The following is a 56661-nucleotide window of genomic DNA, read 5'->3' on the forward strand; positions in this document are numbered from 1 at the left end:
TGCCGGATCGATTGCCCGGCTTCGCGAAGCCGGGCAATCGAGCATCGCTCCTCAAGCGAAAGCTGGGTGTATCTCGACATGGCAACACCTGTCTGAGGTGTTGCACTTCGTTTGTGAACTCAGGGGGGTGACGCTTTCTTCTTGGCGCTACGCAAACTGAGGGCAGAAGCGGGACCCCGGGTCAAAGCCCGGGGTGACGATGCATGAGGCGGAGCGCAACGCGCCCCACCCCATCCAGTTCAAAGTCCGTCGATGGCCTTGCTGACCAGCACGTTCACCGCCACGCGGCGGTTCTGCGCCTTGCCCTCCTCGGTCGAATTGTCCGCTGCCGGATCGGACTCCGCCATGCCGGTCGGCGTCAGCATGCGGTAGGGCGCCCAGCGGCACTGCTGCTGCAGGTAGTTGATCACGCTGGCGGCGCGCTTCTCGCTCAGCGTCTGGTTGTATTCCTCGTCACCAACCGAATCGGTGTAACCGACCACCAGCATCAGCGCGTTCTCGGTGCTGTTCGCCATCGAGGCCGCCTGGCACAGTTCGCTCTTCGCCTGCGGGGTCAGCGCGTACTTGCCGGTGTCGAAGTAGACGTTGGTCGTCGCCTTGATGTTGTACTTGTCGATGTCGCCCATGCGGCCGCGCAGTGCGGCGGTGGCGGCGGTCTGCTCGGCAAAGCCCTGCGCGGTTCCGTTGCGGATCATCTTGGCGGTCTTGAAGTCGCCGTTGCGGAAAGTGATCTGGCTGGCCAGCAGCGCCTCGCCCGCCTGCATCGTCTTGACCGTCACCGGCAAGCCATTGAGCAGGTTCTGCGTGGTCAGCTTCTTCGAGCCGAACAGGCCGGTGCTGGCCTTCACGGCCGTCGCATCATTGAAGAACACCACCGTGCTGGTGCCGTCATCGGCGGTGATCTTCATCTTGTCGCCCTTGCGCGCGGTGATGATGCCCTTGACCTCGGGCCCCTTGGTCATGGCCGAGGTGTCGGGCACCACTTCGCCTTCGACGATGATGTTGGGGTCCTGCATGCCGTTGGCCTGTTGGGGCTGCGCCACGGCGATTGCCGAAACCGATGCGGCAGCAGCGGCGAGCAGCATCATGCTTGCGCGCCGGGGGGTAGTGGTGGCCATTCAAATTGCTCCTTGCGACCTTCAAAGATGTGTCGGTGTTGCGACGGAACTTTCCCGCAGATGAACGATCCCGCCCGGGAACCCGCTTTCGGGCACTGGCAGCGCCACACCTGCGACGAACCGAGTGGCCCGTGCATCACTGAAGGACGGAATGAGGCCGCTTTTCCTTCCCCCCTCCCGCAGGCGGGAGGGGTCGGGGGTGGGCAATCAGCGCCGCCGCCACTGGCCTCACCCGGCTGGAAACACCACCGGCAAATCACCCTCACGCCACGGCGCAAACTTGCCCATCACGCTCGCGAACAGCTCAGATTCAAGATGCCCCGCTAACCAGCGCCGAAGGTGCGGCAAAGGCTGGCCCGCAAACCAATCCGGGTCGACTGCCGCAAACTGCCGGACGAACGGCATCACCGCCATGTCGGCCAGCCCGCGCCCCTTCCCGCAAAGCTGGCCGTATTGGGCCAGCCGCGCATCGAGATCGGCAAGGATGGCCAGCCCACTCTCACGATGAGTGACAGCATCGCTGCCATGCCGCTCAGGATACTTGTAGCGATCGAGGTCGTGCTTGAACGGACCGTCGTTCCGTTCAATCAGCGCCGGATCATCGCGCTGTAGCCAGCCTTCGGGGTCGTTCCGGCCAAGCGCCCAGTGCATCACCTCGAGGCTCTGCTCGATCACCCCGCCATCGGGCAGGACCAGTACCGGCACCGTCCCCTTGAGCGAGGCTGCGAGCATCGCCGGCGGCTTGGCCGAAAGCTTGATCTCGCGCAGTTCCACGGCCACGCCGCTCACCGCAATCGCCAGCCGCGCCCGCATTGCATAGGGGCAGCGACGAAAGCTGTAGAGCACCGGCAATGCCATAAGCTCAGCCGCGCAGGCCGATCAGCGAGATCTGCCGCCCATACCCCGGCTCCCTGCGGTGCGTGGCGCGGCGGAACGAATAGAACCGCTCCTCTTGCGCATAGGTATCCTCGCCCAGCATCCCCACCTTGCCCAGCCCCGCATCGCGCAGCCGCGAGGCGACATAGCCTTCAAGATCGAACCAGGCATGGCCTTCGCGCCCGGCCCGGAAGAAGCGTTCATTCTCGCCCGCCTGCTCGAGGAACCGTGTCTCGAAGCCTGAATCCACCTCGTAGCTCTTCTGCGCGATGCACGGCCCGACCACGGCAGCGATCCTGTCGCGGCTCGCCCCCAGCGCTTCCATCGCGGCAATCGTGGCATCGGTCACGCCGGTAAACGCGCCCTTCCACCCGGCATGGGCCGCGCCGACGACGCCCGCCTGCGCATCGCAGAACAGCACCGGCGCGCAGTCCGCAGTGAGCACGCCGAGCACCAGACCGGGCCGGTCCGTCACCAGCGCATCGGCCTTCGGACGATCCGCATCGGCCCAAGGTTCGCGCACCGTCACCACATCGGGCGAATGGATCTGGAAGCAGGTCTGCAAGGTCCCGCCCGGCAGCACCGCCTCGACCGCACGGCGGCGGTTCTCGGAAGTCAGCGCCGGATCGTCCTCGGCATAGCTGACGTTCAGCCCTGCCAGATCGCCCGTGCTCACCCCCCCCTTCCGGCCCAGGAAGCCATGCGCCGCGCCGGCCAGCAGCGGATGAGTCAGCGCCTCTGTGCTCACGCCTCGAGGCTCTTGCTCACCTGCTCGCGCACGTCGCGTGACAGCGTCGGCTCGGCAGCGATCCGCTCCAGTTCCGCCCGCATCAGCGCAGCGCGGCCTTCCTCCACCTTCTTCCAGCGGCCCAGATAGGGCACGAAGCGCGCCGCCACGTTGCCGTTGATCGGGTCCAGCTTCAGGATCAGGTCCGCGATCAAGCGGTAGCCTTCGCCGCCCTCACGATGGAACGCCTGCGCGTTCGCCGCAAACGCCATCCACAGCGCCCGGACGCGGTTGGGGTTGGTCATGGTGAAGTCGGGGTGCTGCGCCAGTGCCTTTACATGCTCGGTCGCCTTGGGATTGAGCGAGCCGGCCTGCAGCGAGAACCACTTGTCGATCACCAGCATGTTACCGGCAAAGCGCGTGTGGAAATCGGCCAGCGCCGCTTCGCGCTCGGGGCAATCGAGGCTGCACAGCACCATCAGCGCACCCTGGCGGTCGGTCATGTTGGTCGCCGCATCGTACTGCGCCTTGGCGCGCCGCGCGGCCTCGGCGGGATCGGCAGCGCCGAGATAGACGAGCGCCTGCGTCTTGCACTTGCGCGCCCCCCGCGCCTCGGCCTCGAGGCTATAGGGCACTGCGGACACGCGATCGTGCAGCGCCAGCCACTTCTCCTTCAGCGTCTCGCCCAGCCAGCGCTTGAGGCCCTCGCGCTCGGCGAAGATGCGGGTGGGGTCGGCGCGGGTCAGCTGTTCGGCAAGGTAGGCCTCGCCCGGCAGGATCAGCAATTCGCCGCGCATCAGGTCATCGAGAGCGGCATCGTCGAGGATCGAGCCCATCGCCGCGCCGATCGCCGCCTGCGACGCCTCGCGATTCTCAAGCGTCCCCGCCACCGCGCCGACCAGATGCCGCACGATCAGCTGCTGCATCGCCTCATAGCGGGCGAAGGGATCGTCATCGTGGCGGGCGAGGAAGACGAGGTCCTCCGTCGTCACCGGAGCGACGATCTCGACCGGCGCGGAGAAGCCGCGGTTGATGGAAAGGACGGGGAGCGAGGTGAAGCCGCCGAAGGTGAACGACTGCTCCGGCTCGGTCAGAACGATCAGTTCCTCGCCGTGATGCTTGCCCGTCTCGCGGTCGAACAGCGCAACGCGCAGCGGGATCACGAACGGCTTCTTCTCGGGCTGCCCCGGTGTGGGGAGAGTTGCCTGTTTGAGCGTGAGAGTTACCCCTTCGCCCGCGAGAGTTGCCGCTTCGCCTGCGAGAGTTGGATTTGCATTTTCGAGCGTCATGGCCACGCTCACGCGCGGGGTTCCGGCCTGTTCGTACCAGTTGCGGAACTGCTTCAGGTCCAGCCCGGCGCCATCTTCTATAGCCTTTACAAAGTCTTCGCAGGTCGCCGCTTCGCCATCGTGGCGGTCGAAGTAGAGCGTGGTGCCTTTGAGGAACCGCTCCATGCCCGCCAGCACGGTCATCATGCGGATCACCTCGGCGCCCTTGTTGTAGACGGTCGCGGTGTAGAAGTTGCTGATTTCCTGATAGGAATCCGGCCGGATCGGGTGCGCCAGCGGCCCCGAATCCTCAGGAAACTGCGCCGCCCGCAAGATCCGCACATCCTCGATCCGCTTGACCGGAGCAGAGCCGCGATCGGCGCTAAACTGTTGATCTCTAAGGACTGTGAAGCCTTCCTTGAGGGACAACTGGAACCAGTCGCGACAGGTCACGCGGTTGCCCGACCAGTTGTGGAAGTACTCGTGCGCCACCACGCCCTCGATCGCGTCATAATCGCCATCGGTCGCGGTCTCCGGATCGGCGAGAATATAGCGCGTATTGAAGACGTTAAGGCCCTTGTTCTCCATCGCGCCGGCGTTGAAATCGGAAACGGCGACGATATTGAAATCGTCAAGGTCATACTCGCGCCCATAGACGTCCTCGTCCCACTTCATCGAGGCGATGAGCGAGCGCATGGCGTGGTCTGTCCGAGCTTCGTCACCAGGGCGGACGTAGATCGCGAGGTTGACCTTGCGGCCCGATTTTGTCGTGAAATTATCGCGGTTTGCGACGAGTTCACCGGCCACCAGCGCGAACAGGTAAGAAGGCTTGGGCCAGGGATCGTGCCACTCGGCCCAGTGGGTGCCATCGCCATTTTCGCCGGAGGCGACAGGGTTGCCGTTGGACAGGAGCACCGGAAACAGCGCCTTGTCCCCGCTCATCCGCACCGAGTAGACCGAGAGCACGTCGGGCCGGTCGGGGAAGAAGGTGATGCGGCGGAAGCCTTCGGCCTCGCACTGGGTGCAGAGCAACCCGTTTGAGGCGTAAAGCCCTGAAAGCTGGGTATTTGCCGAAGGATCGATCAGCGTTTCGATGCCGACATTGTGGGCGTCGCCGGGCAGTTCGATCACGAGATCGGGGCCGTCCATGCGCCAGTCGTTATGGGCATGGCCATCGACGGTCACGGCCTTGGGCTCGATCGCGTCACCGTTGAGGCGCAGCAGCGATGTGCCTGAACCGGCGGGATTTTTCGCCACCTTCAGCGTCGCCTGCACTTTGGTGGCGTTCAGCGAGAGCGCGAAATCCAGCGCGATTTCGGGAACGAACCATTCGGGCGGGCGATAGTCCGCGCGGTGGATCACGGTCGGGGCGACGACGGGCTGGCCGGAGAGATCGTTCATGGACGTGAACTTAGGAAGTGGTGCGCACTGCGGCAATCGCGGTTATCAGGCTTTTGATGGGAAACTTGCTGATCTTCGGAATGGGCTACACCGCGCAAGCGATCGCGGGGCGCCTGCGGGCGCAGGGCTGGACGGTGCGCGGGACGGGCAGCGCGGGCGATATTGCCTTTGATGACAAGGGCTTGGTCGAGGCCGCGCTGGCGCAGGCGACGCACTTGCTGTCCTCGGTTCCGCCGCTCCGCGAGGGCGGCGACCCGGTGCTTCAGACCTATGGCGAGGCGATTGCTCAAGCGCCGCTGGAGGCGATCGGCTACCTGTCCTCGACTGGAGTCTATGGCGATGCGGGCGGGGCGTGGGTGGATGAAAGCTCAGTCGTTGGCACCGGGCGGCGTTCGGCGCGGACGCAGGCGGACCTCGACTGGCAGGCGCTTTCCTCAAAGGTGCGGGTCTATCGCCTGCCCGGCATCTATGGGCCTGGGCGCAGCGCGCTTGAGCGCGTGGCCGAGGGCAAGGCGCATCGCATTGATATTCCGGGGCAAGTGTTCAGCCGGGTGCACGTTGAGGACATCGCCAGCGGCGTGATTGCCGGGTTCGCGGGGCCAACCGGAATCTACAATCTCGCCGACGATCTGCCCTGCAGCCAGAACGCGGTGATCGAGGAGGCGGCGCGGCTGCTGGGCGTTGCCCCTCCGCCGATGCAGTCACTGGAAGAGGCAAACCTCTCGCCGATGGCGCTGGCGTTCTATGCCGAAAACCGCCGCGTAGCCAACGGCAAGGCCAAGCGCCTGCTTGGCTGGAAACCGGCTTATCCTACTTATCGCGAAGGGCTGCGCGCCCTCAGCGCCAGCACGAGGCCGAGCATGGCCAGCGCCGATCCTGCCAGTGCCAGCACCGACCAGCGATAGCCTTCGAACACGGTCGAGAGCAGCATGGCAATGACAGGCACCAGCACGCCGTTATAGGCCCCGCGCCCCGCGCCGAGGCGCTGCAGCAGGCGGAAATAGAGCGGGAAGGTGAGGACTGACCCGATCAGACCGAGATAGAACACGCCGAAGATGTAGCCCGGCCGGAAATCGAACTGCGGCGGCCCTTCCACGATCCAGGCAAAGGCGGCATCGAGGATTGCGCCAAACAGCAGGGCCCAAGCGAGCATCGGGATCATCGGCACCCCTCGCGCCATCGGGCTTGCCTGCAGGACGTTCGCCGAAGAGGCGCTGAACAGCGCGGCGGTGGTCAGTGCTATGCCGACAAGAACCTGCCCCTCGGGCGGAGCCATGCGGTATTCGTGGAGCAGCAGCAACACGATCCCGGCCCCTGCCACCGCCGATCCGACCAGAAAGGCGCGGGTTACCGGTTGCTTGAGAAAGAACCACGCCATCAGCGAATTGGGGACGACAAGCAGGCCGAAGACCACCGCGACGATCCCTGAGGTCAGGTGATGCTCGGCGCGGTAGACGAACTGGAAGTTCATCACGAACTGGAGCAGGCCGAGCAGCGCGGCAACCTTGAGCGTGGTGTTCGAGACGCGCAGGGTTTCCCGCCGGAACATCGCCACCAGCGCCATACTGCATGCCGCTACGATGAAGCGCCATGTCACAGACCAGCTTGGCGGAACGCTGCCGATCTGGTCCTTGATGACGAGCCAGGTCGAACCCCAGATCAGTGCGACAAGGAAGAAAGGCCCGGCAACGTCCCATTGCCAGAAGCGGGCCTGCCCGGGCAGTTCCGTCTCGGTCATAGCGCAGAAATTGCCCGCGCGAGCGCGGTGGCGTGGTCCGGATCGGTGTTCCAGGCCGTAACCAGACGGGCCGCCCCCGGAGCGCCTTCCGGCGCGGTCCAGTCGTAGAAGTCGAAGCCTTGGGCGCGTAGCGTTGCCTGCTCGGCAGGCGAGAGGACGACGAAGATCTCGTTGGCTTCGACAAGGTGGAACACGCGCGATCCGCAGGCTTGGGCGATTTCCTGCGCGGCAGCATTGGCGGCACGGGCGTTGTCGAGCCAGAGGTCGCCCTCGATCATCGCGAGGACTTGCGCGGCAAGGTAGCGGCCCTTCGATTGCAGGTGCCCCGCGCGCTTGCGACGGTAGCGGACGACGTCGGCCAGCTCCATGTCGAAGAATACCAGCGCCTCGGCATTCATGCCGCCGTTCTTGACGCAGCCGAAGGTCAGGACGTCGACGCCGGCTTGTGCGGTCACTTCGGCAGGATGGCAGCCGAGATGCGCGACGGCATTGGCAAAACGTGCGCCGTCCATGTGCAGGCCAAGCCCGCGTCCCTGGGCGAGCGAGCCGATGCGGGCGACCTCTTCCGGCGTGTACACGCGGCCATATTCGGTGGCCTGTGTGAGCGAGATCGCATGAGGCTGGACCTGGTGAACGTCGTTGCGGATCGGGTCGATCACGCGCTCGATCGCCTGCGGCGTCAGCTTCGCGCCTTCGCCATCGGCGAGCATGAGCTTGGCGCCATGCATGTAGAAGCCAGGGGCGCCGCCCTCGTCCATCTCGATGTGTGCTTCACGGTGGCAGACCACGCCGCCGTGGGGCGGGACCATGGCGGCGAGCGCGAGGCAATTGGCAGCAGTTCCGGTGGCGATCCACAATGCGGTGCATTCGGTGCCGAACAGGTCGGAAAAGGCCTCGTCCATCCGGCGCGACAGGGCATCGCCGTCGTAACCCGAATCGGGCGCATCGGCTGCGCGCATCGCGTCCCAGACGCGGGGGTGGACAGCGGCGGTGTTGTCGGAGAGAAATTTCATCGGAAACCGCAATGTCGGCACCGGCGTTTCGGGTCAAGCAGTCACAAAAGGCCATGGAAACAACATGACGGAAATTGCCATCACCCACCTCGATCAGGGCGCACGCGGCGAATACCATGCCAAGGTGGAAGGCAGCGATGCGATTGGCCAGCTGACCTATGTCCGCAAGGGCGATGCGGTGGTGGCCGACCATACGCTGGTTCCCACCGAGATCGGCGGCAGGGGCGTGGCGGCCGAACTGGTCAAGGCGCTGATGGCCGATGCGCGCAAGTTCGGGTTCAAGGTCGTGCCGCAGTGCAGCTATGTCGAGGCCGCGTTCCGCCGCCACCCGGAATGGGCGGACTTGCGGGCCTGATCTTTCGGATGAAGGGAAATGGTGCTGCTGGGGAGGATTGAACTCCCGACCTCAGCCTTACCAAGGATGCGCTCTACCACTGAGCTACAGCAGCACACCATTTCCGCCTGGCCACTCCGGAACCGGCGAACCGGCGGGGTGGGCAGGGGCGCGCTAATGACGGGGGGGGCTGGCTTTGTCAAGCGACGTTCGGGACGAAAGTCTTGCAGGCCTTGCAGTTGTGATGCGATCCCGGCAATCGGAGGCCATGAGCGATGCTAAAACCCCGATGACGCGCGAAGAGCGACTGGCGGCGCGGCTGCGCGAGAACCTCAAGCGGCGCAAGGCGCAGGCGCGGGCGATGGAAGCCGTTGCGGGTGGGGCTGACGCGACTGCAGCCGAATCGCCCGATTCGCCGGAAACCGGGCTTTCCAATCCGGCCGCCTGACGCTAGGGGCCCGGAACTCCAAACCAGTTTCCTTTTACACGTCAGTCACAGGATGCCCCGATGCCCCGCCTGATCCTGATTCGCCACGGCCAGTCGCAGTGGAACCTCGAAAACCGCTTCACCGGCTGGTGGGATGTCGACGTTACGGAAAAGGGTGCGGCCGAGGCCTTTGCTGCCGGCAAGCTGCTCAAGGACAAAGGCGTGCTGCCGACGCTGGCCTTTACCTCGCTGCAGACCCGCGCGATCAAGACGCTGCATCTGGCGCTGGAAGCCGCTGGCCGTCTGTGGGTGCAGGAAGACAAGGACTGGCGCCTGAATGAGCGACACTATGGCGGCCTGACCGGGCTCGACAAGGCCGAGACCGCTGCCAAGCATGGTGATGATCAGGTCAAGGTGTGGCGCCGCAGCTTCGACGTGCCGCCGCCGCCGCTGGAGGCGGGCAGCGAGTTCGATCTGGCGTCCGACCCGCGTTACGCCGGAATTGCGGTGCCAGCGACCGAAAGCCTCAAGGACACGATCGCCCGCGTGCTGCCGTGCTGGGAAGAGAAGATCGCCCCTGCCCTGCGCGCCGGGGAAACGGTGATCGTTTCGGCCCACGGCAACAGCTTGCGCGCGCTGGTCAAGCACCTCTCGGGCATCTCGGACGAGGACATCACCGGCCTCGAGATTCCGACCGGTCAGCCGATCGTCTATGAGCTTGACGACAACCTCGCCGAGATCGAACGCTATTACCTCTCGGAGCGCTGAGCGCACGACAGCCTGAAGGGGGCGGGGAGATGACTGAGAAGCCTTTGGTCGCCATCGTGATGGGCAGCCAGTCCGATTGGGAGACGATGAAGAACGCGTCTGCCGTGCTGGAGAAGCTCGGCGTGGCACATGAATGCCGCATCGTCTCGGCCCACCGCACGCCTGATCGGCTGGTGAACTTTGCCAAGGGCGCGCACCTCGAAGGCTTCAAGGTGGTGATCGCGGGCGCCGGCGGGGCGGCGCACCTGCCGGGCATGGTCGCCTCGATGACGCACCTGCCGGTGCTGGGCGTGCCTGTGGAATCCAAGGCGCTGAAGGGCATGGATTCGCTGCTGTCTATCGTGCAGATGCCGGGCGGCATTCCGGTCGGCACGCTGGCGATTGGCGTTCCCGGTGCGACGAACGCGGGGATTCTCGCCGCGTCGATCTTGGCGACTTCGGACGAGGCACTGGCCGAGCGGCTGATCGCCTTCCGCACCGCGCAGACCGATTCGGTGGCGGAGAAACCGGTCTGATGATTCCTCCCGGCGAGACGATCGGCATCCTCGGTGGCGGCCAGCTTGGCCGGATGATCGCGCTGGCGGCGGCGAATCTCGGGTATCGTTGCCACGTCTATGCGCCGGAAGCGGATTCGATTGCCGCCGATGTCTGCGCCGCGTTCACGCAAGGCGAGTACGACGACGAGGCGGCGCTGGCGGCGTTTGCCGCGCAGTGCGCTGTCGTGACCTATGAGTTCGAGAATGTTGCCGCCGCGCCGCTGGCTGCGGTGACGACCCATGCGCCGCTGCACCCGCCCGCAAAGGCGCTGGAAGTGGCGCAGGACCGGGTGAACGAGAAGTCGTTCGTCGAGGCGCTAGGTGGGCGGCCCGCGCCATGGGCCACAGTCGATTCGATGGATGATCTGCGCGCGGCGGTGGCCAGCATCGGCGCGCCCGGCATCCTCAAGACACGGCGCGATGGCTATGACGGCAAGGGCCAGTGGCGGATCATGCAGGCGTCGGACGTCGACGCGGTGGAACTGCCCGGCAAGCCGCTGATCTACGAAGGTTTCGTCACGTTCGTGGCCGAGTTCTCGGTCATCCTTGTGCGCACCGAAGCGGGCGAAGTGCGGTTCTGGGACAGCGCCGAGAACGTGCACAAGGGCGGCATTCTGGATCGTTCGACCGTGCCGGCCTCGCCGGTGATTGTCGCACAGGTTGAAGAGGCACGGGCGCTGGCGGCCAAGGTTGCCGATGCGCTGGGCTATGTCGGCGTGCTGACGCTGGAATTCTTCGCGACGGCCGACGGCCCGGTGTTCAACGAGATGGCGCCGCGCGTGCACAATTCGGGGCACTGGACCATCGAGGGCGCGCTCACCAGCCAGTTCGAGAACCACGTGCGGGCGATCTGCGCCTTGCCGCTGGGCTCGACTGCACTCGCGGCCAAGGGCGTGGTCATGGACAACCTGATCGGCGACGATGCGCACGATTGGCCGGCGATCCTGTCCGACCCTGCCAACCACCTGCATCTCTATGGCAAGGCAGCGGTGCGGCCCGGGCGCAAGATGGGCCACGTGACGCGGCTGGTGCTGTGAGCGCAGTCCGTCCCGGACTTTTCCTGATCTATGCCCGCGCCGACAATGGCGTGATCGGCAAGGACAATGCCCTGCCGTGGCGGCTGCCTGCCGATCTCAAGCGGTTCAAGGCGCTGACCATGAACAAGCCGATGATCATGGGGCGAAAGACCTTCGAGAGCCTGCCGGGATTGTTGCCGGGGCGTCGCCATATCGTGCTGACGCGCGATTGCAGGTGGAGCACTGACGGGGCGGAAGTGGCGACCTCCGTCGAGCAGGCGCTGTCTCTCGCCGGCGAGGGCGAAGTGGCCGTCGTCGGCGGGGCGGAGATCTACCGCCTGTTCATGCCCCTTGCCGAACGCGTTGAATTGACCGAGATACACGGGGCGTTCGAGGGCGATACCGTGATGGCGCCGCTCGGACCGGAGTGGACAGAGGTATCTCGCGAAGTGCATCCGGCTGAGTCTGAAAGACCCGCTTTCGATTTCGTCACTTACGCTAGGGCCGACGCATGATCCGCCTCGACAGCCTGCAGCCGGTTCCGGAAGCGATGCGTGGCGGGATCGTCGCGCTCGGCAATTTCGACGGGTTTCACCTTGGCCATCAGGCCGTCGTCGGCGAGGCGATCCGCTGGGCCAAGGCGGAGGGACGTCCTGCCATCGTCGCCACGTTCGATCCCCATCCGGTGCGGCATTTCATGCCTGATGCCGAGCCCTTCCGCCTCACCACGCTGGACCAGCGGCAAGAACTGTTCGGCGCGGCGGGCGCGGATGCGATGCTGGTGATCCATTTCGGCGCGGACGTGGCCGGGATGACCGCGCTCGAATGGATCGAGGCGGGACTGGTCGGGCATCTCGGTGCGGTGGGCGTCGTTACGGGCGAGGACTTCACCTTCGGCAAGGGCCGCAGCGGCAATGCGCAAGTGCTGCGCGATGACGGTCCGCGCTTTGGCCTGACGGCGCGCGCGGTGGGGCCGGTCACGCTGGAGGGCGAGGTTGTCTCCTCAAGCCGGATCCGCGATGCGCTGAAGTCTGGCGATTGCGAGACGGCGACGAAGCTGCTCACCCGGCCTTTCGCAATCCGAGGGCTGGTGCAGCATGGCGACAAGCTGGGCCGGACGATCAACTTCCCGACGGCCAATCTCGACATCGGCATGTACCTGCGCCCGCGCTACGGCATCTATGCGGTGACCGGGCGCTTGCCTGACGGACGCTTGCTCAAAGGGGCGGCGAACCTTGGCATCCGACCGACGTTCGATCCGCCCAAGGAACTGCTCGAGCCGCACTTCTTCGATTTTTCCGGCAATCTCTATGGGCAGGAAATCGAAGTGGCGTTTCACCACTTCCTCCGGCCCGAAGCGAAGTTTGATGGCCTCAATGCGCTGGTGGCGCAGATGGAGCGGGATTGCGACGAGGCGCGACGGCTGCTGGCTTAGCGACCCGCTGCTGGTTACCCCGTCATCCTGAACTTGTTTCAGGATCCATGTTGCCGATCAAACTGCCGTTCGTGTGGAGAGATGGACCCTGAAACGAGTTCAGGGTGACGATGTGCTTGCTTGAAGGCTTGTTGCCGCTTGCCAGTGCCCCACTTCCCCAACGCGTGCAATTGCTCTAGTGCCCGCCGGTCATGACCGAGCAACGCGACTTCCGCCCGACTGTCTTCCTGCCGAAGACCGATTTCCCGATGAAGGCTGGCCTCCCCCAGAAGGAGCCAGTGATCCTGCAGCGCTGGCAGGATGAGGGGATTTACCGGAAGCTGCGTGAGAGCCGCAAAGGTCGCGAGAAGTTCATCCTGCATGACGGCCCGCCCTATGCCAACGGCGACATGCACATCGGCCATGCGCTGAACCATATCCTCAAGGACATGGTCTGCCGCACCCAGACACTGCTGGGCAAGGACGCGCCCTATGTGCCTGGCTGGGACTGCCACGGCCTCCCCATCGAATGGAAGGTCGAGGAAGAGTACCGCAAGAAGAAGAAGAACAAGGACGAGGTTCCCCCGAAGGAATTCCGCGCCGAATGCCGCGCCTATGCCCAGAAGTGGGTCGACGTGCAGCGCGAGCAATTGAAGCGCCTCGGCATCAACGGCGATTGGGACAACCCCTACCTGACGATGGATTCGCAGGCCGAGGGCACCATCGTGCGCGAACTGCTGAAGTTCGCTGAATCCGGCCAGCTCTATCGCGGCGCCAAGCCGGTGATGTGGTCTCCGGTCGAGAAAACCGCGCTGGCCGAGGCCGAGGTCGAATACGAGGACATCGTCTCGACGCAGGTCGACGTGGCGTTCGAGATCGTCGAGTCGCCGATCCCGGAACTGGTCGGTGCCTATGCGGTCATCTGGACGACGACGCCGTGGACGATCCCGGTGAACCAGGCTTTGGCTTATGGGCCGGATATCGAGTATGTAGCATACCGTGATCTAGCAACCGACAAGGTCCTGCTGGTCGCCCATGTGCTTGAGCTTCAGGACGAAATCTTCAAGCGCCTTATGGCTGATCGCGCATCGACGGGTTTGAATATCGTTTGGGTAGGCAAAGGCTCCGACCTCGCCGGAACCATCTGCCGCCACCCGATGCACGCGCTCGGCGGTTTCTTTGCCAAGCCGCGTCCGATGCTGCCGGGCGATTTCGTCACCACCGACAGCGGCACGGGCCTGGTCCATATGGCGCCCGATCATGGCGAGGACGACTTTGCGCTGTGCAAGGCGCACGGGATCGAACCGGTCTTTGCGGTGCAGGGCGATGGCAAGTATCGTGAGGACTGGGGCTGGCTCGGCGGACAGGGTTCTGTCATCAATCCCAAGTTCAACGCGCCCGACGGTCCGATCTGCGAGGCCTTGCGCGAAGCGGGCGGGCTGCTGGCGGCGAGCGCGGACTACAAGCATTCCTACCCGCATTCGTGGCGTTCGAAGGCCAAGGTGATCTATCGCTGCACGCCGCAGTGGTTCGTGCCGATGGATCGGGCGATTGACCCCTCCACCACCAGCCCTGCGGCTGGCGGTCCCCCTCCCCGTTCCGGGGAGGTTCTGGAAGGCACCGCGAAAACACCTCCCCGGAACGGGGAGGGGGACCAGCCGCAGGCTGGTGGAGGGGTAACTCTACGCACCCTCGCCCTCAAAGCCATAGCCGACACCCGCTTCGTCCCCGAAAAGGGCCGTAATCGCATCGGCGCAATGGTTGAAGGTCGCCCGGACTGGGTGCTGTCCCGCCAGCGGGCGTGGGGCGTGCCGATCACGCTTTTCGTGGATCGCAAGACTGGCCAGTACCTGAACGATCCAGAGGTCAACGCCCGCATCGTCGCTGCCGTCATGGCAGGCGGTGTGGATGCGTGGGACGAGGAGCATGCGCAGGAGTACCTCGGCGAGAACTACAAGCTCGACGATTACGAGCGTGTAACCGATATTCTCGACGTGTGGTTCGATTCCGGCTCCACCCATGCCTTCGTGCTGGAATCGGGGCGCTGGCCCGATCTGCAGTGGCCCGCAAACCTCTATCTCGAAGGGTCGGACCAGCATCGCGGCTGGTTCCAGTCCTCGCTGCTGGAAAGCTGCGCCACGCGCGGGCGCGCGCCTTATGATGTGGTGCTGACGCACGGGTTCACGATGGACCAGAAGGGCATGAAGATGTCCAAGTCGCTCGGCAACACGATCAGCCCAATTGATCTGATGCGCGATTATGGTGCGGATATCCTGCGGCTCTGGGCGCTCTCGGTCGATTTCACCGAGGACCACCGCATCGGCAAGGAAATCCTCCAGGGCGTTGCCGACCAGTATCGCAAGCTGCGCAACACCTATCGCTACCTGCTGGGTGCGCTGGACGGCTTCACCGAGGACGAGCGGCTGCCGGTGGCGGAAATGCCCGAGCTGGAGCAGTACATGCTCGGCCTGCTCGGCAAGCTGGATGCCACGCTGCGGCAGGCGGTCGATGACTTCGACTACAATACCTATGTCCGCGCGCTGACCGACTTCTGCAACGAGGACCTCTCGGCGTTCTTCTTCGATATCCGCAAGGACTGCCTCTATTGCGACGCGCCTTCCGACCCGAAGCGCCGCGCCTATCGCACCGTGCTCGACACGCTGTTCCACGCGCTGGTCCGCTATGGTGCGCCGGTGCTGGTGTTCACGGCGGAAGAGGTGTGGCAGTCGCGCTTTCCGGGCAGCGACAGCGTACATCTGCTGGAATGGCCGGACGTGCCTGCCGTGACGGTGGAAGAAGCGCGCTGGAGCGAACTGCGCGCGTTGCGCCAGACGGTCAATGAAGCCATCGAGCCGCTGCGCCGCGAGAAGGTGCTTGGTTCGGGGCTTGAAGCGGTTGTCACCGTGCCTGACAGCGCGCCGGATGCCGATCTGGCAGAGCTGTTCATCACTGCGACAGTCAATCGCGGGCAGGGCAGTGATGTGACCGTCACCCGTTCCACCGACCACAAGTGCGGCCGTTGCTGGCGCCTGCTTCCGGAAGTTTCGGAAGACGGCGACCTTTGCGACCGTTGCGACGAGGTTGTCGCACAGATCGACGCAGGCGCAGCCGCCTGATGCTGACGCGTCCGCGCATCGAAGGCCTTGGCCTTGCGCTGCTGGTTGCGGTGGTTGACCGCATCGTCAAGGCGGTGATGGTCGGGCCGCTGATGCTGCGTGATCGCGCGGTGATCAATCTGCTGCCCTTCTTTGATTTTCGCTATGCCGAGAATGAGGGCGTTTCGTTCGGGATGTTTACCGCGACATCGCTGGAAATGCGTTACGGCCTGATCATCGTGACCGCGCTGATCGCCGTGGGCGTGACGGTTTGGATGCTGCGCGAAACCCTGCGCGGCGATATCCTTGCGCTGGGCCTCGTGCTGGGCGGGGCGCTCGGCAATATCTATGACCGGCTGATGTTCGGCTATGTGATCGACTATGCCGATCTGCACATCGGCACGTGGCGGCCTTTCGCCATCTTCAATCTTGCCGACGTGGCGATCACGTTCGGTGTCCTGATACTGCTTGCCCGCTCGTTCAAATCGCGCGAAAAGCCAAACGATAGCGGCGACCATACCGCCACGGAGAATGCATGATGCGTAAAGCTGCCGCCCTTGCTCTTGTCGTCTCGGCGGCGACTCTTCTGTCGGCCTGCGGTGGCGGCGGTTCGCTGTTCAACCGTGACCGCCCTGACGAAATGGCCGTGACCCGCGCCGCGCCGCTGGTGGTGCCCCCTGATTTCGCGCTGACCCCGCCGAGCCCCGGAGCACCGCGTCCGCAGGATTCGGAAACCGGCAAGCAGACGCTCGAAACCCTGTTCGGCGGCCCTTCGGCGCGCTCCAGCGTCGAGACCGACACGCTCAACCGCTCGGGCACGGCAGCCGCCTCGATCCGCTCGACGGTAGGCGATCCCGCTACGCAGACCGTGGCCAAGGGCCAGGTCGTGCGCGATATCCTCGCCGCACCGGAAGGTGACGGGCAGGCTGCTTCGGCTTCGATCCCGGGCTGAGCTGCGGCTTGAGCTTGATGTGAAAGGCCCCGCTCCGGCGGGGCTGTTTGCGTCACAAGCTTCGTCATTGCGAGGAGCGTAGCGACGAAGCAATCCAGAATTGGCCTAGAACGCTCTGGATTGCTTCGCTTCGCTCGCAATGACGAAAAAGCGGGCGACTACACGCGCCAGTCGATTGCGCCGCGTCCATGCGCTTCGAGGAAGGCGTTGGTCTGGCTGAACGGCCTCGAGCCGAAGAAGCCGTTGTGGGCCGAAAGCGGGCTGGGGTGCGGGGCCTTGAGGACCAGATGCGGTCCGTTGGCCAGGGCTGCGACCCGCGCTGCCTTCTTCTGGGCATGGCTGCCCCACAGGATGAACACCGTGGGATCAGTTCGAGCGGCCACCGCCTCCACGGCCGCGTCGGTGAACAGTTCCCAGCCCTTGCCCTGATGCGATCCGGCATTGGCCGCCTCGACCGTCAGCGCATTGTTGAGCAGGAGCACGCCCTGCTCTGCCCAGCGCGTCAGGTTGCCGTGGGCGGCGCGGGGGATACCGAGATCGGTCTCCAGCTCCTTGTAGATGTTCACCAAACTCGGCGGGATCTTGACGCCGTGCTGGACCGAGAAGGCAAGGCCATGCGCCTGTCCCGGACCGTGGTATGGATCCTGTCCAAGGATGACGACACGCACTTCGTCGAGCGGCGTCATCTCCAGCGCGGCAAGGCGCGTACCGCGCGGCGGATAGACGACCTTCCCCGCGCTTTCCTCGGCTTTCAGGAAACCGCCCAACGCTCGCAATGGCGGTGATTGCAGCACCGGTTCGAGGGCCGGACGCCAGGATTCGGGAAGCGCTTGGGATGTCATGGGCCTGAGGCTTAAGGCCGCTCAAAAGCGCAAGCAAGCGGCGAACTCGGTCCTTTTGCGCGAAGTGTGCTTGTGCAGCATTGGTAATATCCCCTATGCTGCTGGTGCGAAATGGCTGCAGTTAGTTGCAGTGCAACATTACGGATGGTGGGCGAATGAAGATCGCAATGGTGGGCTCGGGCTACGTCGGGCTGGTTTCCGGTGCCTGCTTTGCCGATTTCGGCCACGAAGTCGTCTGCATCGACAAGGACGAGAGCAAGATCGAGCGGCTGCGCAACGGCGTGATGCCGATCTATGAGCCGGGCCTTGCCGAACTCGTCGCCGCCAATGTCAAGGCCGGGCGCCTGTCGTTCTCGACCGATCTCGCCAGCTCGATCGAGGGTGCCGGTGCCGTGTTCATCGCGGTGGGCACGCCATCGCGCCGTGGCGATGGCCATGCCGACCTGACCTATGTCTATGCCGTGGCGCAGGAACTCGCCGCCAACATCAAGACGCCGACCGTGGTCGTCACCAAGTCGACCGTGCCCGTCGGCACCGGTGACGAAGTTGAGCGCATCATCCGCGACAGCGGCACCTCGGTGCAATTCGCGGTCGTCTCCAACCCCGAATTCCTGCGTGAAGGCGCGGCCATCGGCGATTTCAAGCGCCCGGACCGCATCGTCATCGGCGCCGAGGAAGAATGGGCGCAAGGCGTGATGAAGGAAGTCTATCGCCCTCTGTTCCTCAACAAGGCGCCCATCCTGTTCACCTCGCGCCGCAGCAGCGAGCTGATCAAGTACGCCGCCAACGCCTTCCTTGCCACCAAGATCACCTTCATCAACGAGATGGCAGACCTTTGCGAGAAGGTTGGCGGGGACGTGCAGGACGTGGCGAGGGGCATCGGCCTCGATAACCGCATCGGCTCCAAGTTCCTGCACGCAGGACCGGGCTACGGCGGTTCGTGCTTCCCCAAGGATACGCTGGCGCTGCTCAAGACCGCGGAGGACTTCAACAGCCCGGTGCGTCTGGTCGAAGCGGTGGTCAAGGTCAACGACAGCCGCAAGCGCGCCATGGGCCGCAAGGTGATCGAAGCGCTGGGCGGCGATGCCCGCGGTAAGCGCGTGGCGCTGCTCGGCCTGACCTTCAAGCCCAACACCGACGATATGCGCGATGCACCTTCGATCGCAATCGTGCAGACACTGCTCGATGCAGGGGCGGAAGTCGTGGCCTATGATCCGGAAGGCATGGAAGCGGCGGCCGCAATCATGCCCGAGGTCAAGATGGTGGCATCGACCTACGCCGCTGTGGAAGGGGCCGATGCAGTCGCCCTCGTCACCGAATGGGACGCCTTCCGCGCGCTCGATTTCGCCAAGGTGAAGAGCCTGGTCAAGGCACCGGTGCTGGTCGACCTGCGCAACGTTTACGATCCGGCCGAGGCGCGGGCTGCAGGTTTTGCCTACAGCAGCGTCGGGCGGGTCTGAACGGACATCCGGAGGCCGGGCTCAGAGGAGCCCGGCTTCACCGCTGATCTGCGCGGTATCGTCGGCCACCGGGGGGCGCTGCGTCCCCCAGTGGATCGAACTCCAGACGCGTTCGTGGAAGTAGTAGAGGCCGATCTTGGTGATCACCTCGGTGCCGGCAATCGCCCCGGCCGCCTTGGCGCTGCCGGTGAACAGCCAGCTCAGTACGAACGTATCGATGCTGCCGAGCGCGCGCCAGCTGATCGCCTTGACGACCGAGCGGGCGTGCGCCTCGTGCCCATGAAACAGAATCATTAGGCGGTTCCCTCCCGGCCCGGTTTACGAGCCCCCTTAGATCGTGGGGGCCCACCCGAGAAGGGCATTTACGATCCGCTCTGCCGCGTCCTCTGGCGATTCCTGGGTGGTGTCCACGCGGAAGTCCGGGTTTTCCGGGGCTTCGTAGGGGCTGTCGATGCCGGTAAAGTTCTTGAGCTGGCCCGAACGCGCCTTCTTGTAGAGCCCCTTCACGTCGCGCGCCTCGGCCACTTCCAGCGGGGTGTCGACGAAGATCTCGACGAACTCGCCCTCTGCCATCAGCGAGCGCACCATCTCGCGCTCGGCACGGAACGGGCTGATGAAGGCGGTCAGCACGATCAGGCCGGCATCGGTCATCAGGCGCGCCACTTCGCCAACGCGACGGATGTTCTCGATGCGGTCGGCCTCGGTGAAGCCGAGGTCCTTGTTCAGGCCGTGGCGCACGTTGTCACCGTCCAGAAGGAAGGTGTGCTTGCCCACCGCGTGCAGGCGCTTCTCGACAAGATTGGCGATGGTTGACTTGCCCGAGCCGGAGAGCCCGGTGAACCACAGCACCTTGGGCTGCTGCTGCTTCAATGCAGCGTGCGCTTCGCGGCTGATGTCGAGTGCCTGCCAGTGCACGTTCTGGGCGCGGCGGAGCGAGAAGTTGAGCATGCCGGCGGCAACCGTGGCATTGCTCATCTTGTCGATCAGCACGAAACCGCCAAGGGTGCGGCCTTCGGTGTAGGGTTCGAACACCAGCGGCTTGTCGGTGGCGATTTCGGCCACGCCGATAGCGTTCAATTCCAGCGTCTTGGCAGCGAGGTGCTCCATCGTGTTGACGTTCACGACGTACTTGGGCTGCTGTACGGTGACCGAGACGGTCTGCGTGGCGAGCTTGAGCCAATAGGCACGCCCCGGCAGCATCGCCTCGTCGTTGAGCCAGACCAGCGTCGCTTCGAACTGGTCGGCGGCCTGCGGCGGATTGTCGGCAAGGCTGATCACGTCGCCGCGCGAGCAGTCGACCTCGTCGGCCAGGCACAGCGTGACCGACTGGCCAGCCACTGCCTGATCCAGATCGCCATCAAGCGTGACCACGCGGGCGACCTTGCTGGTCTTGCCCGAGGGCAGAACCCGGATTTCGTCGCCCGGCTTGACCGAACCGGTGGCGATGAGGCCCGAGAAACCGCGGAAGTCGAGATTGGGGCGGTTGACCCACTGCACCGGCATGCGGAACGGCTTGTCGGCATCGACCGAAGACAGGACTTCGACCGTCTCGAGATGCTCGACCAGCGTCGGGCCCTGATACCACGGCGTGTTGGCCGAACGCGTGGTGATGTTGTCGCCCTTGAAGCCGGAGATCGGCATGGCGGTGAAGCTCTCGATGCCGATGGACTTTGCGAACTCGCCGTAATCCTTGACGATCGCATCGAAGGTGGCCTGATCATAGTCGACGAGGTCCATCTTGTTCACCGCCAGCACGATGTTGCGGATGCCGATCAGGTGGCAAAGGTACGAATGGCGGCGCGTCTGCACCAGCACACCCTTGCGCGCATCGATCAGGATCACGGCAAGGTCGGCGGTCGAGGCGCCGGTCACCATGTTGCGGGTGTACTGTTCGTGGCCGGGGCAGTCGGCGACGATGAACTTGCGCTTCTCGGTGTTGAAGAAGCGATAGGCGACGTCGATGGTGATGCCCTGTTCGCGCTCCGCAGCGAGGCCGTCGACCAGCAGCGCGAAGTCGATCTCCTGCCCCTGCGTGCCGACCTTCTTCGAATCGTTTTCCAGAGCCGCGAGCTGGTCCTCGAAGATCATCTTCGAATCATAGAGCAGGCGGCCGATCAGCGTGGACTTGCCATCATCCACCGACCCGCAGGTGATGAAGCGCAGCATCGTCTTGTGCTGGTGCTGTTCGAGATAGGCGTCGATGTCCTCGGCGATGAGGGCTTCGGTCTTGTAGATGACGTCTTGCCCAAGTGTCGTTTCCGTCATCAGAAGTACCCCTGTTGCTTCTTCACTTCCATGCCGGCGCCGCCAGCATCCTTGTCGATCACGCGGCCCTGACGTTCGCTGGTGGTGGTCAGCAGCGTTTCCTGGATCACCTCGGGCAGCGTCTTGGCCGTGCTCTCAACTGCGCCCGTCAGCGGGAAGCAGCCCAGGGTGCGGAAGCGGACGGACTTCATGGTGATCTCGGGACGATAGCCCAGCACCTTCTCGAGGCGCGGGATGTCGTCGGCCATGAACAGCTGGCCTTCCCACTCGTAGGTCGGACGCTCGTCGGCGAAGTAGAGCGGGACGATCGGCACGTCGTTCAGGTGGATGTACTGCCAGATGTCGAGTTCGGTCCAGTTCGAGATCGGGAAGACGCGGATGCTCTCGCCCTTGTTCTTGCGAGCGTTGTAGAGGTTCCAAAGCTCCGGGCGCTGGTTCTTGGGATCCCAGCCGTGGCTGGCGGTGCGGAACGAGAAAATACGCTCCTTGGCGCGGCTCTTTTCCTCGTCACGCCGCGCGCCGCCGAAGGCCGCGTCGAAGCCATACTTGTCGAGCGCCTGCTTCAGCCCTTCGGTCTTCCACATGTCGGTATGGAGCGAGCCGTGGTCGAACGGGTTGATGCCCTTCTCGGCGGCTTCGGGGTTCTGGTAGACAAGCAGTTCCATGCCGCTTTCTGCCGCCATCTTGTTGCGCAGCGCGTACATGTCCTGGAACTTCCAGGTCGTATCGACGTGCAGCAGCGGGAACGGCGGCGGCGAGGGATAGAACGCCTTGCGCGCGAGATGCAGCATCACCGCGCTGTCCTTGCCCACGGAGTAGAGCATCACCGGGTTGGTCGCCTCGGCCACGACTTCACGCATGATATGAATTGCCTCGGATTCGAGGCGTTCCAGATGGGTCAGTGTCTTCGCGTCCAGTGCCACGGCTCTCGCTCCGTAATTGCGTTGCCGTCCCTTGCGCGATTCGCGGCTCCTCTTGCGCTCCCATATGGGAGCATTACGGGAAGGCAAAACTTTCGGCATGCAAACGCCAGCTTGCGAAAGCAGGTCATCAGCTCCTTCCGGACTGAATGCTTGCGGGCACAAGGCCAACCGCCTAAGCGGTGAGCATGGCCGTTTACCTGCATGAAGAAGACCTGCCCGAAGGCGTGCTCGCGCCCGGGCCCGTTGCCGTCGATACCGAAACCATGGGACTGATCACCCCGCGCGACAGACTGTGCGTGGTGCAGATTTCCGATGGCAGGGGCGATGAGCATCTCGTGCGCTTTTCGCCCGGGAGCAGCTTTGCTGCACCCAACCTGAAGGCGGTCCTCGCCGATCCGGCCCGGTTGAAGCTTTACCATTTCGCCCGCTTCGACCTCGCTGCGATCGAGCATTACCTTGGCGTGGTCGCCGCACCGGTGTTCTGCACCAAGATCGCCTCCAAGCTGGTGCGCACCTACACCGACCGGCATGGTCTCAAGGATCTGGTGCGCGAACTGCTCGGCAAGGAAATCTCGAAGCAGCAGCAATCGAGCGACTGGGGCGCGCCGACGCTGACCGATGCGCAGCAGGAGTACGCCGCGTCCGACGTGCGTCACCTCCACGCCATGCATGCGATTCTGGTCGAGCGTCTGGAACGCGAGGGCCGCACTGCGATTGCACAGGCATGTTTCGACTTCCTGCCGATGCGCGCCAGGCTCGACCTCGCCGGTTGGGCCGAGCGTGACATCTTCAGCCACGAGTAAGGCAAGGCAGGGCAAGGCTCCGCGATGACCGTTCAGGCCGACATGATCCGCAACCAGCGTCGTGGCTTTGCCGCGCCTGGTGGCTTTCATGATCGCCTCGTCCATTTCCTTGCCCGCGCGCTGCCTGCTCTGGTCGGGGCGCTGCTGGCGATCATGATCATCGCCCCGCTCTCGCCTCGTGGAGAGATCAGCTTCCTGCTGGATCGGCGCAAGGTGGCCATGGTCAACGACCGCATGCAGGTATCGAGCGCAATGTACCGCGGCCAGGACGATGATGGCCGCAACTTCTCGATTACGGCCGGCTCTGCCGTGCAGCGCACGAAAGCGCAGCAACTGATCCAGCTCGACCAGCTGACCGCGCGCATCATGCTGGATGAAGGCCCCGCCCTGCTCACCGCAGGCAAGGGCAATTACGATTTCGGCAAGGAAATCGTGGATATTGTCGGGCCGATCAACTTCCAGACCTCTGACGGCTATCGGATGACTGCGACCAATGTCGACATCGACCTTGGCGGCAAGCTGCTGAAAAGCCGCGGTCCGGTAGAGGGCCGCATTCCGGCGGGCACCTTCTCGGCCGACCATATCCGCGCCGATCTTGCCGAACGCACCGTAATGCTCGATGGAAACGCCCGCCTCCGCATGGTGCCGGGCAGGATGCAGATGCCATGATCAGGACCCGCATGACCCACATCGCCGAAATCGTCCGCTCTGCCCGTCCGCTGCGCTGGGGCGCCATCGGCTTTGCCTCTTCGGCCGCGCTGATTGCGGGCGCACAGCACCTTGCGGCGCAGGGCATCGCCGGGCACGACAGCAAGGCGCCGGTCAACTACGCGGCAGATCGTATCGAGGTGCAGGACAAGGCCAAGCGCGTCGTCCTCTCCGGCAATGTCGACATCACCCAGTCCGACCTGCGAATGCAGGCTGCGCGCACGACCGTGGCCTACAGCAATGCCGGCGAGATCCAGATCGAGCGCATCGATGCGACCGGCGGTGTTCAGGTCAACCGTGGCGGTGAAAGCGCGCGGGGCGATGTGGCCGTCTACGACTTCAACAGAAACGTCATCACCATGACCGGGAACGTGGCCTTGCGCCGCAACGGCGACACGCTGAACGGTGGACGGCTGGTGATCGATCTCGATTCCGGCCTTTCCAGCGTCGATGGGCGCTCGGGTGGCGGCGCGGCTGGCGGTAAGGGCGGGCGCGTTACCGGAACCTTCAACGTCCGCAATCGCAACTGAGAAAACGACTGCGGGCTGCCTCAGCGCTTTTGGCGCAGGCAATTCCGGAGCATTGCGGTCTCCTCCTGCCTGAGCTGTTTCTCCAGAGCCTTCGTCAACAGAGCTGAAGTCTGGCAATCGAAGACCGCGCCCTTGCGCATGGCGAGGCTGACGGTTTCGACCCCAGCCTCGGTGGGATTGCCAGCAACACTGCGCAGGTAAGGCTTGGTCCAGTTGCCACCGCCGACAAGCGTATTGGCGAGGGCTTCGCGCCCCTCGGGCGTCGCCAGCAGACGGCTCGCCATGTCGGCGAGGGGAGCCTGGTCTTCCTGCAGGGCCCATAGCGCTGCAAAGCGCCGCGAAGCCTCGCCCGGATCGCCAGCGGCAAGGGCAATGTCGAACATTGCCTGCTGGGCAATCGGATCGCGCCAGCCGCGCTGGGCTGCGCGCTGGATGAGTAAGGCGCTCGAATCGCGTGCGCCGCTCCGCTCCTGCGCGATTGCCAGAAGCGTAAGATGCTCGGCAGGCATCGGACTGCGATCGACCAGCGTTCGCGCCTCGGCAAGAGCCGTGCGCGGCTCGGCCGAGCGGACATTGGCCAGCGTCAGGCTTTCCTGCGCGAAGCTACGGAACGGCACCGGCACGAATGCCGCCAATGAAGGCTGGCGCCGCGAAGCACGGTCCAGCTGTGCACCTGCGGCGACGCAGGCGAGTACGGCCAGCAGGGCGATCCACAAGGCTCGCATCACGGGCGCGCTCCTTCCGGCGAGACCTTCGTATCGCCAGCCCGACCCGCTCCTGCCAGCAGGGCAATGGCGAACGCGGCCATGCACAGCATGGTCTGGTTTCTCAGCGGGTAGTCGAGCAAGGATTGCAGGGCGATGGCAAGCAGGATGCCGGTACCGGCGAGAGCCTCCCAGCGACGGTGCCGCCCGAGGCCGTTCCAGGCAGCCCAAAGTACCCAGCATGTCCAAAGTGCGATCAACGCGAACCCGGCAGCGCCTGCCTCGATGGCAATCTCGATGTAGTCGTTATGGGCACGTCCTGCACGGCGGGGCGAGATGTTCTCCAGGGACTCATCTATCTGGAACACCTCGTCGAAAGTTCCCATGCCTGCGCCGACTGGCCAGAAGCGCTCCGCTGAAAAGCGCGCGTCTTCCCAGATCGCGGGACGCTGCTCTTCCGATTTGTTGAACCGCGCGAGCACCATGTCGAAGCGGGACTCCGGGACGGTCCCGGCTGCAGCAGCAAGACCGAGGAGCGCCGTGGCGGCGACCAGCAGCGAACCTATCACCATCCGCCCGCCCTTGCCCGATCCAGGGGAACTTTTGCCAGCGAGAAGCGCCGCCCCGCCTCGCAACAGCCCCAAGCCCAGAGGCAGAAGCAACAGAACAAGCCCTGTCCGAGATTGGGTAAGGATAACGCCGACGGTCAGGAGCGTTGCAGCCGAAGCTGTCGCGATCCAGTCAATCGAGAACAATCGGCTCGAAGGACGAGTGCAAAGTAGCAACAGACAGCAGACCAGGAAGATGGCGGTGGAGTTGCGATTGGCGAAGAAGCCGACCATGGCTTCCGGATTGAGCGTTTCCGGATAGATGCGGGCAGCGCCTTGGCCGCCCAGCAACTGGATCGTGCCCAGAAGAACGCCGGCAAGCCCCATGCCGACGAAAGCGAGCACCGCTTTACGCAGCGTAGCCTCTGACAGATCGCGCAAGCACAGCGCAAGAAGGGTGAATGGTGCGATCAGCCCGAGGAAAGACACCAGCGTGCGCGCCGTGCTGACTGTAAGCGGATGCCATTCTCCACCACCGGCGGCTTTCAGCGAATCCTGAAGCAGGTCGCGCCCGGGCAGGCTGCTCCAGATCGATGCAGGAAGCGGGATCAGCTGCAACAACGGAAGCGCCAGCGTTGCAAGGACCAGCAGAGACAAGCCACGCGGGCCTCTGGCGACGAAATTTGCCACGGTCGGGCCATTCAGCGCGAGCATCAGGATCGCCGCGAGCTGGAGGACGAGGTTAGCCAGCCCATAGGCAACACCGCCGCCGCCAACAAGGCAAGCCAGGACGATCAGCGCGGTGACGAGCACACCCGGTTCGTTTCGCATCGGCACCTGATTGTTTGTAAACCGGGAGCAGTCAAGCAGATACGCAGCTTCTGCACCCGGCTTTCACCCCCTGCCAGAGCTTGTCTGCACAGCGGGCACGAAAAACCCGACCACTCAAGGAGTGGCCGGGCCCTTCTTGTCTCTAACTGCTGATCAGTTCGCGCCCGACGACTTGTTGTCGATTGCACGCGAAATGCCGTACGCAGCAGCACCGCCCGACAGCAGGATGATGATCCAGTAAGCCGGCTTGAGATCGTTGTCGGCCTTTACCGAGGTCGACGCGCGGCTGGCTGAGTAGCCGTTGGCAGCGTAGACCGAAGAGCCGCTTGCGCGGGTCCCGGCTTCAGCGACTACCGGTGCGGCAAGCATAGCCGCAGCGGCGAGTGCCGATGCAAAACGAGAAACCTTCATGCTCAATCTCCTAAGCAGTAGCACTATCGTATACCGCCCTCTCAACCTTTCGACTACCGCAATGCAAAATGATTCGCAACAAAAACTAGGGAATTCCACTATTAAAAGACCGTCAACGAGCGGACGGGCTAGACGCTTTCGAAACCTAGCAAGCGGAAAAACAACCGATTAGAGCCAAAAAAGACGCCGAAATGGGAGGATTTGCGCAAATTTGCCCCGGGCGTGTCACCCCACCTTTCCTGTTGCACCGCACTCGCGTCGGCTACGGCCCTGCCCTTCAATATGCTCTTTGGTGCGAACAGGGCGGCGTGCTGCCTGCTGCAGTTGCGAAGCTTCAGGTATTTGACCAATTCGTGAACCGGCTGCATTCACGACCACGGCCGGTGCGCAAGGCGCTGCAAGAAGAACGGAAAGTCTGGATGAGCGTGCAGGAAGTATCCCATGACCCGGCTGTGCTGATGAAGAGGGAAATGCGTGTCCGCCTCGGCATAGTGCCAGACAAGATTGCGGACGCGTTCTTTGACGACCAGGCCCTCGCCATTTCGAAGACGGAGTTCATCTTCGTGACGCTCGAGGATGTGCGGTTCCATTATCGGGTGGGTCAGGGACTGACGGTGCAATTGCCTGAGGGCACCGACTCCCTAACGGAGACGGATTTCGAACTGTTTCTGTGGGGCACAGTTTTCGGCGCCATCGCCTGGCTGAACGGGCTGGTGCCGCTGCATGCCAGTGCGGTGGAAGTGAACGGGCGCGCAGTGGCATTCACCGCCGACTCGGGTGGGGGCAAATCCACGCTCGCTGCAGGCCTGGCGCGCCTCGGTCTGCCGCACGTTTGCGACGACACGCTGGTGCTGGCGACGGCAGGATCGATCATGGCCATGCCCGACGGCAAGCCACTCAAGCTTTGGGACGATGCCCTCCTCCTGACGGGGATGGAGGCTGAGCGTCCGATCCAGTCCATGCCCGGCAAGCATTACGCCAATGCCGCGCTGAAGGCCGGCGGCACGCTGCCACTGACCGACCTCTACTTTCTCGAGCGGGGCGAATCGGTCGAAGTCGAGCAGATCACCGGCGCCCGGAAGCTGGCGATGCTGCCCGAAGCGCTCTACCGAAACTTCGTACATGCCGCACGCGGAGACCGCAGTGCACACGAACAGTTCCTTCTCGGCTTTTGCAGCCAGGTCCGGTTCTGGAAACTGCGCCGCCCCTTCGATTCCCGAACCTTTTCCGCCGATTTGCTGAAAGTTAAGGATATTATCGCGACGCCGTGAATTGCCTCTGGTGTCGCGCCAGGCCCGCCATCGCATTGCACTGCGCCTTTCGGGCTTGCTTCGCAGACGCAACAAATGTAAGCAACTATTAAGCGCTTCTGCTTATGGGTTAACTTTAGTTAGGGGTACAGACATGACTGAGCGTAGCGAAAAGGTGTGGTCGGCTCCGGTCCTCGAAGAACTCACGATCGATCTTGCTGCCATCGCCTCGAAGGGTGGTACGGGCGCTGACGGCGGTGCGAAGGCAGCCCAGACCCGCAGCTGATCCAGCCTGGTCTTCAGTGACGATGGCAAGACTGCTGCGCAAGGTTGAGTCTTCCAATTGCGCCACCGAAATGGATGGCGAGTTGGTGATGATCCACGTCGATACGGGAAAGTTCTTCTCCCTCAAGGGCGTAGGACTGGATATCTGGCAGCGGCTGGACGCCCAGTCCGATCTCGACGCCATCTGCGACGAGCTTTGCCGTGACTACGGCATTTCGGCAGATGAGTGCAGCAAGGCAGTCGACACGTTCGTATCCCAATTGACGGCAGCGGGTTTTGCGGAACTGGCATAGCAGGAGTTTTGGGTTTACCCCGGCTTCTGCCATGACTTTGCAAGATCGGATGTTGCTCAGGGTGAAGGTTTTACGCGCCATGACGTACGTCGTCGTGGCGCGTTTCCTTGTCCGCTTCATCCCATTTTCCTGGTGGCGCGACTCGGTGGGCCAAATGGTCGAGCCACGATGCGCCCTTGCGCCGCAAGCGACTTGCCTGAGTGTACGATCGAGGCAGCAGGCATTTAGCCTTGTCCGCCAGATCGATAGGGCATGCAAGTACTTGCCCGGCACCAGCCGGTGCCTGCCCCGCGCTGTTGTACTTTGCTGGCTGCTGCGCGGCCAGTCCCTCACCGTTCTTACTGTCATAGCCTTCAGCAAGGTCGACCGAACCGGCGAGGATGCCTATCACGCCTGGGTCGAATGCGGTGGAGAAGTCCTGATCGGGCACTGTGACCGCTCTACCTACCAGCCAATAATGGTCCTTTGCTCCGACGCGCTGGCGTTCGCGCAATCAAGTCCGGCCGCGACCGAGTAACCAGGCCTTGTACACCTCAGCGAACGACGACCTTCTTCTGCTGGCGGCGATCGACCTCTCGGGCGGACCGGAGTGGTTCGGAGCCGACTGGGAGCGCGCACTGCGGGCGCTGGCGCTGGGCAAGGCCGGCGACGTCCTGCATGGACGGGCAGATGGCGCCGCCTTTGCCACCCGCGCGGAAGTCCGGCCCGGAATGGCCAGACCTGTCCGGCAACGCGCCCACCCTTTCCGTCTCCAGCCTGACGGCTCCTACGTGCTGCTGGCAGGCCGTCTGCACCATGCCGACGAAGTTTGCGCGCGATTCGGCTTGTCGGCGCAACCCGACCAGGCCTCGCTCTATGCCGCGCTCCATGCAAAGCTGGGCGAAGAGTGCGATCGTCGGATCTCCGGCGACTATGCTGTCGTGCAGTGGTGGCCAAGTCAGCGGAAGGTGCGCCTTGCCCGTTCGCCGGTAGCGCACGCCCCGCTCCATGTGATGCGCGATGGCAACCGCCTCGTGGTCTGCTCGGTCCCGGGACCAATCTTTGCGCTGGGCCATCAGGCGCGTATCGACGACGCAAGAGTCGGCGGCTGGCTGCTCAGCGGCTGCGGTCCGCCTGACCGAAGCTTCTACGTCGGCATGACCTGCCTTGCCTGCGGCACGCAGGAGATCCACGACCCTGCCGGTCGTTCGGTCCGGCGGTTCTGGTCGCTGCGTGATGCTCCCGACGTGCGCTTCAAGCGGGACGAGGACTACGTCGAAGCGGTCGAAGAACAGCTCCGCCGCGCGACCGCAGCGATGCTGGCCGGCGCAAGGTCTCCGGGAATCATGCTGTCGGGCGGTTTCGACTCCCAGGCGGTGGCGAGTTTCGCGGCCGAGCACCTCGGTCCACAGGCGACATTGCGGAGCTATACGAGCGTGCCTGCGCGCGAAGCGTCGCCCGAGGACAGGGCCACCTCCTTTGGCGACGAGGGCGACCATGTGCGCGATCTGTGCGCGATGTATCCGCAGATCAAGCCGACCTTCTTCGACGCCGCGAACCTGCGGTTCGGGGATCGCCTCAACGCCATGATGCTGGTCTCGGGCTGGCCGGTCTACAATGAAACCAATGCCCACTGGTTTCACGCCGGGCTCGAACAAGCCGCAGCCGATGGCGTCGATGTCGTACTGACGGGTGATTCGGGCAACGCCGGCTTCAGCTATGACGGCTGGACCGGTTTTCCGACATGGCTGGCCGAGGGCAAGTGGCGCCGCCTTGTCCGTGAACTCAAGGCATTCCCCTTTGACGACCGCCCCCTATGGCGCAAGTTCGTCTCCCGCGCGGTGATGCCCCACCTGCCCTTGAGCGCGAAGCGCAGGATCGACGAAGGGCGCGGCTGGAGGGGTTCTCCATTTGCCTCGTGGAGCCCATTGCGGGCAGACTGGGCGCGGGAGTCCGGCTTGCTTGACGAAGTGGGCGACGACGGCTTCACGCTTTACGACTACGATGTGGCGACATCGCGCGAATGGCGGGATCGCATCGTAACCCGTTCGACCAACGGTGGTTCGGAAATCCTGCTGGGCTTCGAACTCCTATACGGCGTCCCGATCCGCGACGTTCATGCCTATGCTCCGTTGCTCGAACTCTGTGCCGGGATCCCGGATGAGCAGTATCTGCGCAACGGGCAGGACCGCTGGCTCGGCCGTCGCATCCTGTCCGGGCGGGTGCCGGAAAGGGTCTGGAAGGAACTGCGCATGGGGCGGCAGGCTGCCGACTGGCCGATGCGCCTGCAACGCGACCGCGAGGCGATGCTGGACGAACTCGAATCACTCAACCGTGACGAGCGGATCGCCGAAGTGATCGATCTGCCGCGTCTCATCAAAAGCCTGCGCGAGTGGGACGGGCAGGACAATCCGCAACGCGGTGACTCCACCCGATTGGTCTCGGCTTTGGGGCGGGGCCTTTCGACCGCGCGCTTCATCCGTTTTGCCGAAGGGCGCAATGTCGCCTGAACCCGCCGCGCCTGTGGCGGGACGGTTCGGCACCGTCAGGGCGGTGCTTGCCATGGCGGGAGCCCAACGGATCGCGCTGCTTGGCACGCTAATGCTCGCCTCAAGCCTGACCGAGGGCGTCGGCCTGCTGCTACTCGTTCCGATCACCGCGGTCATTGCGGGCGAACAGGCTCCCGCCGCGCTGTCGGGCTGGCTTGGGCCGCTGGCACAACTGCCGGTCGGCCTGCTGCTGGCTGCTGTCACCGCGCTCGTGGCCCTGCGCGCACTGATCGTCTATCTGGTGCTCGATCAGCAGGCACGGCTCGGCCATGCCCTGACCCGCTCGATCCGGATATCGACGCAGGAGACAACGCTCGCGGCCGACTGGCGCTGGCTGAGCGCGCAGACCACGGCAGCTCTCGCGACGAGGCTGGTCGGCGAAGCGGACCGGGTGGGCACGCTGGGCGAAAGCATGCTCTCCGTGGCGACCGGAGTGATCACGCTCGCGATGCTACTTGCCGCGGCCTTTGCCATATCATGGCAACTGACGAGCCTCGCGGTCTTGGCCGCCCTTGTTGTGGCACTCGCACTCATCGCGCTGCGTTCGCGCAGGAACCGCGATGGCGAACGCTTTGCCGAAGCCTACGAAGCCCTGCATGAACAGGTCACCAACGGCATGTTCCATTTCCGCGCGGCCCGCATCAGCGGAGCGGAACCGGAACTCGCCCGGCAGTTCAGCGATGCAGCGCGTGGCGTCGAGAAAGCCCAGCTGCGGTTCCACCGCTCGGTTTCGCAGGCGCACGTGCTGTTTCAGGTGATTGCGGCGATCATGCTCGGCATTCTGATCCATCTGGCGCTTAACGAGCTGAAGTTGCCGCTGGGCGTGCTGGTGCCGGTGCTGGCGATCCTCGTCCGTATCGTTCCCGTAGTGACCGGGCTGCAAGGCAGCCTGCGACGCTGGAGCTTCAACGCCCCGGCCCTGGCGGAACTGCGGCAGATCACCGCGGATGCGCTGGCCCATCGCGAACCGGCCGATGATGGCGCCGAGGCCCCACACCTCGTCCGGACTCTGGAACTGCAGGGCGTCGGGCTGACTTACCCAGGCCGGGACCGACCCGTGTTCCGCGACTTCGATCTCTCCATAGCTGCAGGCAGCATTGTCGCCATCTGCGGACCCTCAGGCGTCGGCAAGAGCAGTCTGGCAGACATGATCGGCGGGCTCATTTCCCCCGACTCGGGCCGAATCCTGCTGGATGACCAGCCGCTCGAGGGCTCTGCGCGTATCCGCTGGCGCCGGCGCGTCGCCTATGTCGAGCAGATTCCCTATCTCTTTGACGATACGATTGCCCGCAATCTCTCCTGGGGCCAGCCTTCGGTTGACGAACAGACGATGCGCCGGGCGCTGGCGAAAGCGTCCGCGCAGTTCGTGTTCGATCTCCCCCTCGGCCTTCAGACGCGGGTTGGCGAAGCGGGCCGCCAGTTCTCGGGCGGAGAAAGGCAGCGCCTTGCCTTGGCCCGCGCTCTACTGCGCGATCCCGAGCTGTTGATCCTTGACGAGGTCACGGCAGCCCTGGACGGCCTCAACGAAGGGGCAATCATGCAGACCATCGACGAACTTCGCGGGTCCTGCACGATCCTGATTCTGGGCCATCGCACTGCCCTGCTTGAACTTGCCGACCAAATCGTTGATCTGGGAGCACATGGACGCTCCTGAAGGCCAGGTCGAATTCGCGGCGCACGAGGAACTGGTCCTGCGCATCTGTGCGGCACCTGATGCAGATCATGCCGCGAGCATGGCCCTGCTTGAGGCCGAGGAGTGGGACGTCCTGGCGGCGATTGCCGAGGACAAGCGGCTTTCGGCGCTGGTCCTGCGGGCGGTAGACAAGGCGCAGGCCGCTGCGATGCTTCCTCCAGCCGCTTTCGCCCGCCTCAGTGGCGCCAGCCAGTGGCACGCGCTCTACGTCCTCAAGCAGATGGCGGCGGTCAAGCGGCTGATCCGCATCCTTGCAGCACAGGGCTTCGACCCAATCCTGCTCAAAGGCTTCGCGCTCGCCCACGCTGTCTATCCGGATCGCACCCTGCGTCCCCTGCGTGACGTCGATCTGCTACTTCCGACCGAGCAGGCCCAGCAAGCGCAAGATTTTCTCATCGCCAATCCGCACTACCGCATCGCTCCATGGGCAGGCAGCTACGGCCTTGAATTCGGACATCAGCTTCCGGAAATCCAGGACGTCGATCACGACCTCACCATCGAAATTCACCACCGGTTGAATGCTCGAAACTGGGAGGAGGAGCCCCTGCTGCTGGCACAGATTCGCGCAGAGCCGACGAGTCTCACGATGATGGGGCTGAATGTCCGGATCCCGTCCGCGCGGACCAATTTCCTGCACCTGCTCGAACATGCCACGCTGCACCATGCGTTCGAAAATGGTCCACTCGTGCTCGCCGACTTCCACTTTCTGGCGCGGCATGTCGCCGACGAATGGCCGTGGATCGAGGCGCAATGCGATCGTATGGGACTGGCGCGCGCGCTTCGTCTGGTCGCAACCGTCGCAGATGACCTCGGTGCTGACTGGGTGCCGGCGCATCTGGTTGACCGCAGCCAGGTCGGTGCGTCGCACATTGCTACCGCCAAGGCCGCAATGCTGCAGGATCGCGAGAAGTCCGAACGCAACAAGCTGCTCCGCCGTCTCGAGGCCGAAGGACAAGGGCGCAAGGGCTGGCGCGCTGCACTGGCCCGCGCCTTGCGGCCGAATCCCTATCAGCTGGCCAAGATTGCCGGTTGCCGCCCCGATCAGGCGCGCCGATGGCTGCATTATCCCGTCTGGCTGATACAAAGCGGCCGACGCTTCCTGGCCGCGTCGAGCAATTCCGATTCGCTACTTGCCGCACAGCGCGAGGCGGGGATGGTGCAGTGGCTTGCCGGCGCCGAAGCGCCGCGAAACTGATGAGCGAAACCAGACGGTTGACCTTCCCCCGTGATGCTGCAATGCAACACACATTAGCGGACATGAGGGGCGGTCCTTAGTGTCCGCCACTGGGTCATAAGTCGCGAACGTCCCCGGATCGCATCAACGGCCCGGCGCATGGCGTCCCGGCCTGAAGGAGCTGCCCCAATCGTGAACGGAACTTCTGCGAAAGTCGAAAACCGCAAGGGCATCATTCTCGCGGGCGGATCCGGCACCCGACTCTATCCGCTGACCCGAGGCGTCTCAAAGCAGCTGATGCCGGTCTATGACAAGCCGATGATCTACTATCCGCTGAGCACGCTGATGCTTGCCGGAATCCGCGACATCCTGATCATCACCACGCCCGAGGACTCCGATCAGTTCAAGCGCGTGCTGGGAGATGGATCGGCCTTCGGCGTCGCTATCAGCTATGCGGTGCAGCCCACCCCGGACGGCCTTGCACAAGCTTTCCACATCGGCGCCGACTTCGTTTCCGGCCACCCCAGCGCGCTCGTTCTGGGCGACAACATCTTCTACGGCCACGGCCTGCCGGAACTGCTGCGCAGCGCCAACGAGCGGACCACAGGCGCCAGCGTTTTCGCCTATCGCGTCAACAATCCGGAGGCCTATGGCGTTGTCGCCTTTGACGGGCAGGGTCGCGCCAGTTCGATCGAAGAGAAACCCGCGACACCGAAGTCGAACTATGCAGTCACAGGCCTGTACTTCTACGACGAGACCGTCGTCGACCGCGCGCGCGACCTCAAGCCGTCGCCGCGTGGCGAACTCGAGATCACCGATCTCAACCGGCTCTACATGGACGAGGGCCAGCTTTCGGTCGAAATCATGGGGCGCGGCTATGCCTGGCTGGACACCGGCACCCATGGCTCGCTGCTCGATGCTGCAACCTATGTACGCATCACCGAAGAGCGGCAGGGCCTCAAGATCTGCTGCCCCGAGGAAATCGCCTGGCGACAGGGTTTCATCAGCGACGCTGAGCTTGAAGCCATCGCCCAGCCGCTACGCAAGTCGGGCTACGGCGAGTATCTCCTGCAAATGCTGACCCAGAAGGGCCCGCTGTGAACATCATCGAATGCAACATCCCGGGGCCACTGATCCTCGAACCGCGCGTCTTCGGCGATGACCGCGGCTTCTTCATGGAATCGTGGAACGCCGAAGCCTTCGCCAAGGCCGGACTTGATCTGACTTTCGTGCAGGACAACCACAGCCGCTCGCAGAAGGGCGTGCTGCGCGGCTTGCATTTCCAGAACCCCGGTCCGCAAGGCAAGCTGGTGCGCGTCGTGCGCGGCGCGGTGTTCGATGCCGTCGTCGACCTGCGCCGCTCCTCGCCGACTTTCGGCAAATGGACCGGCGTCGTCCTCTCTGCCGAAAACAAGCGCATGTTCTGGGTGCCCGAGGGCTTTGCCCACGGCTTCCTCACGCTCGAGGATGACACCGACTTCCTCTACAAGTGCACGTCTCCTTATGCGCCGCAGCATGAGGCGAGCCTTGCATGGGACGATCCCACGGTCGGCATCGAATGGCCGCTCGACGGCATCGAACCCAAGCTTTCGGCCAAGGATGCCGTGGGCGTGCCTCTCGCCGATGTGAAAGCCTTCGCGTGAAGGCGCTCATTACCGGCATCAACGGCCAGCTCGGCAAGGCGCTGCTCGCTACCCGGCCCGAGCGCTGGACCTGCGTTGCGCTGGATCGCCATGCGCTCGATCTTTCCAACGCCGATGCAATCGCACGCCTGGTCGAGGCCGAGCAACCGGATCTGGTCCTCAACGCCGCCGCCTACACTGCAGTTGACCGCGCGGAGAGTGAGCCGGACCTCGCCCACGCCATCAACGCCGGCGCGCCGGGTGCCTTTGCCAAAGCCCTGGCCGGATCGGGCAAGCGCCTCGTCCAGGTTTCCACCGACTTCGTTTTCGATGGATCCAGCGGCGCGGGGTACCAGCCGGGGGATGCCAAAAACCCGCAGTCCGTCTACGGCGCCAGCAAGTCTGCAGGCGAAGACGCTGCCGGAGCCGACGCCATAATTGTGCGCACCAGCTGGGTCTATGCCGCAGGCGGCGCGAACTTCGTGCGTACCATGCTGCGCCTGATGCGCGAACGGGACGAGCTTCGCATCGTGGCAGACCAGATCGGCTCGCCAACTTGGGCGACGGGTCTTGCCCAAACGCTCTGGGGCCTTGCCGAGAAGGACCTTCCCGGCATCTACCATCACCGCGATGCGGGCGTCGCCAGCTGGTACGATTTCGCCGTCGCGATTGCGGAAGAGGCCCATGCCTTCGGCCTGATCCCCCGCATCCCGGGGATCATGCCTATCGCTACGGCAGATTACCCCACGCCCGCCAAGCGCCCGTCGTTTTCGGTACTCGACGTCTCCGGGACCCGCGCATTGCTCGGCGATGCCCACGTCCACTGGCGCACCAATCTCAAGACCATGCTGAAAGAGGAAAAGGCCCTTGGCTAACCTGCTCGTCACCGGCGGCGCCGGCTTCATCGGCGGCAACTTTGTCCACTACTGGGCCAAGCAGAACCCCGACGACGCGATCATCGTGCTCGATTGCCTGACCTATGCCGGCAACCGCTCGACCATCGCCGACGTCGAACAGGCCGAACTGGTTGTCGGCGACATCCGCGACACCGATCTGGTCGAACAGATCCTGCGCGAACGCGGTGTTTCGACGCTTGTCCACTTTGCCGCCGAAAGCCATGTCGACCGCTCGATTACCGGCCCGGATGCGTTCATCGACACGAATATCCTCGGCACCAACAGCCTGCTCAAGGCCGCCCGCAAAGTCTGGCTGGACGAGGGCTCGGGCAAGGATCACCGCTTCCACCACATCTCGACCGACGAAGTCTATGGCTCGCTCGGTCCCAGCGATCCCGCGTTCAGCGAGACCACGCAATACCAGCCCAACTCGCCCTATTCGGCGTCTAAAGCCGCGTCCGATCATCTCGTGCGCGCCTACCACCACACCTACGGGCTGAATACCACGACCACGAACTGCTCGAACAACTACGGGCCTTATCACTACCCCGAAAAGCTGATCCCGCTGTTCGTGCTCAACGCGCTCTCGGGCAAGCCGCTGCCGATCTACGGCGATGGCATGAACGTGCGCGACTGGCTCTATGTCGAGGACCACTGCCGCGGCATCGAAGCCGCGCTGAAGAATGGCAAGCCCGGCGAAACCTACAACATAGGTGGCGGCGAGGAACTGCCGAACATGGCCGTGATCGATCGCATCTGCGCCGAAGTCGATCGCGCCTTCGAGGAAGTTGAAGGCCTCGCTGACCGCTACCCCGACGCGCCCGCCGCAAAGGGCCGCGCCACCAGCGAGCTCAAGACCTTCGTCGAGGACCGCAAGGGCCACGACCGCCGCTACGCCATCGACGAGACCAAGGCGCGCGCCGATCTCGGCTACGTCCCCCAGCACGATTTCGAGAACGGCTTGCGCAATACCCTGCGCTGGTATCTCGACAACGAGGCATGGTGGCAACCGCTGGTCAAGCGACAGGGCTGACGAAAATGCGCCCGCGCGGGATCGCAGGCCTGACGGCAGCGGTTCTGACGCTCGCGGGCGGCATGGCGGCCTGGACCGGCGAAGTGCCGCGCTGGACCGGCAGCGGCACCCGCATGGTCCTGCCGGACCTGCTGCGGGCCGGCCCGGCCGACCCAATTCCGCTTCCCCCGGAAGGCCTGATCCTGTTCGTGGGAGACAGCAACACGGCCGGGTCGCGCATTGGGGGTGCGTCTGGGGCCTATCCCGCAGTATTCGCGAAAACCATCTCGGGTCATCCGCGAGTGCAGGTCCACGCGTTCGGCGGAGCAACTGTTGCCGATCTCCTACAGCGCCCCCTGCCCAAGGGACCGCTCGCGGTCGCCTTCGTCATGCTTGGCACGAATGACGCGGCAACACGAGGCTGGTTGTCCGAAAAGCGACGCGTGCCGCTGGAAACCTACCGCAGCAACCTCTCGGAACTCGCCCGCCGCCTGCACAAAGCCGGTGCCAGCGTCGTCATCCTCGCACCGCCGCCAGTCGGCAGCACTGCGATGACTCGCCGCCTTGCTCCGTATCGGCTTGCGGCAAGGGAAGTGGCCGAGGACACTTCAAGCGATTTCCGGGATCCGGTAGCGGCATTTCTGCCAAGCCCGCAAACGGCATACCTGCAACGCGATGCACTCCACCTGACACCAGAGGCCCAGCGCGAACTGGGCCTCTGGCTGGCAACTCACACGACGAGCGCGTCCGAAACAGGCAGTTCCAGCACCGGGAAACCAAGCCCGCCATCGGCCTCGCACCCGTCATAGAGACTGCCCTTGTAGTGCCCATTCAGTTCCTCGGCAGTGCCATAGCTGAATGGGCCGCCGCGCAGGTAGCTGATCCGCGCACCTACTGGCCAGGCGCCGCTCTGCAATGACAGCGTGACCGTGTCCGCCGCAGTGATCGTCGCAATGATGCCGTTTCGAGACCAGGTGGTGCCGCCGTTGGTCGAGAACTCGAACCCCGTCACCGCCCTGCCATCCTGCGTGCGCAAGGCACCACCGTTGGGCAGCACCGCCTTGATCGTCAGCGAACTCCGGCTCGGTGCCATCACGACCGTTGCCTTGTCGAGGCGCGCATTGCCCGGCGAGGGACTCAGCCCGCGGGCGCGCAAGAAAGTCTCGCCAATGCGTCGGCCCAGCCGCACGACGCCTTCCGGAAGCACCTGGCTTTCGTGCGGCCCGCCAAGGTTGGTGTCCGGCCCAACAGTTGTCCCGCTGGCGAGATTGTCGATGGCCATGTCGGTCACGGCCGGCCCAACCGCACAGAGGGACGGATTGTTTGCTGCCCACTGCAATTGCCCGGCTTGCGCGCCGCTGCGATTGGTGCCGAAGTCGTCGGCTGACAGCGGCCCCGCATTGGTGGTCGTCGCCCGCGTCGGCAAGCAGATACCCAGCCTGTATCCGGGCGCGTTGACCGTCCCGTCGAACAGCCGGTAGTTGCCGGTAAGGCTGCCCGTCCCCAGCACAACGCCATCCAGCAACGCAGGATAGCTGCCGGGATCGGCTGTATACCACTGCCAGATCGGTACGCGGTCGGTCCCCGCCAACGCCGCCACTTCCACATCCAGCGCCCATTGCCGCGCCGTTGTCGAATCGCGGATCCAGTCGAGTGCGCTGGTTCCGGGTATGCAGGTGTCGATCACGCACAGGGCACGTCCGTTGCCGAACGGCTCGATGCGCGAGGCGATTGCGGTCACGCCATTGTAGACGCTGCTCATTTCCGGTTCGATCACGAAGAGCTGCGGACGTCCCACCGTGCTGAACCGCTTGACCGGGCTGGTCGTCGTATCGCCCGGATCGGAGCGGCTGCCGATGTATCCGCAGAACGATGCCAGCCCCGATGGTGCCTGCGGAACCCCGCTGGCGTAGAGCATGATGTCGCACTGGCTTTGCCCGATGACACTCAGCTTGTGGCCACAGCCGATACGACTGTTCATGCGATAGACCACAGAAGGATCGCTCTCGCTCCACAGTTCCAGGTGGCCCCAGCCCGCAAAGGGCGGCAGCGCGATGTTGATCGTCATGACCGGCCCGGTCCCGTCGACGACGATCGGCGGCACCAGCGTTGCCCCGACAGGCGAGACAACACGTGCATAAAGCGCTCCGTTCAGCCCGCCACTCACGCCCGTCAGCGTGACGTTGCCAGTGCTCTCGCCATCCTTCGGGCACATCACATAGCCATCCGGCAGGCGATCGAAGTGCAGGTACTTCGCCGGTTGATGCGTACTCGTCGCCCCCAATGAAACGGTACCGAACACCGATCCGGCAGACGTCGCATCGCCGGCCGCAAATGGTGCCAGCGCCGATGCCACGCTGTCTTTGCCGCGATAGTCGCGCAACAGCCGGAAACCGGTTGCGCCCGTTAAAGTCGCAGCGATGTCCGCCCCCTCGGCGATGGCCTGCCAGGCCGCATCGCTGCCCGCCGTGCCATGCACGAAGCCATGGAACGCCACCGCCCCGTCGAATGCGCCGCTGGGAGCAGAGAGCACGTCAAGCGTTCCGCCCGCACTGGCCACGTCGCCAAGAAGCACGTGCGTACCGCTCAGACCATTGATCTGCGCAGTTGTGCTGGTCTGTGTCGACCCGGCGATCTTGGCCGACCATGGCGCATAGCTCGTCATGGCATAGCCGCCACTGCCGTTGCACGAGACCACCAGTAATTGCCAGCGAGAGCCGCGGGTCTGCACATCGACCGAAAGGTCGATCTGGTCGCCGCTGCTGCCTTTCGCACGCCAGCGGAACTCGTCGTGCCGCGTCGTGTCAAAGTAGTCGTCGCCATGGTGGACCAGACTGATCGTTTGCCCGCCCGTGCCCACCGCATTGCCGAAGACGCGCGCCTCGCGGTTCAGCTTGGTCCGCTCGTGCGGCACCTGAAGCATGATGAAGAATGCGCCCGGCGTGTCGAACTTGAGTAGCGGCTGGCTGGCAATACCGGTTGAAGGATAAGCAATATGTCCCGCGCGTCCGGCGTACTGCCGATTGAAAGGCGGAAACTGGACGCAACCCGCAGCCGTGCCCGTGGGCGAAAGGGTCGGAATAGCCACTTTGACTTCGGCCCCGCCCAAGTCGGTTTCCGCCCGCAGATTGCCGTTGCGGTCCATCGCCACCACCGGCACGCGGGGGTTCGCATAGAGCGCGCTGCGGGCGGTGAAGTTGCCAGCCACGCTGTTTCGGAAGACCTGTTCCGATGTGCCGCCAGCGAAAGTGCCGGTACCGACGGCTGTTCCGCTTGCTCCTGCTTGCAGATGATTGTTCCGAACCAGCGCGCTGTTCGTCTGGGTTCCCGGCCAAGTCATGTCCCGGAACGAATTGTTGGCAATCAGACACCACCCATCCAGCGTCAGCGACTGGTCACCCCGCAAGGAAAAACCCTGCACAGCAAGACTGTTATGGGCGACCACGACGTGGCTCTTTGCATACGCAAGCTGGCTGCCAATGTTCACGAAGCTGGTGTACGTTCCGGTCAGCTTCTTGTTGTCGAACGCATTGTTGAAGACAAGGAAATCGCGCGCACCGCCGATGCCGGTCAGGAACACGTTCTGTGCAACCAGCCCGGTCGCGATGTTGTTCGCCAGGATGCAGTTCTCGTTGAGAGTGCTGGCGTTCTGCTGATACCAATCGCCATGCACGTCGAACATGGTGACGACCTGCAACGACACGTTCTTGACGTTCTGTGCGTTGAACCCGGCGCCTTTGAGTCCTGCCCGCGAACACGCGGCCGCGCGCCGCTGGTTGTCCATCAACGTAGCGGTAAAGCCGACGCTCAGCCCGTTGAGCCAGTTCACCACATCACTGGCCAGGTAGTTGCCGCTCGCCTGCATGGCCTCGCTGGTGCCAACGTTGAACGACGCGCTGTTTGCCCCCCAACGTGCGGTAAAGGTTCGCGTCGAAGCTTCGTTCCCGCCTGCCAGTTCCAGCGTGGCGGTTGCCTCCGCACCAGTATAGATCACACTGAAGGAAGGCGTCTCTGCCATCCAGAATGAAGAGTCCCAGTCCTCGGTACGGGTATGCACAACGCAGGCCGCGTCGGTCACCACATCCTGATAGCCGTTGCGAAACAGGCACCCCCGGGCAAGGCTGGCCCCGTTGGCAAAATTTGCGACGCCGTCGCTCTGGACTTCTGTCAGCCAGGGAGCATCCCGGACAAAGGATGAAAGCTTCCGTGACGAGCCGCGCCACATCTCGTCGCGCCCACCGGAATGAATAACCTTGATTCCGTCCAGCCAGTGCTGACGCCCGGTCGGGCTCTCATGGTAGATGTTCGAGATATAGCGGGCATCAATGGTTATGTTGGAGCCCTTGAAGCGCAGCCCTTCGTAACGTGTCCGCATGATGGCAGCGGCGTCATTGATGAAGCCACCCTTGGCAATCGTGACGGGCGTTTCTGCCACTATCGTGCAATAGCCCTTGCCTTGGTAGCTCGTCGCCGGCCCCTGTCCGATGTCGATCGTCCCGCCCCCACGGATCGTCACAAGCGGATTGTTCGCGCCCACCGAAGCAAGATATGCCAAAGCCTGGCCAACGCTGGGATAGCGGCTTCCCGCCAGCACTTGCTGGCCGGGCTCGACTGTCACCGTCCGGTCGAACTCCTGCGCCGCCGGATAGAAGCGGTACGGCCCCAGCACCCGGCGCTGCATCGCCGGATCTCGCGGAATCGCCTCGAAATAGACCTGCGCATCTCCGACGCGTCCGTCATGAACCAGTTGCGCCCACCAGCCGAAACATGTCCGCTTCACGCCGTTGGCATCGCGATAGGGGCGGTATGTCGGCGCCTTCACGGTCACGCTGGTGCCTTCATAGTGCACCACCACACCTGCAAGCCCCATCGTCTGAAGCAGCGACCCATTGTCGTTTGCCCCGGCGATAACCCCGACAATAAGGCCCGAGGCGAAGTACTGGTCAGACGGTACGACAAGCCGCATCGCAGGCTTTGCGGTCGTACGCACCGGGTCGACCGGCGCGCCGCCCGCGCCGAAGCCACTGCCGGCCACGCCGGTCCACGCGGCGGAAGGTCGCACCTTGGCAATGGCCATGACGTTATCACGCCCGCCACGCCTTCGTCCCATGCGACCGAAGCCATAACCGAAGCCGGCCATCAGACGAGGCCCACCATATCGAGCGCGGTCGTACCTGTGGCAAGCACCGCTCGCGCCCGCACGTCAAGCACGGAGCCCGAAGCGAGATTATAGAATGTCACGGCAGTGGTGCCGCGCAGCGGCATAAGCCGCACATCGCCGCCCTGGCCCACGAAGATTGCCTTGGTCACGATCGGCAGGCTGGCCTGATCGCTCGGCGTGATCACGAAGCAGTCCTCGGCTGGCGAAGTAAGGCTGTTGACGGAATTCGCGAAGATATCGTCGACCATGGCAAGCTCCGGTTAAATGAACATAACAAGAACATTGCGCTATCATGGGCATGTGTTTGTAGGAAAGTTGAATCTCATCAAAGGATCACAAGCCACCGCTCGCTCACTATCGGCAGGAAAAAAATACCGAAAATCATGGCCATGCCGCGAAGGTTTCTTGCAGCCCCCACTTGCATTTCCCCTCATGCTGCAGTTGCGAATATGGACAAACCTCACTATGGAGATATGCGTATCACTTTATGTGATGATTCAGCTCGCGGCTTCCGCACTGCGGCATCACCGCCAAAGACGAAGAAGGATCAGATGGACCGTTCCGCAATCATCGAACAGCTGACCGAAATCATGATCGACGTCTTTGACCTCGATGATCTCGAGTACCGTGACGATCTCAGCGCCGCCGACGTCGAGGAATGGGACAGCCTCTCAAACATCCGCTTCATGGTCGCAGTCGAAAAGGCGTTTGGCTTCCGCCTCTCCAATTCCGAGATCGAAAGCCTCGACAACGTCGGCGAGATGGTGGACCTGATCCAGCAAAAGCTCGCGTGAACCCCGGCGAACGGCACTCACTGCAAAAGGCCGCCTGGCAATGACCGATGTGCTTACCCTGCCGTGGCTGCTTCCGGCTCCGGCAGATTTTCGCGCGCGCGTTCGTGCTTTGAAGTCCGCTGAGACGGTCAAGGCGGCAGACGTCACCACTCTAGCGGCCTACGGCCTTGACCTCTCGCAGCTTGGCTCGCTCGGCAAGATCGTTGACGCCCGGCGCGAGGAACTGCGAGCCGAAGGGCGCCTGCGCCCGGTCCTGCTGGGTGTCGCGGCTACACATACCGTCGATCTGGTCGCTGAGGCGCTCCCTGCCACAGCTCTGCGCCATGGATTGCTCGTCGATACGGTCCAGACCGACTATGGCCAGCTCGCCCAGGCCGTGCTCGACCCTTCCTCGTCGCTTGCTGCAGCCAAACCCGATTTTGTCCTGCTCGCGCTCGATGCCGCCTCACTTGGCCTCGCCCGCCCGCAGTTCGAGGCGGCCGCCGCGCACGAAGCGGTCCAGTCCGCGCTCGATTACGTTGCGTCGCTGCGTGACGGCGTGCGCACCAACATTGGCGCCGGCGTCGTCCTCCACACGCTCGCTACCCCAGCCGAAAGCCTGTTCGGCAGCTACGATGCGCGCGTCCCCGGCTCCGTCCGCTGGCTGATCGCCCGCTTCAATCAGCGCCTGACCGAAGAGGTCGTGGGTGATTCCGACCTGCTGCTCGACGTGGCCGCGCTGGCCGAAACGGTCGGCCTCGCCCGCTGGCACGATCCGCTGCGCTGGCACGATGCCAAGATCCCTTGCGCGCTGGACGCTGTCCCGCTCTACGCCGATCACGTCGCCCGCCTGCTCGCCTCGGCGCGCGGCCTCGCCCGCAAGTGCCTCGTGCTCGATCTCGACAATACGCTGTGGGGCGGCATCATCGGCGACGATGGTGTCGACGGTATCAAGCTGGGCCAGGGTTCGGCCAAGGGTGAGGCGCACCTTGCCGTCCAGTCGCTCGCGCTTGATCTGCGCCGCCGCGGCGTGATCCTCGCCGTCTGCTCGAAGAACGAGGAAGCCGCCGCGCTCATCCCGTTCCGCGAACATGACGAGATGGTCCTCAAGGAAGACCACATCTCGGTCTTCGTCGCCAACTGGACCGACAAGGCGACCAACCTCAAGGCCATCGCACAGGCGCTCAACATCGGCACCGACGCACTGGTCTTCCTCGACGACAACCCGGCCGAGCGTGAACGCGTTCGCCAGGAACTGCCCGAAGTCGCCGTCCCCGAAGTCGGCGACGAACCTTCGGACTACGTCCGCCTGCTGTCGCTTGCCGGATACTTCGAAGCCGTCGCCTTCAATGACGAGGACCGCAAGCGCGCGGACATGTATCAGGCCAACGCCCAGCGCGCCTCGGCGCTGCAGAAGGTCGGCAACCTCGACGAATACCTCGCCTCGCTCGACATGGAATGCACGATCGCGCCGTTCGACGACCTCGGCCGAGCCCGCATCGCGCAGCTGATCAACAAGTCGAACCAGTTCAACCTGACCACGCGCCGCTATACCGAAGCGGATGTCGCCGCCATCCAGTCTGACCCGAACAAGTTCACGATGCAGGTCCGCCTCGTCGACCGTTTCGGCGACAATGGCATGATCTCGGTGGTGATCTTCGATCGCGGCCTCGACTCCTGGCACTGCGACACCTGGCTGATGAGCTGCCGTGTTCTCGGCCGCCGTGTGGAGGAAGCTGTCCTCGACCACGTGGCCGCCGCTGCGAAGGCCGCAGGTGCAACCCGGCTTACCGGCGAATACATCCCGACGCCGAAGAACGTGCTCGTCGAAAAGCACTTCGAAAAGCTCGGCTTTGTCCAAACTTGTGAACGCGATGGCGGGGGCACAACCTGGGCGCTGGAACTGGCTGATTATGCGGCCCCCGCGCTGCCCATGGATATCCGCACGACCATCGCTTTCGCGGCATAATCCGCAAACGGGAATGGCGCGAGCCGCGTGACACGGTTCGCAAAGGACGGCGCACTGGATTTGACCGGAGGTCGGCAGGGTAATGCTCTTCAATTCGTATAATTTTCTCGCATTATTTCTGCCACTGGCGCTTGTTTTCTATTGGCTGGTCGCGAGGCTACCTCTTGAATGGGGACGCAAGGCTGCGCTCGTCCTGATCTCGCTCGTGTTCTACGGGTTGGGCGCTTCGCGCTTTTTGCCCGTGCTTGGTCTGTCGATCCTGATCAATTTCGCAGCCTCGAAGGTGATTCAGCATCGCGTGGACCGCGATCGGCCGACCATGCTCGCGGTCAGCGTCGGTGTTGTGTTGAATCTGCTGCTCTTGTTTTACTACAAGTACGCAGAGGCCACTCTTTCCTTCCTTCACGTCGATCTCGGGCTGACAGGCTTTGAAGTTCCCAATATCCTGTTGCCGCTGGCGATCTCGTTCTACACCTTTCAGCAGATCGGTTATCTGGTCGATGTTTCGCGCAAGCGCACGCGATCGGGCGGGTTGCTTTCCCACCTCGGCTTCGTGCTGTTCTTCCCCGCGATGATTTCCGGTCCGATCGTCAAGCACTCGGAAACCGTGCCGCAGATGTCGGGCAGGCTGCTGCGGATAGAAGCAGGTTACAACATCGCCATTGGCCTGATGATCTTCGCGATCGGGATGTTCAAGAAAACCGTCATTGCTGACTCCATCAGCCTCTATACCAGCCCGGTGGTTGAGGCGGTCGGGGCCGGTGGGCATCCCGGATTTGTCGACGCGTGGATGGTTGCATTTCTTTACGTCCTGCAAATCTATTTTGACTTCTCCGGCTATTCAGACATGGCGATCGGCGTTGCCCGCATGTTTGGCATCATCTTGCCGCTCAACTTCCACTCACCGCTCAAATCCGATGGCTTCGTTGAAATCTGGCGCCGCTGGCACATGAGCCTTGGTCGTTGGGTGCAGACCTACATCTTCCAGCCGCTGTCTGTGCCGATGGCCCGTTTTGCCATGAACCGGGATCTCGATGGCGTAGCCTTCAATACCTTTTCAACTTACCTGCCTACGATCACCGCGATGGTCGTTCTGGGCGTTTGGCACGGTCCGGGCCTCAACTATGCGCTGTTCGGCTTGATGAACGGTGTTTTCATGACCGTAAACGAGCTGTGGGCGCACTATCAGAAGCAGCGCCGGAAGCGGCTGGGCATCAAGAAGGTGCCAACCACCCTGTCTCGCATAGCATTGGCACGCGGTTTGACCGTTCTCGCCTTTGTTCTCTCGCATGTTCCGTTCCAAAGCCTGACGTTCGAAGCCACTTTGCACATGTTTGGCGCCATGGCTGGCTTCAGCGTGACCTCGCCCGAAATCGAAGCGGTACTCACGGCTTGGCCCTTTGGTCTTGCAGGCGCAGCAATCATGCTGCTGCTCGGCTATCTCGCGATCTTCCTGCTGCCCAACACTCAGCAAATCATGGGACGCTTCAACCCCTGCCTCGAATGGGACAAGTGGAGCAAGGTCGGCCATGCCAAGCTGCATTGGGAATGGAAGATGCGGCTACCTTATGCCGTGCTCACGGGTCTGATTTTCTTTGTCGGTTTCGCGTTCATTGCACGCGGCTCGCTCAACTTCATCTACTTTGGCTTCTGAGGGGAACCTAACCATGGCTGAGAAGCTGAGCCCCGCAACCAATCCAGAAGCAGATGAGACCGCGAGCCTTCACGGCAGCCTCGTCATAGTGGCAGCGCTTGTCACCTTCCTCGCGCTTTGCGCGCTCACCTTGCTGCTGCCCGGCAATCCCTATGTCCGCTACCAGCAATTGGGCAGCACCATTCATTTCCGTACTGTCTGGGCTTACGAACGCATCGTGTTCGACAAGACTCCGATCGACGTCGCGTTGATCGGCAATTCGCGCCTCGGTGCGGGGGTGAGCGGACCTGAACTCTCGCAAGGCCTCGCTTCGCGTCTTGGTCGCCCGGTTCATGTGGTCAACTTCTCAATGCCGCAGGACGGTCGCAACACGCATTACGTGCTGACGAAGCTGCTGCTGGCCCATCATTCCGAAGTGAAGCTCATCCTTGTCGACATCATCGAGCAGTCGGCGCGCAAAGGCCATCCGGCTTTCCGTAATCTTGCTGATACTAACGACGTTCTCACCGCACCTGCGCTCATCAATTTTGGCTACGTCGATGACCTCGGCTACCTTCCCTACCGCCAGATGCTGACGTTCGCGGGCACTCGTTACCCCGCCCTGTTCGGCTTCCGGACCAGCGTTGATCCGGCGCAGTATCTCGGGCCGGACATGGAAACCACCACCAGCTTCACCCAGGTCACCGGGGCGCGGATAGACCGCGATACCATTCACTCGAGAGATGAGATCGAAGCCGGCGCTGCCCCGATCCGCAATGGCCAAACCCCGCCGGTCCTGCCGCGCTTCCTGCATGACGAGGAGTTCGTCATGCCCGAACTCTACATGGACAAGATCGCTGCACTGGCCAAAGCCAAGCGTACCAACATTGCCTTCCTCTATCTGCCGGTCTTCGGCGCGGAGCCGGTTGCTGCGGACTGGAAGTTCTACGAAAAGTACGGGCCTGTGCTCGATGCCCGCTTTCTCCGGACCGACCATCGCCAGTACTCCGATGGCGCGCATCTCAATCGCATAGGCGCGCAGCGTGTCGACGCATGGCTGGCTGCGGAACTGCTCAAGGCGCCACAGCTGCTCGAGAAGCGTGGGGCGCCGTAAACCTTGCTCGCACTTGCGAAATACCTTACGTAAAAACCCGATCCCGCACGCATTATGGCAATCATTCACGAGGCACACAGATGAGCGTCCTTGAACTTCAGGATCGTGGCGGGCTCTACGCTTTCGACGAGGCGCAATGCACCGAGGCGGGCAAGCAACTGGCCGAGCGCTACCAGTCGGCCGAACCGTTTCCCCATATCGCGATCGACGATTTCGTCTCGAAGGACGTGCTGCGCGAACTGCTCACCGAATTCCCCTCTAGCGACGGGCACGAGTTCTTCGACCGCGATCAGGAGCGCTTCAAGTACCAGTACCACCCGCAGGAATGCGGGCCCCGGGTGCGCAACCTGCTGGCAGAGCTGAACAGCCAGGCCTTCCTCTCGTTCCTCTCGAACATGACCGGGATCAAGGGCCTCATCTCCGATCCGTACTACCTCGGCGGCGGCCTGCACGAGACCAAGCGCGGCGGCCACCTCGGCGTCCATGCAGACTTCAACATCCACAACAAGATGAAGCTGCAGCGCCGCCTCAACCTGCTGATCTATCTCAACGACGATTGGGACGAAGCCTGGGGCGGACATCTCGAGCTGTGGGACCGCGAGATGAAGGGCTGCACCGAGAAGGTCGCCCCGCTGATCGGCCGCGCGGTGCTGTTCAACACCGATCTCGACAGCTTCCACGGCCACCCTGATCCGCTGGCCTGCCCGCCGGAGCGTTCGCGCCGCTCGATCGCCACCTATTACTACACCGCCCCGCCCGAGGGGGTGGCCAACCTGCCCAAGCGGACCACCGTGTTCAAGGAACGCCCCGGCTCGACCGACCGGGCCGACTGGAAGGTGCGCGCGCAGCATATGTGGAAGGACTGGGCGCCGCCCGCCGTTCAGCGCATGCTGTCCTCGGCCAAGGCGGACTGACGGTACGGCTGGCCTTCCTCGCTCTGGGGTTTGCGCCCTGGGCGAGGGCGGTAGCCAGCCCATCGCTTTGAATCTATAGAGACGGGATGACCCTGACCCCGATGGCCACCGCACCCGCAGCATCCGGACCGGCTTCCACCGACCGCCCCGTGCGCCAACGTCTCACGATGCAGGAGCGCCGCCAGGCCTGGGCCCGGCACCGCGAGGCGATGACCCGGCTGGTCACCGGCAAGATCGACTGGATCCCCGTCCTCGTCTTCGCCTCGATCCTGATGTCCCCCGAGGCCCGCATCGACCTCAGCGGCTTTCAACTGTTTCCGTATCGAATCGCCTTGATCGTTTCCCTGCCGTTTGTTGCAGTGGAAGCAATTCGAAGGCCTATTCGACCAAGTCTTGCAGACATCTTGTTTCTGGCGGCAACAGCTTGGATGTTCATGGCTACGGCGTCCCATTATGCGATAGATATCGCCTTCAAGACTGGCGGATCAACCACTCTGGACACGCTGGCAGCATATCTTGTCGGACGGATCTTCTTCCGTGAACCCCTTGACTTGCGGCGTTTCCTGTACCGCGTCACACCGTTCTTGGTGGCGGTAGCGATTTTAATGTTCCTTGAGAGCGTATCTCATAGATATTTGGTGCGGACATTTATTGGATCTTTGACGGGCTTTTCGCCACAGTCAACGATTCAACGTGTTTACGAGTTACGATTTGGTCTTCTTCGAGCGATGGGACCATTTCTGCACCCAATTGCGGCAGGTCTTTTTTTTGGTTCCCTAGTTCCACTTTTCTTGGCCGCCGATTTGCCAAAAAGAAGGTGGCTTGGTTTGCTCGCGTGTGCAGGAGGCTTCTTCGCTTGGAGTTCGGCGGGCGTGGCCACAATCTTGGCAGGTCTCGCCCTCGGCTTTTACGACTATGTTCAACGTCGGCTCAGGTGGGGGTGGTTTCCCCTGATAATGGCTGTCGTAGTTTCGTTGGGCATGATTGAGAGTTTTACCTCGGATGGCATAGTTAAATTCCTGATCCGGAATGCTTCCTTTAATCCACAAACGGGTTACTTTCGCTTGGCAATCTGGGAGTACGGGTCTGCGGACGTTGCGCGCAGTCCATGGATAGGGATTGGCATACTCAACGATTACACGCGCCCGAAGTGGATGCACTCCGACAGCGTGGACAATTATTGGCTGCTGTTGGCATTGCGGTATGGCATCCCGTGCTCACTCGCCATGCTTGCTGCGGTTGCACTGAATGTCCTCAAGCTCAGCTTGGCCGGCAAGTTCATGGAGAATGGCGCATTGCACGGACGGCGGATGGCCACTGGTTTGGCGATCAGCGTTTTTGTTCTTTACGTGGTTCTCATCACGGTGTCCCCTTGGGGTGCGGACATGAGCTGGTTGATCATGCTTCTCGGCATGGCTGGTGGCCTTGCTGATCGCCGTCGAGGAGGCAAGGACGAATTACCTGCTCCCTCTCGGGCGCGCGCGGCTCGATGATTTACTTGGCAGCGAATTTCGATCAGTTTCCATCGGCCAAGTAGCTGCAAATACGCCTGATTTTAGTTCCAAAACGGACCAAACTAGCTTAAGTTAGTCGCCATAATCACCGTGGCGAGGAAACAATGGCTACGAATCCGACCCCCACCTTGGGGCGACTGAAGACGTTGCAGGCTGGCTTCCGGCGCAAGCGGTTCAAACGGGTCGAGGCCATCATCTCGACGATAGTGGCGGAAAAGGGGAGTTGCGCGGTTCTCGATGTTGGTGGACGCGGCGATTATTGGCAGATGCTCTCACCTTCGTTACGCTCGAAGACCGATATCGAAGTCATGAACTACTCGGCAGAGTTGGTAAGCTACGCTGCGTCTCCGAAGGATGCCCTGAGGGTCAGCAACGTCGTCGGAAACGCCTGCAGCATGCCGCAATACCAGGATGCCCAGTTTGATCTGGTGCATTCAAATTCTGTGATAGAACACGTTACCAGCTACCAGAACATGATGCTTTTTTCGGAGGAAGTAACGAGAGTTGGTCGTTTTTATTATATTCAAACTCCGAACTACTTCTTTCCTATCGATCCTCACTATGCATTCCCGTTCATTCATTGGTTGCCGGACAACCTGAAGATACGTGCGCTGGCCAGTTTCAAGGTCGGCACGGCCATTACGGGAGGGTTTGCCGACGCCATGGCCGAAGTGGACAACTGTCGCATGCTCGGTCGTTGGATATTCAAACGCCTGTTTCCGGACGCTCGCCATTTGCGTGAGCCATTTCTCGGCTTGTTCACCAAGTCACTGATCGCGGTAGGCTCCCGCTATGAACCGTGCCCGCGGCTTGATTGATTTGATCCCGGCGGTGTGCGACTGCTCAATCAGGGCAGGCTGACATATCGGGGGAAGCATGAGTTTGAATCGTCTGCATGCGCTTCGCCGGGTTCTCCTGAACGCGAAGAGAACTGTCCTCACCCGAATTTTCAGGATGGACATCCATCCGACGGTTGAACTCTCCCTTTCCGCCAAGCTGGATCTTACTTTTCCGGCCGGAGTGCATATAGGGGCTTATACCTATATCGCATATGCGGCATATATTCTCACGCACGACAGGACGCGCGGGCTCTACCTTCACACCCGGATCGGCGCGAACTGTTTCATCGGAAGCTACAGCATCATTCTGCCGGGTGTGCAGATCGGAGACAATTGCGTGATCGGTGCCGGAGCTGTCGTGACCAAGGATGTTCCAGCTCGCAGCGTGGTCGCCGGAAATCCAGCGCGCGTGATCCGCTCGGATATCGAAGTCGGTCGCTACGGGCGCTTTCTCGATGCCGACGACACCGAACGCGCCCTGCGCGCTAGCGATCCCGCAGTCGGCGCGTTGCCTGACAAGTTCCTCGGCAAGAATTGAAGGCTCCCCCCATGCTTCAGTCTGCCAGCGACCCCACCATCACCAACGGGAAACCCGGCGAGCCGCCGCTGGTCTCGGTCATGCTGGTGAACTGGAACACGCGCGAGATGACGCTCGATTGCCTGCGCACGGTCTACGAACAGACCCGCGAAGTGCCCTTCGAAGTGATCCTCGTCGACAACGGTTCGCACGATGGTTCGGCCGAGGCCATCGCCGCCGAGTTCCCGCAAGTCGTGCTCATGGCCGAGACCGAAAACCACGGCTTTGCCATCGCCACCAACATTTCCGTCGAGCGCGCGCGCGGGCGCTATGTCCTTCTGCTCAACACCGATACGCTGGTGCTCGATGGTGCGATCGACAAGCTGCTCGCCTTCGCCCGGGAACGCCCCGAGGCAAAGATCTGGGGCGGCCGCACCCTGTTCGAGGACCACACCCTCAACCCCTTCTCCTGCTGGGGCCGGGTCACGCCGTGGAGCGCCTTCTGCCAGGCCTTCGGGCTGAACGCCGTGTTCCGCAATTCGGAACTGTTCAACTCCGAAAGCTACGGCGGCTGGAAGCGCGACTATGAGCGCGAGGTCGATATCGTCCAGGGCTCGTTCTTCCTGATCGAAAAGGCGTTCTGGGACGAACTCGGCGGCTTTGACCCAGCCTTCTTCATGTACGGGGAGGAAGCCGATCTCTGCGTGCGCGCCACCCGCTACGGTGCCGCTCCGCGCATGACACCCACCGCAACCATAGTCCACTTTGGCGGCAAGAGCGCCACCAAAAAAGCCAACAAGCTGGTCTACATCCTCGGCAGTCGCAACGGCATGATCGAACGCTACTTCCCGCAAGGCTGGGTAGGCTTCGGCAAGGCCATGACAGCGGCGTGGGCTTTCACCCGCTCGATCGCCTACCCCGCCGCCTCGCTGATCGCCCCGCGCTTCAAGGAAAGCGCCGCCTGCTGGAAGGAAGTCTGGCGCCGCCGCAACGAATGGCGCAACGGCCCCTTGCAGCGCGCTACGAAGGGCTGACAGAAAGCTCAGGTCGTTCCTTGACACGACGCGGTTCTGCCTTGGGCGTTCCCAGCAGCATGCCCGACACCTTCGGCGCTAGCCGAGCTGCCATCATTACCCCCGCCGTGCTTGCAATGAATGCACCGGCAACGAATGCGGCTTGCGAGTAGGGTTCGACGATCCGGAACATGGTCAGCGCCAGCGGATGGACCAGATAGACTCCCATCATCATGCCCGCGACGCGGTTGACCCTTGCATCACTCCAGGAAACGCGCGCTGCCAATTCGACAAGGAGCACGCCGGCCAAGAACTCCAAGACTTGTACGTCCCCCGAAACAGCAAACGCCAGAGCGAGAGTGCCGACAGTCAAGCCACGCAGAAGCGCTGTTCCGTTCCGATTCGCGCCTACCACCGCGCCCAACAACACCGGGACGGTTGCATGAAACCACTGCGGAACGGGCGGTGGCGCCTGAGCAACTTCGGGCCGGAGATAATGAAATGCGCCGATAATCGGCACGACCGCCATAAAGGCCAGCGCACCGATAGTCCGCTGACTGACGCGCACCTTCAGCAGGCCTAGCACCGCCAAAACCGCTGCCATGAATGGCAAATACCACAAGTGAATCGATGGCCCCGCCAACACGCCCAATACCGGACCGCCCTCAAGGTTCAGTACCGGCTTGCCTTTCACCACGTTCGCCGCTGTGTAGATCGCCGACCAGAACACGAAAGGTACCAGCAGCCTCGTAGCATGGCGCGTCCACGGTGTCCGTCGCTCGAAGTTGACGCCAAGTTCGAAAAGAGCAGTCAACAGCAGGAACACGGTCAGCCCGGTATAGCCAATCTCCGATCCCGTTACACTGGCGTGGAACCAGACAATACCTGCCGCACTGACGATCCTAAGCAGTTCGAAACTCGATTGACGCGCAGTCACCATCGCCATTGCCCACCAAAGAGGATCGAATCGTGAGTTGGCCACAAGGTAGGCAAAATACTTTCAAAATGAACCAAAAATCGCAAGACTAACCGTCGAGCAACTACCTCACCCCGTCCGCGAGCTGTCGTCCCGCTCCCAGACGATCTGCTTCTTCGCCCGGATCGTCCGCCGCGCCATCTGCCGTCCGACGATCTTGATGCCGAGATACCACGCCAGATCGAGCAGCCCGACGCGTCCATGGCCGCCGCTCTGCTTGCCGAGTGCCGACAGCAGCGAGCCGCCCGTCGTCGTCCGCGCCGTGTGCTCGGTATCGTGGCTCGAAAGCTTCAGCTGCATGTCGCCCGCGCGGCGGCGGCTCTCGATCCGCACCAGCGAGCGCAAGTCGCGCGGGGGGAACACCGTGAAGCTCACCGCCGCCCCTTGCGCATCGCGCTCCACCCGCATCCGCTGCTCTGGCGCGAACCGGGTCCGCACGTAAAGATCGTCCGCCACCACGTCGGGGAAGGTGCCGACCTCAGCAAGCCCGCTCGCCGAAAGCCCGAACAGCCCCGATCCGACCATGCCCACCCGCACATAGGGCTGCTGCAGCCACACCTTGTAATAGGCCCGGACCGGCCAGGAACAGCCGGTCAGGTCCACGGCGAGCGCGGGCGCCGCCGCCTTGATCGCCCCGTCCTCGCCCAACACCTGCGCCACCGCCGCCAGCGCACGCGGGCTGACGACGATGTCCGCATCCAGAAAGAACCGCGGGCTGACGGTTGCCGCCGCATTGCCTTCGTTGAGCGCAAGGATCTTCGAGCCGCGAGCGATGTCGAGCACCGTGGCCTCCGGTGCCACCCGCCGTGCGATCGCCGCCGTCTCGTCCTTGCAGCCATTGCAGGCCACCACGATCTCGGGCGAAATCTCCGGGTCCGATTGCAGCGCACGCAGGCACCGCTCGATCACCGCCGCCTCGTTATGCGCGGGGATGACCACCGAAAAGTCGTGCCTTGCCGCTGCCATCTGCGTCCTCTTCGTGAAGCCCGTGCGCCGTGCCGGAAGTTGCGCGACACCAGTGGCTTACCCTGTGCGAAACGCGCTCGCAACAGACTTGGTTGCAGCGCAGCATAGGTGTAGGGTCGGCACCGGTCCCGGCCTCGCGGGCACCAGCCCCAAGGAGCCGACAAGCCGCATGCGTGACAGGATTGCAGCGCTGATGAAGCGCGGAATTGCGCTGGACCTGCTGATCGGGCTGAGCCTCAAGGGCAGCGGCGCGGTTGCGAGTTTCGGACTCAACCTATTGATTTCACGCGCTTTAGGCGCAGAGGGCGTCGGCGCATACCAGATTGCGCTGGCCACCGCGACGCTGCTCGCCGTCGCCTCCACCATCGGGCTCGATACCGTCGTGTTGCGCTCGGTAGCGGTGGCACACCGGCGTGGCGATACCGGCATGGCGCGGGCCGCTATCGTGCGCTCGATCCGCGTTGTCGCCACGCTTGGCACCGTGATCGGCCTCGCCATGGCAGCCCTCGCCTGGCCGATGACGCACCTGATGATGGACCGGCCCGAACTGTTCCTGCCGGTCCTGATCATGGCGCTGGCGGTGCCGATGCTGGCGCTGGTGCGCACCATCTCCGCCTCGATCCGCGCCACCGGCAGCGTCCTTCTCTCGCAATCGCTTGACGGCATCTCCTACACCGGTCTCTCCCTGCTCGTGCTTGGCACCCTCTGGCTGGCCTCGGGCGGAGTTGCCGTCCTTGCGCCTGAAATCGTTTACACCAGCGCCTGCACCCTCGTCATGCTGTTCGGCCTGGCAAGGATCCGTACGATGACTCGCGGCTGGCCGCATGGCGAGCAGACCGTCTCGCTCAAGTCAGGCCTGCGCATCATGGTCATCTATCTGGCCGCCTTCTTCTGCGACTGGATTGCGGTGGTCACGCTCGGTACGTGGCATGGCCCGGCGGAGGCAGGGATCTATCGCGTTGCCGTGCAGTTCGGCCTGCTGTTCACGCTGGTGCGCAATTCGTTCGACCAGATGGTCGGCAGCCACATCGCCGCGCGCTATGCGGAAGGGCAGTATCGCGGCATGCTCGCCATCGCCCGCAAGACGGGCATGGTCGGCGCGGCGCTGTGCCTGCCGTTGCTGCTGGTGATCCTCGTTGTTCCGCAATGGCTGCTGGGCCTGTTCGGCCCCGGATTTGTGCGCGGCGCCCCCGCGCTGATGATCCTGGCCGTGGGTCAGTTCATTGCCGTGACCGTCGGCCCGATCGGCACGGTACTTGATATGGCCCACCGCGAGCACATCGCCATGCGCATCGAGATTGGCGTGACAGTGGTGACCATCGCCCTTTTCCTCGTGCTGATCCCGCTCTTCGATCTGACGGGTGCAGCCATGGCGATAACGATCGCGATCGTCGGTCGCGCTGTGGCGCTGCTCCTCGCCAATCGCGCCTTCATCCGTGCGATGGAGCAACCCCGACCCAATGCTTGACCGCCTGAACCGTTGAAGCGCGGCGAAAGAGTTGGCGGGGCGGGCCCGCTAGTGCTCAAGTAACGGCGGCAGCAGGAGGCTATGCCATGGACGCGGTCACGATTATCGAAGACGACCTTGCTGGCGAGGCCATCCGCAGCCTTGTCGCGCTGCATCTTGCGGGCATGCATGCCAACTCGCCCGCCTGCAAGGTTCACGCCTTGCCGGTTGAAAAGCTGCGGCAACCCGGCGTCACTTTCTACTCGGCGTGGGTCGGGGACGCGCTCGCCGGGATGGGTGCGATCCGCGAGCTGGACCCCAATCATGGCGAACTCAAGTCCATGCGCGCTGCGCCCGACTGGCT

Annotated in this window: 55 protein-coding genes and 1 tRNA gene (1 of these 56 only partly in view); 38 read left to right on the top strand and 18 right to left on the bottom strand. The window is 63.3% G+C overall.

What is annotated here, in order from left to right; translation table 11 throughout:
- Window positions 1-239: 239 nt before the first annotated feature.
- The 4 genes from I2488_RS18480 to pepN all read right to left on the bottom strand — a co-directional run bounded on the left by I2488_RS18480 (window position 240) and on the right by pepN (window position 5390).
- The gene (locus I2488_RS18480) at window positions 240-1118 is read right to left on the bottom strand and encodes an OmpA family protein (protein WP_246465760.1); all 879 of its coding nucleotides are present in this window, start codon (window positions 1116-1118) and stop codon (window positions 240-242) included.
- A 228-nt stretch (window positions 1119-1346) separates the two neighbouring features.
- Complete coding sequence (locus I2488_RS18485) at window positions 1347-1976, bottom strand: glutathione S-transferase (protein ID WP_196277266.1); 630 nt, start codon at window positions 1974-1976, stop codon at window positions 1347-1349.
- A gap of 4 nt (window positions 1977-1980) precedes the next feature.
- Window positions 1981-2742 carry a peptidoglycan editing factor PgeF gene (gene pgeF, locus I2488_RS18490; protein ID WP_196277267.1) on the bottom strand — a complete coding sequence of 254 codons (762 nt, stop codon included), beginning with the start codon at window positions 2740-2742 and terminating at the stop codon, window positions 1981-1983.
- On the bottom strand, window positions 2739-5390 hold the full coding sequence (pepN, locus tag I2488_RS18495; RefSeq protein ID WP_196277268.1) for an aminopeptidase N: 2652 nt from the start codon (window positions 5388-5390) through the stop codon (window positions 2739-2741). The genes pgeF and pepN overlap by 4 nt, the downstream gene beginning before the upstream one ends.
- A gap of 56 nt (window positions 5391-5446) precedes the next feature.
- Between pepN and I2488_RS18500 the strand changes: the two genes are divergently transcribed.
- Window positions 5447-6295 carry a Rossmann-fold NAD(P)-binding domain-containing protein gene (locus I2488_RS18500; protein ID WP_196277269.1) on the top strand — a complete coding sequence of 283 codons (849 nt, stop codon included), beginning with the start codon at window positions 5447-5449 and terminating at the stop codon, window positions 6293-6295.
- Here the strand turns inward: I2488_RS18500 and I2488_RS18505 are convergent.
- Entirely contained in the window at window positions 6205-7128 is a 924-nt protein-coding gene (locus I2488_RS18505) for a DMT family transporter (protein WP_196277270.1), read from the bottom strand. The two genes, I2488_RS18500 and I2488_RS18505, sit on opposite strands and share 91 nt — an antisense overlap.
- Entirely contained in the window at window positions 7125-8141 is a 1017-nt protein-coding gene (locus tag I2488_RS18510) for a threonine aldolase family protein (RefSeq protein WP_196277271.1), read from the bottom strand. Before I2488_RS18510 ends, I2488_RS18505 begins: the two co-directional genes overlap by 4 nt.
- Window positions 8142-8205: 64 nt before the next feature.
- On the opposite strand from I2488_RS18510, the gene I2488_RS18515 reads away from it, so the two are divergent.
- Window positions 8206-8496, top strand: a complete 291-nt coding sequence (locus tag I2488_RS18515) for a GNAT family N-acetyltransferase (protein ID WP_196277272.1) — start codon at window positions 8206-8208, stop codon at window positions 8494-8496.
- Window positions 8497-8515: 19 nt separating this feature from the next.
- Here the strand turns inward: I2488_RS18515 and I2488_RS18520 are convergent.
- Window positions 8516-8590: transfer RNA gene (locus I2488_RS18520), tRNA-Thr, on the bottom strand.
- A gap of 153 nt (window positions 8591-8743) precedes the next feature.
- Here I2488_RS18520 and I2488_RS18525 point away from each other — a divergent pair.
- The 9 genes from I2488_RS18525 to I2488_RS18565 all read left to right on the top strand — a co-directional run bounded on the left by I2488_RS18525 (window position 8744) and on the right by I2488_RS18565 (window position 16683).
- Window positions 8744-8923 carry a hypothetical protein gene (locus I2488_RS18525; protein ID WP_196277273.1) on the top strand — a complete coding sequence of 60 codons (180 nt, stop codon included), beginning with the start codon at window positions 8744-8746 and terminating at the stop codon, window positions 8921-8923.
- Between the two features lie 60 nt (window positions 8924-8983).
- A complete protein-coding gene (gene gpmA / locus I2488_RS18530) occupies window positions 8984-9670 on the top strand; it encodes a 2,3-diphosphoglycerate-dependent phosphoglycerate mutase (protein WP_196277274.1) in 687 nt (228 codons plus the stop codon).
- Window positions 9671-9699: 29 nt separating this feature from the next.
- Window positions 9700-10185: a 5-(carboxyamino)imidazole ribonucleotide mutase gene (gene purE / locus I2488_RS18535; protein ID WP_196277275.1), complete on the top strand. Its 486-nt coding sequence runs from the start codon at window positions 9700-9702 to the stop codon at window positions 10183-10185.
- On the top strand, window positions 10185-11243 hold the full coding sequence (locus I2488_RS18540) for a 5-(carboxyamino)imidazole ribonucleotide synthase (RefSeq protein ID WP_196277276.1): 1059 nt from the start codon (window positions 10185-10187) through the stop codon (window positions 11241-11243). Before purE ends, I2488_RS18540 begins: the two co-directional genes overlap by 1 nt.
- The gene (locus I2488_RS18545; protein ID WP_196277277.1) at window positions 11240-11737 is read left to right on the top strand and encodes a dihydrofolate reductase; all 498 of its coding nucleotides are present in this window, start codon (window positions 11240-11242) and stop codon (window positions 11735-11737) included. The genes I2488_RS18540 and I2488_RS18545 overlap by 4 nt, the downstream gene beginning before the upstream one ends.
- On the top strand, window positions 11734-12657 hold the full coding sequence (locus I2488_RS18550) for a bifunctional riboflavin kinase/FAD synthetase (protein ID WP_196277278.1): 924 nt from the start codon (window positions 11734-11736) through the stop codon (window positions 12655-12657). The genes I2488_RS18545 and I2488_RS18550 overlap by 4 nt, the downstream gene beginning before the upstream one ends.
- Before the next feature lie 191 nt (window positions 12658-12848).
- Window positions 12849-15752, top strand: coding sequence for an isoleucine--tRNA ligase (ileS, locus tag I2488_RS18555; RefSeq protein WP_196277279.1), 2904 nt, complete (start codon window positions 12849-12851; stop codon window positions 15750-15752).
- Window positions 15752-16270: a signal peptidase II gene (lspA, locus tag I2488_RS18560; RefSeq protein WP_196277280.1), complete on the top strand. Its 519-nt coding sequence runs from the start codon at window positions 15752-15754 to the stop codon at window positions 16268-16270. The genes ileS and lspA overlap by 1 nt, the downstream gene beginning before the upstream one ends.
- A complete protein-coding gene (locus I2488_RS18565; RefSeq protein ID WP_196277281.1) occupies window positions 16270-16683 on the top strand; it encodes a DUF3035 domain-containing protein in 414 nt (137 codons plus the stop codon). Before lspA ends, I2488_RS18565 begins: the two co-directional genes overlap by 1 nt.
- Before the next feature lie 158 nt (window positions 16684-16841).
- On the opposite strand, the gene ung is transcribed toward I2488_RS18565, so the two are convergent.
- On the bottom strand, window positions 16842-17525 hold the full coding sequence (gene ung / locus I2488_RS18570) for a uracil-DNA glycosylase (RefSeq protein ID WP_196277282.1): 684 nt from the start codon (window positions 17523-17525) through the stop codon (window positions 16842-16844).
- A gap of 155 nt (window positions 17526-17680) precedes the next feature.
- Here ung and I2488_RS18575 point away from each other — a divergent pair, with 155 nt between their 5' ends.
- Window positions 17681-18985: a UDP-glucose dehydrogenase family protein gene (locus I2488_RS18575; protein WP_196277283.1), complete on the top strand. Its 1305-nt coding sequence runs from the start codon at window positions 17681-17683 to the stop codon at window positions 18983-18985.
- A 21-nt stretch (window positions 18986-19006) separates the two neighbouring features.
- Here the strand turns inward: I2488_RS18575 and I2488_RS18580 are convergent, their stop codons facing one another.
- Genes I2488_RS18580 through cysD form a run of 3 tightly spaced genes read right to left on the bottom strand, consistent with a single transcriptional unit; the run spans window position 19007 to window position 22173 of the window.
- Window positions 19007-19279 carry a DUF2061 domain-containing protein gene (locus I2488_RS18580; protein ID WP_196277284.1) on the bottom strand — a complete coding sequence of 91 codons (273 nt, stop codon included), beginning with the start codon at window positions 19277-19279 and terminating at the stop codon, window positions 19007-19009.
- A gap of 36 nt (window positions 19280-19315) precedes the next feature.
- Entirely contained in the window at window positions 19316-21250 is a 1935-nt protein-coding gene (gene cysN / locus I2488_RS18585; RefSeq protein ID WP_196277285.1) for a sulfate adenylyltransferase subunit CysN, read from the bottom strand.
- The gene (gene cysD, locus I2488_RS18590; protein ID WP_343071117.1) at window positions 21250-22173 is read right to left on the bottom strand and encodes a sulfate adenylyltransferase subunit CysD; all 924 of its coding nucleotides are present in this window, start codon (window positions 22171-22173) and stop codon (window positions 21250-21252) included. Before cysD ends, cysN begins: the two co-directional genes overlap by 1 nt.
- Window positions 22174-22358: 185 nt before the next feature.
- On the opposite strand from cysD, the gene I2488_RS18595 reads away from it, so the two are divergent.
- From I2488_RS18595 to I2488_RS18605, 3 genes are read left to right on the top strand one after another with little or no spacing between them, the layout of a single operon-like run.
- Window positions 22359-22976 (top strand): ribonuclease D, encoded by a 618-nt coding sequence (locus I2488_RS18595; RefSeq protein ID WP_196277287.1) that lies wholly within the window; start codon window positions 22359-22361, stop codon window positions 22974-22976.
- Window positions 22977-23000: 24 nt separating this feature from the next.
- Window positions 23001-23645 carry an LPS export ABC transporter periplasmic protein LptC gene (gene lptC, locus I2488_RS18600; protein WP_196277288.1) on the top strand — a complete coding sequence of 215 codons (645 nt, stop codon included), beginning with the start codon at window positions 23001-23003 and terminating at the stop codon, window positions 23643-23645.
- Complete coding sequence (locus I2488_RS18605; protein WP_246465761.1) at window positions 23642-24214, top strand: LptA/OstA family protein; 573 nt, start codon at window positions 23642-23644, stop codon at window positions 24212-24214. The genes lptC and I2488_RS18605 overlap by 4 nt, the downstream gene beginning before the upstream one ends.
- A gap of 20 nt (window positions 24215-24234) precedes the next feature.
- Here I2488_RS18605 and I2488_RS18610 read toward each other — a convergent pair whose 3' ends face one another.
- The 3 genes from I2488_RS18610 to I2488_RS18620 all read right to left on the bottom strand — a co-directional run bounded on the left by I2488_RS18610 (window position 24235) and on the right by I2488_RS18620 (window position 26708).
- Window positions 24235-24942 carry a hypothetical protein gene (locus I2488_RS18610; protein WP_196277289.1) on the bottom strand — a complete coding sequence of 236 codons (708 nt, stop codon included), beginning with the start codon at window positions 24940-24942 and terminating at the stop codon, window positions 24235-24237.
- Window positions 24939-26297, bottom strand: coding sequence for an O-antigen ligase family protein (locus tag I2488_RS18615; protein WP_196277290.1), 1359 nt, complete (start codon window positions 26295-26297; stop codon window positions 24939-24941). The genes I2488_RS18610 and I2488_RS18615 overlap by 4 nt, the downstream gene beginning before the upstream one ends.
- A gap of 153 nt (window positions 26298-26450) precedes the next feature.
- Window positions 26451-26708, bottom strand: a complete 258-nt coding sequence (locus I2488_RS18620; protein ID WP_196277291.1) for a hypothetical protein — start codon at window positions 26706-26708, stop codon at window positions 26451-26453.
- 191 nt (window positions 26709-26899) lie between these two features.
- Between I2488_RS18620 and I2488_RS18625 the strand changes: the two genes are divergently transcribed.
- The 12 genes from I2488_RS18625 to I2488_RS18675 all read left to right on the top strand — a co-directional run bounded on the left by I2488_RS18625 (window position 26900) and on the right by I2488_RS18675 (window position 38270).
- Entirely contained in the window at window positions 26900-27979 is a 1080-nt protein-coding gene (locus tag I2488_RS18625) for a hypothetical protein (RefSeq protein ID WP_196277292.1), read from the top strand.
- A 133-nt stretch (window positions 27980-28112) separates the two neighbouring features.
- On the top strand, window positions 28113-28244 hold the full coding sequence (locus tag I2488_RS19750) for a hypothetical protein (protein ID WP_281390111.1): 132 nt from the start codon (window positions 28113-28115) through the stop codon (window positions 28242-28244).
- Between the two features lie 22 nt (window positions 28245-28266).
- Window positions 28267-28536: a PqqD family protein gene (locus I2488_RS18630; RefSeq protein WP_196277293.1), complete on the top strand. Its 270-nt coding sequence runs from the start codon at window positions 28267-28269 to the stop codon at window positions 28534-28536.
- 79 nt (window positions 28537-28615) lie between these two features.
- Window positions 28616-29053 carry a lasso peptide biosynthesis B2 protein gene (locus I2488_RS19905; protein WP_196277294.1) on the top strand — a complete coding sequence of 146 codons (438 nt, stop codon included), beginning with the start codon at window positions 28616-28618 and terminating at the stop codon, window positions 29051-29053.
- 7 nt (window positions 29054-29060) lie between these two features.
- Entirely contained in the window at window positions 29061-31025 is a 1965-nt protein-coding gene (locus tag I2488_RS18640) for an asparagine synthase-related protein (RefSeq protein ID WP_196277295.1), read from the top strand.
- Window positions 31015-32718, top strand: coding sequence for an ATP-binding cassette domain-containing protein (locus tag I2488_RS18645; protein ID WP_196277296.1), 1704 nt, complete (start codon window positions 31015-31017; stop codon window positions 32716-32718). The genes I2488_RS18640 and I2488_RS18645 overlap by 11 nt, the downstream gene beginning before the upstream one ends.
- Window positions 32705-33952 carry a nucleotidyltransferase domain-containing protein gene (locus I2488_RS18650; RefSeq protein ID WP_196277297.1) on the top strand — a complete coding sequence of 416 codons (1248 nt, stop codon included), beginning with the start codon at window positions 32705-32707 and terminating at the stop codon, window positions 33950-33952. Before I2488_RS18645 ends, I2488_RS18650 begins: the two co-directional genes overlap by 14 nt.
- 171 nt (window positions 33953-34123) lie before the next feature.
- A complete protein-coding gene (gene rfbA / locus I2488_RS18655) occupies window positions 34124-35032 on the top strand; it encodes a glucose-1-phosphate thymidylyltransferase RfbA (protein ID WP_196277298.1) in 909 nt (302 codons plus the stop codon).
- The gene (gene rfbC, locus I2488_RS18660) at window positions 35029-35574 is read left to right on the top strand and encodes a dTDP-4-dehydrorhamnose 3,5-epimerase (RefSeq protein WP_196277299.1); all 546 of its coding nucleotides are present in this window, start codon (window positions 35029-35031) and stop codon (window positions 35572-35574) included. The genes rfbA and rfbC overlap by 4 nt, the downstream gene beginning before the upstream one ends.
- Entirely contained in the window at window positions 35571-36428 is an 858-nt protein-coding gene (rfbD, locus tag I2488_RS18665) for a dTDP-4-dehydrorhamnose reductase (protein WP_196277300.1), read from the top strand. The genes rfbC and rfbD overlap by 4 nt, the downstream gene beginning before the upstream one ends.
- Window positions 36421-37482 (top strand): dTDP-glucose 4,6-dehydratase, encoded by a 1062-nt coding sequence (rfbB, locus tag I2488_RS18670; protein WP_196277301.1) that lies wholly within the window; start codon window positions 36421-36423, stop codon window positions 37480-37482. Before rfbD ends, rfbB begins: the two co-directional genes overlap by 8 nt.
- Window positions 37483-37487: 5 nt before the next feature.
- A complete protein-coding gene (locus I2488_RS18675; RefSeq protein WP_214652461.1) occupies window positions 37488-38270 on the top strand; it encodes an SGNH/GDSL hydrolase family protein in 783 nt (260 codons plus the stop codon).
- Here the strand turns inward: I2488_RS18675 and I2488_RS18680 are convergent.
- Both I2488_RS18680 and I2488_RS18685 read right to left on the bottom strand, forming a co-directional pair.
- The gene (locus I2488_RS18680) at window positions 38192-42601 is read right to left on the bottom strand and encodes a hypothetical protein (protein WP_196277303.1); all 4410 of its coding nucleotides are present in this window, start codon (window positions 42599-42601) and stop codon (window positions 38192-38194) included. The genes I2488_RS18675 and I2488_RS18680 overlap by 79 nt on opposite strands.
- Window positions 42601-42870 (bottom strand): spike base protein, RCAP_Rcc01079 family, encoded by a 270-nt coding sequence (locus I2488_RS18685; RefSeq protein ID WP_196277304.1) that lies wholly within the window; start codon window positions 42868-42870, stop codon window positions 42601-42603. The genes I2488_RS18680 and I2488_RS18685 overlap by 1 nt, the downstream gene beginning before the upstream one ends.
- Before the next feature lie 303 nt (window positions 42871-43173).
- On the opposite strand from I2488_RS18685, the gene I2488_RS18690 reads away from it, so the two are divergent.
- The 9 genes from I2488_RS18690 (at window position 43174) to I2488_RS18730 (ending at window position 52929) form a co-directional block, all read left to right on the top strand.
- Window positions 43174-43416 carry an acyl carrier protein gene (locus I2488_RS18690; RefSeq protein ID WP_196277305.1) on the top strand — a complete coding sequence of 81 codons (243 nt, stop codon included), beginning with the start codon at window positions 43174-43176 and terminating at the stop codon, window positions 43414-43416.
- A 40-nt stretch (window positions 43417-43456) separates the two neighbouring features.
- Complete coding sequence (locus I2488_RS18695; protein WP_196277306.1) at window positions 43457-45364, top strand: HAD-IIIC family phosphatase; 1908 nt, start codon at window positions 43457-43459, stop codon at window positions 45362-45364.
- Between the two features lie 82 nt (window positions 45365-45446).
- Entirely contained in the window at window positions 45447-47018 is a 1572-nt protein-coding gene (locus tag I2488_RS18700; protein WP_196277307.1) for an MBOAT family O-acyltransferase, read from the top strand.
- 13 nt (window positions 47019-47031) lie between these two features.
- Window positions 47032-48111 (top strand): hypothetical protein, encoded by a 1080-nt coding sequence (locus tag I2488_RS18705; protein ID WP_196277308.1) that lies wholly within the window; start codon window positions 47032-47034, stop codon window positions 48109-48111.
- A gap of 80 nt (window positions 48112-48191) precedes the next feature.
- Window positions 48192-49025, top strand: coding sequence for a 2OG-Fe(II) oxygenase (locus I2488_RS18710; RefSeq protein WP_196277309.1), 834 nt, complete (start codon window positions 48192-48194; stop codon window positions 49023-49025).
- 86 nt (window positions 49026-49111) lie between these two features.
- Entirely contained in the window at window positions 49112-50518 is a 1407-nt protein-coding gene (locus tag I2488_RS18715; protein ID WP_196277310.1) for an O-antigen ligase family protein, read from the top strand.
- A gap of 125 nt (window positions 50519-50643) precedes the next feature.
- Window positions 50644-51357, top strand: coding sequence for a class I SAM-dependent methyltransferase (locus tag I2488_RS18720; protein ID WP_196277311.1), 714 nt, complete (start codon window positions 50644-50646; stop codon window positions 51355-51357).
- Window positions 51358-51493: 136 nt separating this feature from the next.
- Window positions 51494-51916, top strand: a complete 423-nt coding sequence (locus I2488_RS19755; protein WP_281390112.1) for a DapH/DapD/GlmU-related protein — start codon at window positions 51494-51496, stop codon at window positions 51914-51916.
- Window positions 51917-51927: 11 nt separating this feature from the next.
- Complete coding sequence (locus I2488_RS18730) at window positions 51928-52929, top strand: glycosyltransferase family 2 protein (protein ID WP_196277313.1); 1002 nt, start codon at window positions 51928-51930, stop codon at window positions 52927-52929.
- Here the strand turns inward: I2488_RS18730 and I2488_RS18735 are convergent.
- Both I2488_RS18735 and I2488_RS18740 read right to left on the bottom strand, forming a co-directional pair.
- Window positions 52916-53854, bottom strand: coding sequence for an acyltransferase family protein (locus I2488_RS18735; RefSeq protein ID WP_196277314.1), 939 nt, complete (start codon window positions 53852-53854; stop codon window positions 52916-52918). The genes I2488_RS18730 and I2488_RS18735 overlap by 14 nt on opposite strands.
- Window positions 53855-53953: 99 nt before the next feature.
- Window positions 53954-54850, bottom strand: coding sequence for a glycosyltransferase family 2 protein (locus I2488_RS18740; RefSeq protein WP_196277315.1), 897 nt, complete (start codon window positions 54848-54850; stop codon window positions 53954-53956).
- Between the two features lie 169 nt (window positions 54851-55019).
- Between I2488_RS18740 and I2488_RS18745 the strand changes: the two genes are divergently transcribed.
- Complete coding sequence (locus I2488_RS18745) at window positions 55020-56318, top strand: lipopolysaccharide biosynthesis protein (RefSeq protein WP_196277316.1); 1299 nt, start codon at window positions 55020-55022, stop codon at window positions 56316-56318.
- Window positions 56319-56404: 86 nt separating this feature from the next.
- On the top strand, window positions 56405-56661 hold the 5' portion of the coding sequence (locus I2488_RS18750) for a GNAT family N-acetyltransferase (RefSeq protein ID WP_196277317.1). 208 nt of this gene lie beyond the right edge of the window; the window shows 257 of its 465 coding nt (coding positions 1-257); its start codon is at window positions 56405-56407; its stop codon lies off the right edge, out of view.

This window comes from Novosphingobium jiangmenense (genome assembly GCF_015694345.1).
Classification (GTDB): domain Bacteria; phylum Pseudomonadota; class Alphaproteobacteria; order Sphingomonadales; family Sphingomonadaceae; genus Novosphingobium; species Novosphingobium jiangmenense.

Bases quoted from the DNA above. Each gene is read 5' to 3' on its own strand.
- I2488_RS18540 (WP_196277276.1), top strand. From the start codon at position 10,185: ATGATTCCTCCCGGCGAGACGATCGGCATCCTCGGTGGCGGCCAGCTT.
- I2488_RS18615 (WP_196277290.1), bottom strand. From the start codon at position 26,297: ATGCGAAACGAACCGGGTGTGCTCGTCACCGCGCTGATCGTCCTGGCT.
- I2488_RS18715 (WP_196277310.1), top strand. From the start codon at position 49,112: ATGACCCTGACCCCGATGGCCACCGCACCCGCAGCATCCGGACCGGCT.
- I2488_RS18575 (WP_196277283.1), top strand. From the start codon at position 17,681: ATGAAGATCGCAATGGTGGGCTCGGGCTACGTCGGGCTGGTTTCCGGT.
- I2488_RS18710 (WP_196277309.1), top strand. From the start codon at position 48,192: ATGAGCGTCCTTGAACTTCAGGATCGTGGCGGGCTCTACGCTTTCGAC.
- purE (WP_196277275.1), top strand. From the start codon at position 9,700: ATGACTGAGAAGCCTTTGGTCGCCATCGTGATGGGCAGCCAGTCCGAT.
- I2488_RS18595 (WP_196277287.1), top strand. From the start codon at position 22,359: ATGGCCGTTTACCTGCATGAAGAAGACCTGCCCGAAGGCGTGCTCGCG.
- I2488_RS18720 (WP_196277311.1), top strand. From the start codon at position 50,644: ATGGCTACGAATCCGACCCCCACCTTGGGGCGACTGAAGACGTTGCAG.
- ung (WP_196277282.1), bottom strand. From the start codon at position 17,525: ATGACATCCCAAGCGCTTCCCGAATCCTGGCGTCCGGCCCTCGAACCG.
- I2488_RS18675 (WP_214652461.1), top strand. From the start codon at position 37,488: ATGCGCCCGCGCGGGATCGCAGGCCTGACGGCAGCGGTTCTGACGCTC.
- lspA (WP_196277280.1), top strand. From the start codon at position 15,752: ATGCTGACGCGTCCGCGCATCGAAGGCCTTGGCCTTGCGCTGCTGGTT.
- I2488_RS18740 (WP_196277315.1), bottom strand. From the start codon at position 54,850: ATGGCAGCGGCAAGGCACGACTTTTCGGTGGTCATCCCCGCGCATAAC.
- I2488_RS18645 (WP_196277296.1), top strand. From the start codon at position 31,015: ATGTCGCCTGAACCCGCCGCGCCTGTGGCGGGACGGTTCGGCACCGTC.
- I2488_RS18510 (WP_196277271.1), bottom strand. From the start codon at position 8,141: ATGAAATTTCTCTCCGACAACACCGCCGCTGTCCACCCCCGCGTCTGG.
- I2488_RS18630 (WP_196277293.1), top strand. From the start codon at position 28,267: ATGGCAAGACTGCTGCGCAAGGTTGAGTCTTCCAATTGCGCCACCGAA.
- I2488_RS18550 (WP_196277278.1), top strand. From the start codon at position 11,734: ATGATCCGCCTCGACAGCCTGCAGCCGGTTCCGGAAGCGATGCGTGGC.
- I2488_RS18700 (WP_196277307.1), top strand. From the start codon at position 45,447: ATGCTCTTCAATTCGTATAATTTTCTCGCATTATTTCTGCCACTGGCG.
- I2488_RS18685 (WP_196277304.1), bottom strand. From the start codon at position 42,870: ATGGTCGACGATATCTTCGCGAATTCCGTCAACAGCCTTACTTCGCCA.
- I2488_RS18620 (WP_196277291.1), bottom strand. From the start codon at position 26,708: ATGAAGGTTTCTCGTTTTGCATCGGCACTCGCCGCTGCGGCTATGCTT.
- pepN (WP_196277268.1), bottom strand. From the start codon at position 5,390: ATGAACGATCTCTCCGGCCAGCCCGTCGTCGCCCCGACCGTGATCCAC.
- I2488_RS18500 (WP_196277269.1), top strand. From the start codon at position 5,447: ATGGGAAACTTGCTGATCTTCGGAATGGGCTACACCGCGCAAGCGATC.
- I2488_RS18625 (WP_196277292.1), top strand. From the start codon at position 26,900: ATGGGAGGATTTGCGCAAATTTGCCCCGGGCGTGTCACCCCACCTTTC.
- I2488_RS18565 (WP_196277281.1), top strand. From the start codon at position 16,270: ATGCGTAAAGCTGCCGCCCTTGCTCTTGTCGTCTCGGCGGCGACTCTT.
- cysN (WP_196277285.1), bottom strand. From the start codon at position 21,250: ATGACGGAAACGACACTTGGGCAAGACGTCATCTACAAGACCGAAGCC.
- I2488_RS18505 (WP_196277270.1), bottom strand. From the start codon at position 7,128: ATGACCGAGACGGAACTGCCCGGGCAGGCCCGCTTCTGGCAATGGGAC.
- I2488_RS18525 (WP_196277273.1), top strand. From the start codon at position 8,744: ATGAGCGATGCTAAAACCCCGATGACGCGCGAAGAGCGACTGGCGGCG.
- I2488_RS18695 (WP_196277306.1), top strand. From the start codon at position 43,457: ATGACCGATGTGCTTACCCTGCCGTGGCTGCTTCCGGCTCCGGCAGAT.
- I2488_RS18580 (WP_196277284.1), bottom strand. From the start codon at position 19,279: ATGATTCTGTTTCATGGGCACGAGGCGCACGCCCGCTCGGTCGTCAAG.
- I2488_RS19750 (WP_281390111.1), top strand. From the start codon at position 28,113: ATGACTGAGCGTAGCGAAAAGGTGTGGTCGGCTCCGGTCCTCGAAGAA.
- I2488_RS18745 (WP_196277316.1), top strand. From the start codon at position 55,020: ATGCGTGACAGGATTGCAGCGCTGATGAAGCGCGGAATTGCGCTGGAC.
- I2488_RS18730 (WP_196277313.1), top strand. From the start codon at position 51,928: ATGCTTCAGTCTGCCAGCGACCCCACCATCACCAACGGGAAACCCGGC.
- I2488_RS18515 (WP_196277272.1), top strand. From the start codon at position 8,206: ATGACGGAAATTGCCATCACCCACCTCGATCAGGGCGCACGCGGCGAA.
- I2488_RS19905 (WP_196277294.1), top strand. From the start codon at position 28,616: ATGACGTACGTCGTCGTGGCGCGTTTCCTTGTCCGCTTCATCCCATTT.
- I2488_RS19755 (WP_281390112.1), top strand. From the start codon at position 51,494: ATGGACATCCATCCGACGGTTGAACTCTCCCTTTCCGCCAAGCTGGAT.
- I2488_RS18485 (WP_196277266.1), bottom strand. From the start codon at position 1,976: ATGGCATTGCCGGTGCTCTACAGCTTTCGTCGCTGCCCCTATGCAATG.
- I2488_RS18705 (WP_196277308.1), top strand. From the start codon at position 47,032: ATGGCTGAGAAGCTGAGCCCCGCAACCAATCCAGAAGCAGATGAGACC.
- I2488_RS18650 (WP_196277297.1), top strand. From the start codon at position 32,705: ATGGACGCTCCTGAAGGCCAGGTCGAATTCGCGGCGCACGAGGAACTG.
- I2488_RS18605 (WP_246465761.1), top strand. From the start codon at position 23,642: ATGATCAGGACCCGCATGACCCACATCGCCGAAATCGTCCGCTCTGCC.
- ileS (WP_196277279.1), top strand. From the start codon at position 12,849: ATGACCGAGCAACGCGACTTCCGCCCGACTGTCTTCCTGCCGAAGACC.
- I2488_RS18735 (WP_196277314.1), bottom strand. From the start codon at position 53,854: ATGGCGATGGTGACTGCGCGTCAATCGAGTTTCGAACTGCTTAGGATC.
- I2488_RS18690 (WP_196277305.1), top strand. From the start codon at position 43,174: ATGGACCGTTCCGCAATCATCGAACAGCTGACCGAAATCATGATCGAC.
- lptC (WP_196277288.1), top strand. From the start codon at position 23,001: ATGACCGTTCAGGCCGACATGATCCGCAACCAGCGTCGTGGCTTTGCC.
- I2488_RS18680 (WP_196277303.1), bottom strand. From the start codon at position 42,601: ATGGCCGGCTTCGGTTATGGCTTCGGTCGCATGGGACGAAGGCGTGGC.
- I2488_RS18480 (WP_246465760.1), bottom strand. From the start codon at position 1,118: ATGGCCACCACTACCCCCCGGCGCGCAAGCATGATGCTGCTCGCCGCT.
- gpmA (WP_196277274.1), top strand. From the start codon at position 8,984: ATGCCCCGCCTGATCCTGATTCGCCACGGCCAGTCGCAGTGGAACCTC.